Source organism: bacterium (genome assembly GCA_013360195.1).
In the GTDB taxonomy this organism is placed as follows: domain Bacteria; phylum Electryoneota; class RPQS01; order RPQS01; family RPQS01; genus JABWCQ01.
The window spans coordinates 1-57671 of sequence record JABWCQ010000010.1 but is presented as its reverse complement, the minus strand read 5'-3'; the positions used below and the strand labels follow the sequence as shown (position 1 = coordinate 57671).

The 57671-nt window shown below is 49.9% G+C and carries 39 protein-coding genes (1 of these 39 running past the window's edge); 19 read left to right on the top strand and 20 right to left on the bottom strand.

Features of this window, described 5'->3' with window-relative positions; genetic code table 11:
* The 9 genes in view from HUU59_08580 to ric are tightly spaced (at most 39 nt apart) and all read left to right on the top strand, a layout consistent with a single transcriptional unit that may run on beyond the window.
* A protein-coding gene (locus HUU59_08580; GenBank protein ID NUO19487.1) for a nitrate reductase subunit alpha crosses the window boundary here: on the top strand, positions 1–646 show its 3' end. It extends 2975 nt beyond the left edge of the window; the window shows 646 of its 3621 coding nt (coding positions 2976–3621); its start codon lies beyond the left edge, outside the window; it ends in the stop codon at positions 644–646.
* A gap of 10 nt (positions 647–656) precedes the next feature.
* Complete coding sequence (gene narH, locus HUU59_08575) at positions 657–2147, top strand: nitrate reductase subunit beta (GenBank protein ID NUO19486.1); 1491 nt, start codon at positions 657–659, stop codon at positions 2145–2147.
* Positions 2148–2149: 2 nt separating this feature from the next.
* Positions 2150–2686, top strand: a complete 537-nt coding sequence (locus tag HUU59_08570; protein ID NUO19485.1) for a molecular chaperone TorD family protein — start codon at positions 2150–2152, stop codon at positions 2684–2686.
* The gene (gene narI, locus HUU59_08565; protein ID NUO19484.1) at positions 2679–3995 is read left to right on the top strand and encodes a respiratory nitrate reductase subunit gamma; all 1317 of its coding nucleotides are present in this window, start codon (positions 2679–2681) and stop codon (positions 3993–3995) included. Before HUU59_08570 ends, narI begins: the two co-directional genes overlap by 8 nt.
* Positions 3995–5098: a cytochrome bc complex cytochrome b subunit gene (locus tag HUU59_08560; GenBank protein ID NUO19483.1), complete on the top strand. Its 1104-nt coding sequence runs from the start codon at positions 3995–3997 to the stop codon at positions 5096–5098. Before narI ends, HUU59_08560 begins: the two co-directional genes overlap by 1 nt.
* Positions 5095–5676, top strand: coding sequence for a hypothetical protein (locus HUU59_08555; GenBank protein ID NUO19482.1), 582 nt, complete (start codon positions 5095–5097; stop codon positions 5674–5676). The genes HUU59_08560 and HUU59_08555 overlap by 4 nt, the downstream gene beginning before the upstream one ends.
* 14 nt (positions 5677–5690) lie before the next feature.
* Complete coding sequence (locus tag HUU59_08550) at positions 5691–7208, top strand: NarK/NasA family nitrate transporter (protein ID NUO19481.1); 1518 nt, start codon at positions 5691–5693, stop codon at positions 7206–7208.
* A gap of 24 nt (positions 7209–7232) precedes the next feature.
* Positions 7233–8780, top strand: coding sequence for a hypothetical protein (locus HUU59_08545; GenBank protein ID NUO19480.1), 1548 nt, complete (start codon positions 7233–7235; stop codon positions 8778–8780).
* Between the two features lie 39 nt (positions 8781–8819).
* Positions 8820–9518: an iron-sulfur cluster repair di-iron protein gene (gene ric / locus HUU59_08540; GenBank protein NUO19479.1), complete on the top strand. Its 699-nt coding sequence runs from the start codon at positions 8820–8822 to the stop codon at positions 9516–9518.
* A 91-nt stretch (positions 9519–9609) separates the two neighbouring features.
* Here ric and HUU59_08535 read toward each other — a convergent pair whose 3' ends face one another.
* The 7 genes from HUU59_08535 to HUU59_08505 all read right to left on the bottom strand — a co-directional run bounded on the left by HUU59_08535 (position 9610) and on the right by HUU59_08505 (position 16499).
* Positions 9610–9852, bottom strand: a complete 243-nt coding sequence (locus HUU59_08535; GenBank protein ID NUO19478.1) for a hypothetical protein — start codon at positions 9850–9852, stop codon at positions 9610–9612.
* A 14-nt stretch (positions 9853–9866) separates the two neighbouring features.
* Positions 9867–10082, bottom strand: a complete 216-nt coding sequence (locus tag HUU59_08530; protein ID NUO19477.1) for a helix-turn-helix domain-containing protein — start codon at positions 10080–10082, stop codon at positions 9867–9869.
* A 121-nt stretch (positions 10083–10203) separates the two neighbouring features.
* Positions 10204–11553 carry a sigma-54-dependent Fis family transcriptional regulator gene (locus tag HUU59_08525; GenBank protein ID NUO19476.1) on the bottom strand — a complete coding sequence of 450 codons (1350 nt, stop codon included), beginning with the start codon at positions 11551–11553 and terminating at the stop codon, positions 10204–10206.
* Positions 11553–13538 (bottom strand): HAMP domain-containing histidine kinase, encoded by a 1986-nt coding sequence (locus HUU59_08520; GenBank protein NUO19475.1) that lies wholly within the window; start codon positions 13536–13538, stop codon positions 11553–11555. Before HUU59_08520 ends, HUU59_08525 begins: the two co-directional genes overlap by 1 nt.
* 528 nt (positions 13539–14066) lie before the next feature.
* Positions 14067–14300: a hypothetical protein gene (locus HUU59_08515; GenBank protein NUO19474.1), complete on the bottom strand. Its 234-nt coding sequence runs from the start codon at positions 14298–14300 to the stop codon at positions 14067–14069.
* Between the two features lie 46 nt (positions 14301–14346).
* On the bottom strand, positions 14347–15318 hold the full coding sequence (locus tag HUU59_08510; protein NUO19473.1) for a WYL domain-containing protein: 972 nt from the start codon (positions 15316–15318) through the stop codon (positions 14347–14349).
* 455 nt (positions 15319–15773) lie between these two features.
* Complete coding sequence (locus HUU59_08505) at positions 15774–16499, bottom strand: cytidylate kinase-like family protein (GenBank protein NUO19472.1); 726 nt, start codon at positions 16497–16499, stop codon at positions 15774–15776.
* A 401-nt stretch (positions 16500–16900) separates the two neighbouring features.
* On the opposite strand from HUU59_08505, the gene HUU59_08500 reads away from it, so the two are divergent.
* On the top strand, positions 16901–20641 hold the full coding sequence (locus HUU59_08500) for a T9SS type A sorting domain-containing protein (protein ID NUO19471.1): 3741 nt from the start codon (positions 16901–16903) through the stop codon (positions 20639–20641).
* Between the two features lie 68 nt (positions 20642–20709).
* On the opposite strand, the gene HUU59_08495 is transcribed toward HUU59_08500, so the two are convergent.
* The 12 genes from HUU59_08495 to HUU59_08440 all read right to left on the bottom strand — a co-directional run bounded on the left by HUU59_08495 (position 20710) and on the right by HUU59_08440 (position 39492).
* Positions 20710–22023 carry a peptide MFS transporter gene (locus HUU59_08495; GenBank protein ID NUO19470.1) on the bottom strand — a complete coding sequence of 438 codons (1314 nt, stop codon included), beginning with the start codon at positions 22021–22023 and terminating at the stop codon, positions 20710–20712.
* A gap of 44 nt (positions 22024–22067) precedes the next feature.
* Positions 22068–23552: an MFS transporter gene (locus tag HUU59_08490; GenBank protein ID NUO19469.1), complete on the bottom strand. Its 1485-nt coding sequence runs from the start codon at positions 23550–23552 to the stop codon at positions 22068–22070.
* Positions 23553–24400: 848 nt separating this feature from the next.
* Positions 24401–26716, bottom strand: a complete 2316-nt coding sequence (locus tag HUU59_08485; protein ID NUO19468.1) for a heavy metal translocating P-type ATPase — start codon at positions 26714–26716, stop codon at positions 24401–24403.
* A 186-nt stretch (positions 26717–26902) separates the two neighbouring features.
* Positions 26903–28225 (bottom strand): sigma-54-dependent Fis family transcriptional regulator, encoded by a 1323-nt coding sequence (locus tag HUU59_08480; GenBank protein NUO19467.1) that lies wholly within the window; start codon positions 28223–28225, stop codon positions 26903–26905.
* A 1-nt stretch (position 28226) separates the two neighbouring features.
* Positions 28227–30005: a sensor histidine kinase gene (locus HUU59_08475; protein ID NUO19466.1), complete on the bottom strand. Its 1779-nt coding sequence runs from the start codon at positions 30003–30005 to the stop codon at positions 28227–28229.
* A gap of 93 nt (positions 30006–30098) precedes the next feature.
* Positions 30099–30971: a hypothetical protein gene (locus tag HUU59_08470; GenBank protein NUO19465.1), complete on the bottom strand. Its 873-nt coding sequence runs from the start codon at positions 30969–30971 to the stop codon at positions 30099–30101.
* A complete protein-coding gene (locus HUU59_08465; protein ID NUO19464.1) occupies positions 30955–31623 on the bottom strand; it encodes a hypothetical protein in 669 nt (222 codons plus the stop codon). The genes HUU59_08470 and HUU59_08465 overlap by 17 nt, the downstream gene beginning before the upstream one ends.
* Positions 31624–31699: 76 nt before the next feature.
* Positions 31700–32263 (bottom strand): YncE family protein, encoded by a 564-nt coding sequence (locus HUU59_08460; protein ID NUO19463.1) that lies wholly within the window; start codon positions 32261–32263, stop codon positions 31700–31702.
* An 80-nt stretch (positions 32264–32343) separates the two neighbouring features.
* On the bottom strand, positions 32344–33195 hold the full coding sequence (locus tag HUU59_08455) for an Ig-like domain-containing protein (protein ID NUO19462.1): 852 nt from the start codon (positions 33193–33195) through the stop codon (positions 32344–32346).
* A gap of 64 nt (positions 33196–33259) precedes the next feature.
* Positions 33260–36586: an efflux RND transporter permease subunit gene (locus HUU59_08450; GenBank protein NUO19461.1), complete on the bottom strand. Its 3327-nt coding sequence runs from the start codon at positions 36584–36586 to the stop codon at positions 33260–33262.
* 2 nt (positions 36587–36588) lie between these two features.
* Entirely contained in the window at positions 36589–38145 is a 1557-nt protein-coding gene (locus tag HUU59_08445) for an efflux RND transporter periplasmic adaptor subunit (GenBank protein ID NUO19460.1), read from the bottom strand.
* Between the two features lie 9 nt (positions 38146–38154).
* The gene (locus HUU59_08440; GenBank protein ID NUO19459.1) at positions 38155–39492 is read right to left on the bottom strand and encodes a TolC family protein; all 1338 of its coding nucleotides are present in this window, start codon (positions 39490–39492) and stop codon (positions 38155–38157) included.
* Between the two features lie 609 nt (positions 39493–40101).
* Here HUU59_08440 and HUU59_08435 point away from each other — a divergent pair.
* The 9 genes from HUU59_08435 (at position 40102) to HUU59_08395 (ending at position 54123) form a co-directional block, all read left to right on the top strand.
* Positions 40102–40311: a hypothetical protein gene (locus HUU59_08435; GenBank protein NUO19458.1), complete on the top strand. Its 210-nt coding sequence runs from the start codon at positions 40102–40104 to the stop codon at positions 40309–40311.
* 98 nt (positions 40312–40409) lie between these two features.
* Positions 40410–41513: a hypothetical protein gene (locus HUU59_08430; GenBank protein NUO19457.1), complete on the top strand. Its 1104-nt coding sequence runs from the start codon at positions 40410–40412 to the stop codon at positions 41511–41513.
* Entirely contained in the window at positions 41476–42192 is a 717-nt protein-coding gene (locus HUU59_08425; GenBank protein NUO19456.1) for a hypothetical protein, read from the top strand. The genes HUU59_08430 and HUU59_08425 overlap by 38 nt, the downstream gene beginning before the upstream one ends.
* 8 nt (positions 42193–42200) lie before the next feature.
* Positions 42201–42854, top strand: a complete 654-nt coding sequence (locus tag HUU59_08420; GenBank protein NUO19455.1) for a ThiF family adenylyltransferase — start codon at positions 42201–42203, stop codon at positions 42852–42854.
* A gap of 4 nt (positions 42855–42858) precedes the next feature.
* Complete coding sequence (locus HUU59_08415) at positions 42859–43110, top strand: hypothetical protein (protein NUO19454.1); 252 nt, start codon at positions 42859–42861, stop codon at positions 43108–43110.
* Positions 43111–43371: 261 nt separating this feature from the next.
* The gene (locus tag HUU59_08410) at positions 43372–45972 is read left to right on the top strand and encodes a T9SS type A sorting domain-containing protein (protein NUO19453.1); all 2601 of its coding nucleotides are present in this window, start codon (positions 43372–43374) and stop codon (positions 45970–45972) included.
* A 25-nt stretch (positions 45973–45997) separates the two neighbouring features.
* The gene (locus tag HUU59_08405) at positions 45998–52870 is read left to right on the top strand and encodes a right-handed parallel beta-helix repeat-containing protein (GenBank protein ID NUO19452.1); all 6873 of its coding nucleotides are present in this window, start codon (positions 45998–46000) and stop codon (positions 52868–52870) included.
* A 465-nt stretch (positions 52871–53335) separates the two neighbouring features.
* Positions 53336–53671 (top strand): hypothetical protein, encoded by a 336-nt coding sequence (locus HUU59_08400; GenBank protein ID NUO19451.1) that lies wholly within the window; start codon positions 53336–53338, stop codon positions 53669–53671.
* An 89-nt stretch (positions 53672–53760) separates the two neighbouring features.
* Entirely contained in the window at positions 53761–54123 is a 363-nt protein-coding gene (locus HUU59_08395; GenBank protein NUO19450.1) for a DUF4282 domain-containing protein, read from the top strand.
* A gap of 798 nt (positions 54124–54921) precedes the next feature.
* Here the strand turns inward: HUU59_08395 and HUU59_08390 are convergent.
* Positions 54922–57522, bottom strand: coding sequence for a hypothetical protein (locus tag HUU59_08390; protein ID NUO19449.1), 2601 nt, complete (start codon positions 57520–57522; stop codon positions 54922–54924).
* Positions 57523–57671 lie beyond the last annotated feature (149 nt).

Here is a 57671-nt window from a genome sequence, read left to right as displayed (position 1 = left end):
TGACCGCACCTATTCGGCGTACTGTCAGAATGTTGAAGGACTGATTCCCTGGCGTACACTGAGCGGGAGACAGCATTACTATCTTGACCATGAAACCTATATCGCATACGGAGAACACTTGCCAACCTACAAACCGCGTCCCCCGCGTGAACTATTAGGTGACTTGCGAATGTCAAAACCCGAAGGCGGAACACTGATCCTGAATTACCTCACGCCGCATGGAAAATGGTCAATTCACTCCACATACGGCGACACATTGCGTATGCGAACGTTAAGCCGGGGTCATGATCCTATTTGGATAAACGACAAGGATGCGCTGCTGCTTGGCATAGTGGACAACGATTGGGTCGAGATATTCAACGACCACGGCGTCATGTGCACTGTTGCAAATGTCAGCGCGAGAATACCACGCGGAATGTGCTTCATCTATCACTCACCGGAACGAACTCTTGGCATTCCGAAGTCTCCCGAACGCGGCAATCGCAGAGCGGGCGGGCACAACAGTTTAACAAGAGCAAAACTGAAGCCTTTGTTCATGGTTGGCGGATATGGGCAGTTCACCTATGCCTTCAATTATTGGGGGCCGCAAGGAGTGAACCGGGATACATTTGTGGCCGTGAAGAAACTCGAAAAAGTGATCTGGTAGGAGGTGGGAAATGGATGTTAGAGCACAAGTCTCCATGGTTTTTCACCTCGACAAATGCATCGGGTGCCACACGTGCAGCGTTGCCTGCAAGAATGTATGGACGGACCGTCCCGGCGCCGAGTACATGTGGTGGAATAACGTCGAAACCAAGCCTGGAACCGGTTTCCCGCGCATGTGGGAAGACCAGGAGAAGTATCGAGGCGGATGGAAGAGGACTTCAGGAAACAAACTGCAGTTGAAGTCACAAGGAAAGCTTGACGGTTTACTTAAGCTTTTCTACAATCCAAACCAACCGGGTCTTGAAGACTACTATGAGCCATGGACCTATGAATACGAAAACCTGTTTGATGCACAGGAGTCCGATGATCAGCCGACGGCACGTCCGGTGTCTCAAATAACCGGTGAAGAGATTCGCATAAATGCCGGGCCAAACTGGGACGACGACCTCTCGGGATCTCCGCTTTACGCCGCAAATGACGTCAATTTTGAAGGCTTAACGGAAGATGAACGGCAGCAGTTGTTCGAGATTCAGCGGGTTGCCTTCATGTATCTGCCGCGTATCTGTAACCACTGTGCAAATCCCAGTTGTGTAGCATCATGTCCGTCGGGTGCGCTCTACAAGCGAGGAGAGGACGGAATTGTGTTGATCAACCAAGACATTTGCCGCGGCTGGAGGGCTTGCATTTCCGCCTGCCCGTACAAGAAGATCTACTACAATTGGGTGACAGGAAAATCGGAGAAATGCATTCTTTGCTACCCGCGGCTCGAGACAGGCCAGGCACCAGCGTGTTTTCACTCGTGCGTTGGCCGAATTCGTTATCTTGGTGTGCTGCTTTATGACGCAGATCGCATTGAAAGCGCGATGAGCACTTCCGAGCCACTACTCGTGGAAGCACAGCGCGACGTCATCTGTGATCCGAATGACGAGTCAGTAATCGCGTCTGCCCGGTCCAATGGCATCAGCGAAGAATTCATTGACGCGGCCCGGAAGTCGCCGGTATATAAATACGTCATCGAATGGAAACTTGCCCTTCCTCTCCATATCGAGTATCGGACAATGCCAATGCTCTTTTATGTGCCGCCCTTGCTGCCCGTAATGGGGAAGGATGGCGATCAACCATATGACCATGCCGAAGACACCTTCTTCACTTCACTGGACAAGTCAAGGTTGTCGATCAAATACATGGCGCGACTTTTCAGCGCGGGGAATGAAACAATCGTCACTGCAGCGCTAAAGAAACTAATGGCGGTTAGGTATTTCAAGCGGATGCAGCAGGTTGGCGATGTTCAAGATGACAAAGTTCGGAGAATAATGCGGGAGGCTGCTGTAACTCCCGAAGAGGCAGAGGAGATCTACATGTTGACTGCGGTGCCAACTGTGAATCGGCGCTACGTCCTGCCACCGCTTCAACGCGAGGAATCTATTGAGGCCACCTGCAATGTTCAGGAATGCAAAGGCAGCTGTGGGTTCGGCAACGTATCCGGAGCAGGGAGGAAGTGACAGTGAACTCGATGTTTCGACTGCAATGCGAGATGATGTCCGAACTGCTACGATATCCAAAGAGCGAATTTATGCTTGTCCTTAGTCAACTTCTGGAGATCGTGCGTGATCAAAAGGAACCCTTTGAGAGTTTAAGTAGATTTCACGACGACGTAAGTTTAATGAGCACTTCAGAGCTTCAAGAGCTCTATACGCGAACGTTCGATCTGTCTCCAGTCTGCTCCCCTGCGCTGAGCGTACACCTATTTGGAGTTGAGAGCTTCAAGCGTTCCCACTTAATGGTTGGATTGATAGATACGTACGCGCAGGCAGGCTTTGAATACCGAGGTGAGGCTGCAGACCACATGGCAACGCTCTTTGGCTTTCTTCCGTTCGCATCGCCAATGGAGAGAGAAGAAATTGTGGGCTTCATAGTGCGGCCGGCATTAGGGAAAATGGCTAATCTGTTGGGCTCAAAGTTGAATCCATATACGCACCTGTTATGCGCCGCGTCTGCAATAACCCTGAAAACCCCTGCAGTGGAGTTACATAATGCTTGAGCTATTCGCATTCGCAGGTCTCCCGTACGCTGCCATACTGATCTGCATTACCGGAGTAATTTGGCGATTTCGGAAAGACCAATATGGAATCACAACATTGTCGTCGCAGTTTCTTGAGGGCAAGAAGTTGTTATGGGGTTCGGCGCCGTGGCACATCGGTATCATAATCATCTTCCTTGGACATCTTGTTGCCTTTCTGGTCCCTGGGCTCTGGCAACGGCTCATGGCAGTGCCTGTTCTCCTTGTCACTGTTGAGATTATTGGTCTTGCTGCAACAGTCCTTTGCATTCTGGGATTAATTGTGTTGATAGGCCGCAGGATAACAACCGGCCGACTGCAACAAACCACGAAACTTGCCGATTTTGTCGTATCAGGCCTCTTGCTATTCCAGATCGTACTCGGTTTGATGATTGCAGTTGGATATCGCTGGGGAGCAAGCTGGTCAACGGGCACTCTGTCTTCATATGTTTGGAGTCTGATAACGTTGAGCCCTGATATCACGGTCCTTCGGGATATGCCGTTAACGATTCAACTGCATGTTGTCGGCGCGTGGCTTATTCTGCTTGTTTTTCCGTTCACCCGGCTTATACATATGATTTCGGTTCCTATACACTATCTCTTTCGTTCACCGCAAAAGGTGGTGTGGAGCAACCCTCGTCGAGTTCAACATGCGGTCTCAGCGCGTGCGACTCAGGAATCGAGACGACATTTCTTGAAGGCGGCATTCGGTCTGAGTGCTGCGGGAGTGCTGCTGTCAATCGGCGTATTGGACAAGCTTGGGCGGTTCTTTCAAATGCCAGGGCTTCATCACGACGAGGAGGCTAATCTCCTAGAAACAAGGCTTCGCCGTCTTCAACTTACAGCTGAAGAGAAGGAACTGGAATTGGAACGACTACGCAGCTCATCGATATATGTTGCAAAACTGTCTGAGCTGAATGGGAAGGCAGGAAAATACTTCATTGACTATTCGATGAGGCCGGGTCTTGCATTTCTAGGGGACGATGGCTGGCCGATGCTGCTGTCGGCAAAATGCACGCACTTGGGCTGCACAGTTGGAAATCAGGTGGATTCCAACGGAAGAATACTCTGCCCATGTCATGTATCCTATTTCGATATTAAGACCGGTATGCCCAACACTGGCGCTCCCGCCAAAGCGCCCCTTGACCGCATAGCATGGGTAGTGCGGGACGAGCAAGGAAATGAAATTGCAACCGAAAGTGTCCGTGGCACGCGAACAGGCCGGATTGATCCGCAGTTGGCCAGTGATCTGTCCGTATTCATCGTCAAATCGTTGACATCGGAGGCGTGATGAAACGACTTCCATTGAGCGCGCTCGCTGACTTCCTTGCTGAAAGAATACCACTGGAAAAGCTGAATGTGAAGCACATGATTACCGAAAAGGAAGTTCCTGTGCACCGGATGTCATGGGGCTACTATATGGGTGGTCTTGCACTATTCTTTTTCGGCATTCAGGTAATTACAGGTGTCATGCTTCTGTTCTACTATGAACCGACGGTGAGTGAAGCGCATGAGTCGGTGGAATACATCACTCACTTCGTGACTATGGGCGGCCTTATCCGAAATCTTCACGCATGGTCGGCTTCGTTCATGATTTTCTGTGTGATTGTCCACATGCTTAGTGCTTTGGCTATGAAAGCATTTGCGAAACCGCGTGAGATTACTTGGGTTGCAGGCGTGTTGCTCGTACTAATCACGTTCGGCTTTGGCTTCACTGGCTATCTCTTGCCTTGGAATCAAATTGCCGTGAATGCCACAAAAGTCGGACTAGCGTCAATTGATCAGGTCGGCCAGTATCTCCCGGCCGCGCTCTCTCACCTGGCAGAAGACGTCCGGGTAACAATCCAAGGTGCACCTGCAATCGGTCAGGCGACGCTAAGCAGATTCTTCGCTTTGCATGTTGTCATTCTCCCCCTGCTCGTTTTCGCAGTAATTGGCCTTCACGTTCTTTCTGTTCAACTTCATGGCATGAGTCCGGGCATTGAAGGAAAGCCGAAGCGAAAGGAGAAGTTTTTTCCCGTATTTGTCCTAAAGGACTTCAAGGAGTGGGGAATTGCATTCCTGGTACTGTTTACACTCGCGTTATGTCTTCCGTTTGATTCACTTTTCCCTTACCCGTTGCTTGAACCTTACAATGCACTCGGTTCAACTCCGGACGGTATCAAGCCTGAATGGTACTTTTACTTCATATACTATCCAATGGAGCTGCTCCCGTTCTGGGTGATTATTGTCGTCATGACGATTGCAACGATCGGCCTGTTTGCAGCGCCGTGGATATTCAAGGACACCAGTCACAGGACAATGCGCTGGATTGCCTCGGCGATTGCTGCTTACATGGTAGTCATGACCCTGTTCGGTGAGCAAATCTACCACGCGATTAAGGGTGCCCAATGATTCAAATACTTGTCCTTGCAGTCCTTCTGTCCGCCGCAGACAGTCGCGCGTATCCTGAGTTTCAAAGGTTCTCTCAGCAGAATTCAGGACGTCCGATAAATTGTTCCATGTGCCACTCGAATTCTGATGGTCCGGAAGGTGCGTCACGCGGTCAGATCGGTAGCCTTACGCCGGAAGAACTGAACCGTCTCAACGCTGCGCGAGCGGCATTTGCCCCGGGAATGGCGGTGCAGAGCCCAATCCTAAATGAATTTGGGAATAAGATAATCACAGTTGTCGGGAAGACGAAGTTTCTGGAGTTGCGCGCACATCCCGAGCTCCTCGCGGACGTATACGGCTTTTCGAGCGACTTGGATCTGGACGGAATCCCCGACGCGCAAGAGTACCTTGATGGCACACACCCGTTGAACAAAACTCACGGAAATCCGTGGAAACTGTTCGTTCACAATCTTCAAGTGTACAAGCTACACGTCGTGATGATACTACTCGCAACGATTGCGGGCTTTTATGGTCTTAGCCATCTGCTTCACGGGTTAGCTGCCCAGTCAAGTGCACAGTCTGTCAAGAATCACTTCTGATATAAGATTCAATCATGCAAGACCGGGCGCGTGCAATTCAAGTATTGATTCTAAACACCGTTGCTTTCACCGTCTGCTTTGCAGGGTGGATGATGAACGGAGTCCTGATTACATACCTTGTTGACAACGATGTATTTCAATGGGACAAGGCACAAATGGGCTGGTTGATAGGAATTCCCGTACTGACGGGTTCGATCATGCGGCTTCCTGTTGGAGTCTTGACAGACAAGTATGGAGGGCGGCGGGTATACACGTTGCTGATGCTCGTAGCGGCCGTTCCTATGTACATGACCAGCATGGCTAATGAGTATTACGAGTTCATCGGTGCAAGTCTGGGATTTGGGTTGACCGGCGCTGCATTTGCCGTGGGCATCGCCTACACGTCGGTGTGGTTTCCCAAGGAGCGTCAGGGCACGGCGCTTGGAATTTTCGGTGTTGGAAACGCAGGCTCTGCCCTAACGAGCATGGGAGCGCCAATTGCACTTAAGTGGCTGACTGACGGTGGTCAGCATATTGAGAACTGGCGAACACTGCCAAAGCTTTACGCAGCAGCACTCATCGTAATGGCAATTGCGTTCTATTTTCTTACGTTCGAGAAGAGAACTGAGCACAGTTCCGGACTCACGCTTAGGCAGAGACTTGAGCCTCTTAAATTCGTTCGCGTATGGCGATTTGGACTGTATTACTTCCTTGTGTTTGGAGCGTTCGTAGCGCTCGCACAGTGGCTGATTCCGTACTATGTGAATGTTTACACTATGAGCGTCGCTACGGCCGGACTGATGGCGTCCATCTTCAGCTTGCCTTCAGGAGTGATCCGCGCGCTTGGCGGTTGGATGTCCGACAGATTTGGCGCCCGTCGAGTGATGTACTGGGTATTGGGAAGCTGTCTGACGTGTTGTGTTCTTCTGTGTGTTCCTCGCATGGATATTGAGTCACCAGGATCTGGAGTAACTGCGGTCCGAGGAGGTACAGTGACATTTGTTTCCGATTCGCTGATACTAGTTGATCAACGTGAATACAGAATTCGTCCGGAACCATCATCATGGCGCCGAAATCAAGAGTCCACATTTCTTGTATTCCCCTCAGGCGAATTTTGGCACAAGCCCGCTGTCGAGGTTGGCGACATCGTGATGAAGAAACAATTGCTTGCTCGGGGCATAACGCACCTGTTCTTTCAAGCGAATGTGTGGATCTTTACTTTCCTAGTCTTCGTAGTTGGAATCATGATGGGAATTGGAAAAGCGGCTGTATATCGCCATATTCCCGACTATTATCCCGAGCAGATTGGAGTGGTAGGGGGGATCGTCGGTGTGGTCGGCGGACTTGGCGGATTCTTCTGTCCCATACTCTTCGGCTACATGCTCAGATGGACGGGAATCTGGACTACGTCATGGATGTTCCTCGCCGCAGTATCGCTGATCTGTATCTTGTGGATGCATTTTGTGATTCAGAGAATGATGCACTCGAAAGCACCAACGCTGATGAGGCATATTGAGGACAGACACGATCATCCAAGTGAATCCAAACAATAGACAAAGTTCAACCAAACAACATTCATGGCACAGAATCTGCTAAACTGGCGCGTCGAGGATGACGCATTTTGGGAGCAAGAGGGAAGGCAAGTTGCCTTGCGAAATCTGTGGATTTCGATTCCGTGTCTGTTATGCGGTTTTGCTGTGTGGATGTATTGGTCAATCGTGACCACAAAAATGCAGGTGCTCGGATTTCAGTTTGATCCCGATCCCGCAAAGAACAAAGCGCTATTCTACACGCTAATTTCAATTGCAGGTTTGACAGGCGCGACTTTGAGGATTCCCAATTCCTTTTTCATCGCCTTGAGTGGAGGAAGGAATGTGATTGCGGCGACGACCGCATTGTTGATTCTTCCTGCATTGGGGCTGGGACTCGCCTTACGGGACAGCGGCACGTCATACTCAACTTTTGTAGTCCTTGCCGCTCTGTCAGGAATTGGCGGCGGCGCTTTTGCATCGTCAATGTCGAACATAAGCCTCTTTTTCCCGAAGAGAATGCAGGGTTTTGCGCTTGGTTTGAATGCCGGCCTGGGTAATCTTGGTGTCAGCGTTATGCAAGTCCTATTGCCTTTTGTCATGACCTTTTCGGCTTTTGGTGTATTAGGAGGAGATCCTAGAGTAACGAGTAGCTCCGGTGCCGAAGTATGGATTCAGAACGGAGGTTTCATCTGGGTGCCAATTCTCGTGGTACTTGCACTGTTGGCATGGTTCCTGATGAACAACATGGAATCGCACAAAGTTGGACATGCGCCAATAGCAATCGGGCGGATGCTGTATCTTCTTTTGCTTGGTTTTGCGGGTTCGGCGGTTGGGCTGTACTTTCTGGTGCAACTCAACGTGAATATGTGGATTGTGCTCCCAATTACCATCATACTCACATTGGCTTTGATTCGTTTTCTGTCACCATCGCGGATTCGCGCGAATCTCGGAAATCAATTTGCGATCTTTAAGGAAAAGCACAACTGGGTCATGAGTTGGTTATACGTTATGACCTTCGGATCCTTCATCGGTTACTCCGCGGCATTTCCCAAGCTGATTCAAGACGTATTCGGTTACTTGCCAGATGGTTCGATCAATCCAAATGCCCCGAATCCATTCTCCTATGCGTGGCTAGGGCCGCTGGTAGGCTCACTAATTCGCCCGTTCGGAGGCTGGCTGTCAGATAAGTTCGGGGGAGCGCGTGTAACACATTGGGATACACTGGTGATGATTGCTGCTGCGCTCGGTGTAGCCTACAATATCAAAGCGGCCAGCAATTCGGCGACACCTGAGGCGTACTTCCTGCCTTTCCTTGTCCTTTTCCTGCTGCTCTTTGTCGCGACCGGAATTGGAAACGGATCCACCTTTCGGATGATCCCGATAATCTTTGATTCAAAGCACGCGGGTCCGGTTTTGGGCTGGACATCAGCCATCGCAGCGTACGGTGCTTTTATTATCCCAAATGTGTTTGGTTCGCAGATAAAAGCGGGGCGGCCGGAGGCGGCACTGTATGGATTTGCAGTCTACTACGTCAGTTGTTTGATCGTGAATTGGTGGTTCTACGCCCGCAAGAATGCCGAGATAAAATGCTAGGCAATTGCCTTGATTTAGCCATAAATGGATTGGAGAAAAATGAACGTCACACTCGAATCGCCCGTTGGTCAGCTTGTCGTGGACAGGCCAAGCCGTGCACGTGTATTTCAGCAGTTTCATATTGATTACTGCTGTGGGGGGGCGCACCCGCTGGGTGAAGCATGCACGAAGAAGAATCTCGATCCGCAAGTTGTTCTTGCGGAACTTGCCTTACAGGAGAACTTGCCGTCCTCAGAAAACGAGCCTGATTGGTCGAAGAGACCGATGTCAGAGCTTGTAGACAATATTGTTAATACCCATCATGAGTACCTCAGGAAAGCGCTCCCCCACTTGGGCGAAATGGCAGAGAAAGTGTTCCGGGTGCATGGAGAGAATCATCCGGAACTGCGCACTGTGCTCGAAGTCTTCTCCGGACTATATGCTGAGCTTGATTCGCACATGTTCAAAGAGGAAAACATTCTCTTCCCTGCCATTAGGCGAATTGAGCAAGGTCAGCTTCCGCGGGAAGCCGCTGCTCAGTTATTCGGGCCGATAAGTGTAATGGAGGCCGAACATGATTCCGCTGGCCGTGCTCTTGAACAATTGCGGGAACTTACATTGAACTACATGCCGCCTGCCGGTGCCTGTAATACATATCGCGGGCTATTTGCCGGTTTGGAGGAGCTGGAACGTGACCTGCACTGGCATATTCACAAGGAGAATAATATTCTCTTTCCCCGTGCACTTGCCGGGAATTAGCAACTGCTTCAGAACGCAAAAGAGGGTTTGCCGTGGCAAACCCTCTTTCTTTTCTTGCACTCAACAGATGTCTGTTTAACCTGTATTCAAGTCAATCCAATTCAATATCCAGAGCTTGCATTTGGAGTTGCAGCGTTCTCCGCGCAATTCCTAATGTTCGTGCGGTGCACGTCTTGTTCCAATCATGCCGTGCCAGCACAGCGAGCAGGAATCGGCGTTGAAACTGATCATTAGCGGTTCGCCAATTGGCTGGATAAACGGCACGCGGCAGAGTAACTCTGAACATACCGTCCTGGTCGATGCAAGCTTCTTGCCCACGCTTTCTGTGTTTCATGGTTGCGAGGTGACTCAATTATGATCGGTTTCAGAGTTGGCAAGCCGGTCGGAAATGAACCGACTTAGTATTTCACGTGAAATTCTAATGTCGCCGCGAGTGCTAATCCGGAAATAGGCAATATCTCCTTGCTTGGCCCAGCGCCTCAAGGTTGAACGCGACACTCCCAGAATGTCGGCCGCTTCTCGGAGCGAGAGCAGCGAGTCAGATGTCAGCGAATTGTGTATCAATTGCCCGGATTGAGTAGTTCTTTGCAGGTTTTGACAGTATTGTATAGATTCAAGAAGAGTGCCAGTCAAAAAACAATAAGTTACACACATAATTCCTGGAAACTGAGAGAATTCTCTACGATCAATCGGGTGAAATCTCCCCGAGTCCGAGATCTCTGAGTTTAGTATACAAGGTCTTTGGGTCGATATCAGCAATTTGAGCGGCCCTTGTTCTGTTGCCTCCTGTGGCCATGAGTAACTTGCTGAACCACTCCCGTTCCCATCTCACTCTGGATTGTCGGAACGTCTCGGGCTCGTGATCCGGCTGGCCAATTACTCTTCTAATGTCCTCGGGATAGACTGTGTCACCTGCAACATACGCCGTAAGACGCTTGGCCAATCGCTGGACCGTACGGACATTGCCTTCCCAACTCAACGCGGCCAGAGTTGCCTTTGCCTCGGGGGAAAGCGCAGGCGGTCGACGGTCAAATTTCGTGGCCGCAACAGCAAGTTCACGTTCGAGGATAAGGAACATGTCCTCAATACGCTCTCTCAACGGCGGGATATTGAATGTAAACACATTCAGCCTTTCGTACAAATCCTCCCGAAATTCCTTTAGTTTTACTCTAGCCGCTAAATCCTTGTTTGTCGCCGCAATGACTCGCACATCTACTTTTGCTTCGGCATTCTGTCCGATCCGACGCACCATTCCATTCTCAAGGACGCGCAGCAGTTTTGTCTGTACGCTAGTTGACATGTCTCCAATTTCGTCCAGGAATATGGTTCCCCCATCGGCCGCGTGAAATAGCCCGTCTTTGCGGCTATAGGCCGTGGCGTGTGAACCCTGCTCGTACCCGAACAACTCGCTTTCGACGAGAGTTTCCGGAAACGCAGCGCAGTTAAACGGAATATAAGGCCCGTCTGCGCGTTTACTCTGAGAGTGAAGATACTCGGCAACAAGCTCCTTTCCAGTACCGCTCTCCCCGGTCAGCAGAACCTTTTCATCAGTTGCAGCAATCCGGTCGATTCTTGCCAGCAGTTCCTTCATGATTCCGCTTTCGGCGATGAGATAGTTGTCTCCTCGCAACTGCCTGCGAAGCCCTGCCTGCACTCTTTCGAGTCTACGCTTCTCAACGGCATTCCGAATTGGGAGCAGCAGTTCCTCGCGATTAGCGGTCTTCTCGATGAAATCATACGCACCTTGCCGAATGGCGCGAACGGCTCGATCATAGGTTGCGTGTGCCGTACCGATTACAACGGGAATTCCCGCATGCTCGCGTAGAATCCAAGGCAGCAATTCCAACCCGTCTCCGTCCGGCAACTGAATATCAAGCAGTATTGCATCAGGTTGCGCTTGCTCAAGGACCTTCTTCGCTGACGCACAGTCCTGTGCTTGCCAGACCTCATACTCCTCGAGTTCAAACGTGTCGGTCAGTTCTTCTCGCAATGCGCGGTCATCTTCAATTATCAAAACAATACTCTTGCGCGCCACTATTCACCTCCGTTTGCCGGCAAGAAAACTGATACGGTTGTTCCATTGCCTACTTGGCTTTCAATAAGAAGAGTGCCATGATGAGTCTCAGCGATCCATTTTGCGCTTAGAATTCCGAGCCCCTGACCTCCGGGCTTTAAGCTTCCCTTTGATTGAAGAATTCCTTCTATTACCTCGGGACTCATTCCCGGACCGCTGTCCGAAACGGTAATCAATATTCCATCCTTACCCGTTTCGGCGCGTTCAATCCCTACGTCCACAGGGCAGCCATTACTTGAAGCCTCCATGGCATTCCCAATTACATTTTCAAGAAGAGACTCCACAAGTCTGTAATCGAAGCGGATCCTAATATGACTTTCCGAATTCTTGAAGACGACCGGTGCTAATTCAAGCAGATTCATGCGCTCAACAGTGTTTGCCACAAGATCGTTGAGGTCGTGCTCTTGAAAATCTGGTTTGTTGACACGACTGACCACTTGAATTTGCCTCGTTGTCTGCAGCATTCGTCCAAACTCGCCTCGTAATCTGTCTATTTGCGCTCTGACGTTTGCATCGGGATACTGTTGCGATATCCTGGTCTCAAGATTGTCAAGAGTCCGCTGTGCTACCGCAATGGGCTTCTTGCTATCATGCGCCTGAAACGCGGTAAGCTGTGCCCATCCTTCAAGTACGAGTTTCTCGTTCCGCGCACGAACGTAGGCACGTCGAGTACGGTACGACCATGCCATCAACCAGAAGATGATCAAAACGCTAACGGCATAGCCGCTTGAAGCCGCCGCAAATTGAGCATAGTACCATCGGTTTTCAGTGATGTCATATCCCGTGTAGGCTTGGTCGGTGATCATCCATACTCGGGAAATTTCTCCGCTCCGAATGCGTTGCGTATCTTTGACCAGGCCATGCAGCTTCTCGGCGATAAGAACATTTCCGTCCAGATCATAGACTTCCAGCAGTCCATCAGGCGTTGTCACCGGAATTTCGTGTGTCCCGTCCCCGTTCAAGTCAAAGGTTCCATATAAGGCCGATACGTGTCTGGTGGACCACAAACTGTCCAAGTCATCATTGAAGACTGTTAACTTCGAATGGTAATTGTAGACGATCAACCTACGATCGCCGTCGCCTGTCTCCGAACCGGCAAGATAACATCGTCCATCCGAGACTTCTAATCGCCGTTCCTTCAGAATTTCCCCGGTGTAAGCATCAATTCTGCGCAGAACGGTCGGCTGCTTTTCCTTGTCATAGGCCGACACAAGCTCGAAGGAACTTGCGCGGCCAGAAAGACCGTCAAAGCTGACGCAATTGACAATGGAAAACGTCACTGGATACCCGCGTTTCCACAAATCACGCCCTGTTGCCGAGAGGCCGATAATGTACCCGCAGGTGTCTGCCGTGTCAATTGCGCGTGCGCCAGTCGCTGGCGCACCGGCGGCCCACAATATCACGAGGGAATCCGGGCGAGACGAGTCAAGAGATACTGCATCCGGCGGCGCGGCTTTCCAATTGTGCCATACTTCCTTTCCGGTTGCGACATCAATGACTAGAATGCCTCGTGGGATTTGCTGCCAGCCGGCAAAGACCTGAAACGCAAGCCCGTCTCCTCCATTCAGGCCGCCACCCGGCAAGAGAAAACAAGGCTTCATCCATATATCCCAGTGATCATTTCCACGTTCTGCAAAGTCTGACTGAAGGAACTTGAATTCCTGCCCGATCTTGTTCATCTCTGGCCAGTCAAAAAGGCTCATACCGAACTGCTGCTTGTCCTTGTAGGTCACACACAACTCAAGAGCAGTGTCCGAGTCGGCTTGGCACTCGAAGATAGCAAAAACCGGTAATCGAAAATTCACTGCTTTGATTGTGTTTCCCGCATCGTCCTCAATCGTCACATGGCCAAGATATGAACGACCGCCAGCGGGGTCTTCATTATACCAGCGTACCAGCCTGTCCCAACTCTCTTGCGGCTGGTGCCAAACCAAGATCGTTGGCACAGTATTCTGAGGGAAAGACTCAGCGCGAACGGACGTGAAGTGGTGCCTCTTTGGCCACCATTCCAGACTGAACGACGGAGAGGCACAAAACAGGCAGATGACAAGAGTGACAGAAGCAGGGCGGATCATGAAGAGGAAAAAGAAATGACTTTTGTATAAATCTAAGCACTTCTAGGCAAGATTGATACAGTTTGCCATGTATCAGTTAGGCGCGTCAAACGTGAAATATTTTTCACACATTCTCTTTCCTAAACATATGTAATTGCATATGTTCCAATACCAGCTGTTTTGTGGACATGGGTATCTTGAATACACCACGATTGTCCGTGCAGAGGCAGTCACCAAAAGTGGTAACCCCGGTATTACTCAAATATTCAATTGCAATCTTAATTTTCTTCACAAAAATAAAATGCCCCCGAGGGCATTTGGCATTCTGAAAAATCTTGTGCTCACGCAAGTCACACCCACCTACCAAGCAAGGAGGAATAAGTTAACACACCTCAAGAGCTATTTGCACCTGCTCCAGGTTCAGAAATCATCAGCCTTGAGACCGTATTGTTTCATCTTCAATTGAAGACTTCTTCTGCTGATCCCCAAAGCTATTGCTGTCTGTGAAATGTTCCCCTTGTGGACTCGCAATGCCTCCGTTATAAAACGCAGGCAGAATGCCCGCGAAGCCGCGCGGAGGTTTATAGGAAGTGGGCCAAATGTGAGCCGTAACGACTTGCGTCGTCGTGTGCCAGGGCGTTTCTTCTTTTGCATGTGCCAATATTAGCACCGCAGAGCGACAATACTCGTCGCGGAATACTCAATTATATCGCGATAGCATTTCGTGAAGCCTCTCTTTGAGTGTCTTTCGAAGCGATTCAGGCCCGAGAACTTGCACATATGTTCCCCATCTTAAGATCCATGCAATTAATTCTTCTGTCACCCCAACATTCATGGAAAGTACAATGTCCCCGTCCACTGTTTCAAGAATTTTTTGTGACGAATGCCAAAGTCGTCCCTCGATCGACGTGCGTATCGTTCTGCTGAATTTCATTTCAATCAGCTCTGGCTCAGCCCGCCACAAACCAAAATTAGACTTCAAGAATTCTGATAAGCTGAATGATTGGTCGCGTTCAAAGACATCGTTTGTCACCTCCAATTGTGCAACCTTGGTGAGGCTCAGATAGATCCAGTTCTTGTGGCGTGGCTGAAAGACCACGGCGTAAATTGCACCGCGATGAAGAAGCAGGCTGTAAGGATGAATCGGATACTGCTTGCCGTTATAAGTAACATTGCATACACGCTGCAGAAGCAGAGCTCGAAACAGCTCTAGAAGAGCCGGTCCTGCAGGTCTTAAATCAACCTTGCCTGGCTCATGGAAGGCGAACCCGTCCCGCAGATTCAAGAATGCGTCAATCATTTCCACACTGTCAACCGGTGCAATCTGTTCGAGCCGGTCGTAGACTCGTTCCAGGCTCTCACCGATTCGTGTGCCTGCAAACAATTCGCGGAACTGCCCAAGCAGAATCGCAGCCAGCAGCTCATCCGGCTCGAGAACAATCGGAATAAAATCAAAGTTACGATGCAACGACCAATGATGTTCGCCGTGCGCTCCGACTTCGACCGTCAGAGGAATATTCGCGCCTTCAATGGACTTCATCAATCGTTGAAGCGATCGCTTGGTAACTTCTCCATCAAAGAGCTGATATAGCTCTTCAATTGTCACTCGGTCATGAGTGGACATACGCTGAAGAATGCGCAGCGCCCGCTGGAGGGAGGTGTGGTCTTGCATAGGAAGTAAGTGGTAAGACCCGGGTGATGTACTCTTGAAATAGGAAGTGCACTCAGCGCGTAGCACGTCGCCGTTCCCTATTACAAAAATCGAAAATTTACAACAGTTTTGCAAGTCCCCCAGGCTAAATCTACAAAATTCACCAAAGTTCAGCGGTCAAGGTGTGAAAAAACATACACACCTGATTTCCCGCAAGTGACGGACTCAAACCATTGTCTGATTTTGTTTTATTTAGGTATAATCAGGACAACCCGAATGCCGCAAGGTGAAGACGAGATGCAATGTTGTGATGCTCTTACTGCCCCATTCAGTCGGGGCAATAAGAAGCCTCGGCACATTGCGGAATGCGCCCGAGAGAGGTGTGCGACATTTTTTGTCGCGGTAAGCAAAGAGACAAGAAAAAGGGGACACGGTCCGTGGCCCCTCGGCAAACAATCCGGAAATCGAAACCACACTCAACGATTGGTAAATTTTGTCAGCCTGCTTCGAAACAGTGAGACCACCTGTTCGGCCATTTCTACTTGTGTCAGCCGCGCCGTATTCAGGATGAGATCATAGATCTCCTGCTCATTTGAGTCGCGATGCAAGTACTTCTGATAAAAACTCCTTCGTGCCATATCCTGCTCGCGCATATGTCTTAGTGCTTCCTCGACACTCCAGCCGCGCCGCTCCATCAGTCCGCGCAGCCTGTATTCCTCCGGAGCCACCAGTCTGATATGCAATCCTCCGGGGAGATCGTGTGTAACGATTGCACCTCCGCGCCCCACAATAATGCAGTGACCAAGAGACGCAGTTGCTCTCATTGTGCTGACAAGCTTATGAAGAAGTCGTAAGTCGGAAATCTGGCCGAAGATTGTGTCGAAGAAATCCTCAATAGCAGTGCGCGCTCTGGAATCAAGGGCGGACATCAACTGGTCATACGAGTATTGCTGATCGGCCATTGCTTCAATTAGGCGGCGGCTGTAAACTTGCCACGAGCCGGTGTCCAACTTTTCACAGGAATCCAGTTGCGGTGCCAAGTATTCAGCAAGTGCAACAGCTTCACAGCCAAATTGACGCGAGATAGTTATAAATGGTTTCGGCGCGTGTTCACGGGAAGTTGAAAGCTCCTTCAGCCGCGAAGCTACACGTATCTGCGCTTCAAGATTCTGTTCAGCGCGGGAAGGTAATGGATTTTTCATGGCAAAAGTTCTCCCGATAAAAGTGGAGAAATCGATGAGTCGGCTCAATCCTGACTATTAAACGCCTGAAGAAGTCAAATTGATTCCAAGCGGTTTTCTTCAAAATAGCATGTTCCGCGCAGTTCTGCAACTCATCCGTCCCGCTTTCGTGAGCACGGGCAATTAAGCTATCTGAATTGGACAAATTGTGGAAGAATTACATCGCAGGTTACAGAAGGTGAATTACCATATTAAACGAGTCTACCTTTGTCGTTTCTCCGGCAAGCATCCAAAGTAATCAATATTATGAAATTGGGAAAATCTGGAAATCTGTCCTTGGGAAATTGAATTGTAACTCCCGAATTTGTATTTTTTGGGTATTGTCTCCGTTCAGTATCCAGACCAGACCTCAGGAGAATTCCATGGCAAGATCGGCAAAATTTTTCACAAACTTCCTAGCGCTGGCCGTGTCGGCTGTCTGCTTTGCATCTGAGTCAAATGGAAACATTCAGACGAAGTATCGGGCGTGCGACTCTGGTCGGGAGGTGCAGTTCACCACCCCGGTTCCGGTCGCCTCCCCGGCTGCGCCGGCGTATGTGGTCCCGTCCGGGGGCGGTGAAATTCCCATTTCGGCAGTCGGCAGTCTGCTGTGGCAGGTAGGTGATGCGGTCGGTTTGATGGACAACGTGGCCATCGCCGATAATGGCAGCATTGCCGCTATCGGAGTTAGTCTGAACAACCACAGCCTGCGGGTATTTGATGCAGTCTCAGGGGCTCTAAACTACGAGGTGCCTGGCAACGATGGGCTGAGCAGCGTGGCAGTAAGCCCGAACGGGTCTCATGTCGTGTGGTGTCAGAATCGGGCCTTACGGGTTTATCCCGGCGATGAAGGAAACGAGATTTGGTCCCTGACCCTCGAAGGCAATCACAGCTTTAACGGAATGGCACTTTCAAGCGATGGAGAGTGGATCGTCGCTTTGGCCACTATTGGACCGGACACATTTGCCGTCATGCTCCTATCCACGGCAACGGGTGAACAAATTGGGGAATCCTACATTCCCAATACGATTTCCAATAACCACTGGATTGGCGCGAAAATATCGGGCGACGGTTCCAGGATTGTGGCAACCACCCGTTTCCGCATATATGTTCTCGATTCACAGACGGGAGCGGTTGTTTGGAACGAAGATGGCCGCAACACCGAACATCCGGCCACGATATCGGGTGATGGCCGGATTATCGCCACGGCAGCGAACAATGATGGCAAAGTGCATTGCTATATCTGGGATGAGGCCAACTCCACGTACATTCAATTCTGGGAGTATCGGTTCAGCGGCGGAACCTCGAACTGGGGCACAGCTACCGCGGTCTCGCGAAATGGCGAGACGATTGCCGCCGGCTCCATGCAGTTCACATCGACGGGATTCGAAGGGTATGTGGCGGTGTTTGAGACGAACGGAGGCGGAGTCCCGCTTTGGGTGTCTGCTGGTATGGGTGACCTCGTCGGCGGAATGGAAATCTCCGACGATGGGCTGACCATCGCCGCATGTTCCTGGGGATATCTGAACGACAGCCAACCGGATATCCGCGTCTGGCAGAAGTACAGCTCGACCCCCTTTTACACATACACACACCCCGGTTCTCCCAACGATTTGGACATATCAGCTGACGGAACAAGATTAATTGCCGGCGGAAAGGGTGTTCACAACCGGACTTTTGGAAATGGTGGCCGCGCGTATGTTTTTGAGCTCGACCTCGAAGGCGGAAGCGTTGGCGGCAGCGTGGACATTCAGGGCACAAATGACGATTCTGGCGTATGGATTGAAGCGATTGGAACCCACTTGCATGCCTTTTCATCGGCTTCCGGTGCCTATCAAATCGACCATATTCCAGCGGGTACTTACACTATAACAGCCCGCAAGCTTGGCTATTCGACGGCATCAGTCAGCAACGTTGTCGTCACTGAAGATGGCTTGACTGGCGGAGTGAACTTCGTTCTCACGCCAATGGAATCACCGCCGCAGAATCTAATAGCCGTGAGCGGGCAGTTAACAACCATCGGCCTGTCCTGGGATTTGGCTGGACTAGCCCGGGAACGTGCCCGCGAACTTGAGGCTCTCTATGCCGTTGGGGACATTCTGCAGAATCCGGCCCTCTTGCCAGGACCGGTCAGATCGATTGTTGAGCCGGGTTGGGCACTAAACTCTGAACCTCGCAACGGCCGAGACGGAGTTCTTGACGACCCGGATTCTATCCATGTCTGGCGCGCCCCGTTGTCCGGCGGTCCGTACAGTCTTGTCGCTTCCATTTCCGGTTCATTGACGTCCTATAACGACAGTCTGAATGTCTATCCCGGCGTAACTTACTACTACGTTGTAACTGGGGTATACAGCAACGGAGAAACAAGCTATTCAAACGAAGCGGCAGGCGCTCTGGACGACTCTTATTTGGTTTACGACCCGGTCGTGCCGGCAATCGTCAACCCTGTAGTGTTTGACGGAATTCTCTCGCCCAACGAATGGTCGGATGCTGTACGCATAGACATTTCCGATGTTCTGGGGTACGACGGTCGAAATGCTCCGCAAACGGCGTTCTTGTACATGAAGTACGATGACACAGCTGACATGCTGTATCTCGCTTGTGAAGATCACGCGAATCCTTCACTTGATGACGGTGAAGGTTTCGGCATCTACGTGGACGATGACGATTCCGACACATGGACCTACTCACGCCCCGGAAGTGAAGGGAATTACTGGGCCTATTACTTTGCGTCGGGTTCGACACTCAGATATCGCTCACTGTCCGGTGCGCCGTACAATGTTGATCCGTATTACTCATTCACAAACCCGCAAATCGGGTTTTCGACATCCGCAGGCTATTTCACAGGCGAGGTTGCCATTCCGCTTGGATTTCATGAACTCTATGAAACTGCCCTTTACGGACCTGATAAGACTCCGGGCATCGGCTTCTTCGTCATTCAGCGTCAAGCCGGAGTTGCAATTTTCGACGGCTATTGGCCGCAAAACATCCCCTCGATCGTAAGTAATCCGGAGTACTTCAGCAACTCGTCTATTCAGGCCACTCTGGCGGTTCCACCAGCGGCGCCTGGGAATGTTCAAGTGACAAGAAACGGAAACCTTCTTAACGTGACATGGGAAGACCCGACGCTTGGCATCGACGATTTGCCGGTCGCTGGACTTGCCGGCATAAAGCTGTACCGCAACGGCGAACTCCTGGACTATGTTCCGATCGGCGAAGAGGTCTACACGGATGAAACGGTCGCCTATGGCGCGTGGTATGACTATTCTCTGAGCGGATTTATCATGGAAGGAGAAGAAGATTTCGACGGACCCCGGTCGCTTGCCGTCGGCGAGTACGCCGGTGCGGCGCCCGAAGTTGAGTATTTGGTCTACGACGACGGCACATGGGAGTTTTTCATGATTGTCTCGGGCTTGTACGATCAGAACCGCTTTGCGGTGCGATGCGACATGCCGCCGGACCGTGACTTTGTTTATACTGTCCAATTAGCAGTAAACTCTATTGCGCCGATTGGAATTGGCGTGGCGGATGACAACGGTGGAGTTCCCGGTGCACAGCAGTTCGGACCCTATTTCATTATTCCGCCGGTGGCTCTCGAGCTTTTCACAGTGCATATTCCCGGTGAGAATCCACCCGCTCCGTTCGGGTCATTCTGGACAACACTTGACTGGGCATCCGACCGTCCGTCAGAGCCCGGGATCGCGACCGACGGAAACGGCAACGAAGGGCGCAGCTTCTGGCACCAAGGGGCAACCGGTTGGCAGAATCAGCCTTCAAACTTCATGATTCGGACCGGAGTAGGCGATATCGTATCGGAAGCCAATCAATCTGCACCCGGTATCGTCTATGAATACGGTTTACAGCAAAACTACCCCAATCCATTCAATCCCGAGACGGTGATTCCGTTCACACTGGGAAGGAGCGGCGACGCACAACTGGCGATTTACAACATTACTGGTCAGCTTATTACAACACTCGTCAGCGGCAATCAGCCCGCCGGTCACCACGTTGTAAGATGGAACGGCCGCGATGCCGGAGGCGTGGATCTTTCAAGCGGGATCTATTTCGCGCGACTGACTTCCGGCGAGTTCACGCAGACCAGGAAACTGATGCTGCTGAAATAACATCCCAAAACAATCAATAAGAAAGCCAGCGGCTCTCGCCGCTGGCTTTTGATTTATTGGAGTGTAACTTACTTCGTGGTCGCGTGAGCTTCAGCCTCTTGAATTGTCGGTCTGATATGTTTGATCACCATGAACAGCAGCGCCGCAGCACCTAGCGATGCCGCGACCAGAATCGCAAAGAACGTGCTGTGAGGCATGTCATCCCACAATCCGCCGACAAGGCCGCAAAGATAATTTCCGGTTGCAGTAGCGGCGAACCAACCGCCCATCAGCAGGCCGCGCATTCTGGCCGGAGCAACCTTGTTCACGAGCGAAAGTCCCATGGGTGAAAGGCATAGCTCGCCTATGGTGATGACCGCATAGGTGGATACGAGCCACCACTCGCTAACACGTCCAGTATCTCCTCCGGCAAGACCTGCAAATGTCATGATAGTATATGCCGCGGCAGTCAGGAGCATGCCAATACCAATTTTCGCTGCTGTGGATGGCTCGGCATTTCGCTTGCGCAGCAGCGTCCACAACAAGACCAGAAGCGGTGTGAACAGCAAGACAAACGCGGGGTTAATCACCTGGAATAATTCCGGCGACCACGTTGTGTCCGTGCAATCACGAGCCCAAAACGTAAGGGTGAATCCGTTTTGATGGAAGGCCATCCAGAACACGATGACCACGCCAAAGACTAGCAACAATGCGTTGATTCGTGCACGTTCCTGTTTCGGAGTCAGTGCCACTGCGTTCGGATTCACGTCCGCGGCGGCCTTCATTGCCGCAACGTCGCCTGCCAAAACGTGTTTGCGAAAGAGCGTAAAAATCAAGAGCGAAAACATCATGCCGACACCGGCCGCTCCGAACGCCCAGTGCCAACCAAAATTATTGCGAAGATATGCGGCGACAATCGGTGAAAAGAACGCGCCGACGTTAATACCCATGTAAAAGATATTATACGCGTCGTCCCGCTTTTCAGGCATGTCCCTGTACAGATTGCCCAACAATACGGAGATGTTTGGCTTGAATAATCCGTTGCCGATAATCAGGCAGCAGAGTCCGGCAAAAAACGTGGGCAACGGCGGAAAGGCGAGCAACAAATGCCCCATGCCCATGAAAACACCGCCAATGAGGATGGCTTTGCGGAACCCGAGCCATCGGTCGGCCAGCAACCCGCCGAACAACGGGCTGAAATAGACCAGGGCGATGTATCCACCATATACCTGTCCGACTGTTTTAGTGTCGAACCCCAGACTCTCGTTCATGTACAGCGCGAGAATCGCGAGCATACAGTAAAAACTGAAGCGCTCCCACATCTCAGTAAAGAATAGTACGGTCAGCCCCGGCGGATGCCTGTGTTTGACCGCGGGAGTGTTAGCGACAGAGTGACTAGTCATAGGCTGAAATTCGCTTCGTATATTTGTTCATAGTCCACTTCAACTTAGGCATTCATGTCTGACCAGCGCTTGGCCATACGGGCGAAGATGATCAAGGCTATAACTGCAAGAATGCCGATGATTGCAAATGGAATCCATACGGCATATTGCGGGGAGTACGTGTCCCAGAGCAGTTGCGTAGCCTGCACAGCATCCTTTCCGGTGAGCTCCTGCAGCTTCAGGAAGGCATCAGTTCTCTCGACTCCTAACAGGGTGGACAGGCTTTCGGGATCGCCGTTCCAACTCTTGCCGCTGCCCATTGGCGTATGCTCAAGAATGTACTTCTGGGCAAGCACGGCCTTTTCGCCGAAATTGCCGTACAAGTAGCCCGCAAGTTTTGACCCGAAGAAACCTCCGATTCCTACCGGTATGTTCACGTAGCCAAGGTAGAGTCCTTTTTTGCCTTCCGGAGCTATAAGTCCAAGGTACTCATTCTTCTTCGGACCTGTGAGCATTTCACCGGCACTGAAGAAAACCACACCCAACAGAAACACCCAACCACTTGCTGTAAATCCAGCGACGAGGATTCCACCCGTGGCAATCAGCATTCCGATAACCATCGCTTCCAACGTCCGCAGCTTGCGAACAAGCCAGGAGACGGGAATCATACAAATCACGATCAGTAACGAGTTCAGAGCGAGCATATTCTGCTGTAAGACTTGGGTACCTCGATCAGTCGATCTCGACATGAACTCCGGCAAGATACCCGCCACACCGGAACTATCCACCCAGTCTGTGAGGAAATTCGGATGGAGGTCCCATAGCTGATACATCATCAGCCAGAAGCAGGACATGATTCCTAACCACGCCAGTAGACGCGGCTCGAAGATGTTCTTAATTGTCCGCAGGAATACATGAATCGGTCCTTCCGTCTTGTCCGCCTTCGAGTCAAAGTCCTTGAATGTGAACAGCATGATGTAGTTGCATGCCGTGAACGCTGCTGAGCCCAGGAATACAGCTTTCCAGCCGATTCCGACTTGAAGAACTCCGGCCAGCGGATGAGCGATGAAAGCCCCGACATTGACAATCCAATAGAAGATACCCCAGCCCACCGAGGAATTAGTCTTGTCCAGATTCTGCGCCAGCGAGCCCTGCAAGCCCGGTTTGAAAAATGCAGTTCCCGTGGCGAGCACCAGCACACCCGCAAAGAATCCCCAGAACGTTCGGAGATAAGCCATCATCACAAAACCGATGATGTTCATCGTCACGGAAAAGAAAATTGTCTTCTTGTATCCGTAGCGGTCGGCATAACCTCCAGTGAACATCGGAAGTACCGATTGAAATACGAACCACCATGCGAAGATAGTGCCCTTATCAGCTGCCGTAAAGTGCAGTCCACCGGGATCATCCGCCTGCATGATATAGACCGCCACAACACTGCGAACTGTAAAATAGGCCAGCCGCTCAAACATCTCGATGATGCAGAGCATCCAGTAGCCCATACGGAAACCGAGCAAAGTGCGGCCCGCTTGAGTTTCAGATGTAATCATAATTATTGGAATAAAATGGAGTTTCGCGGTGAACCCGCAGATAGGACTTTGAAGGATACGAAGAAACAAACCCCAAGTCAAGCGTGTCCAATACCTGCAAATGAAAGTCATATCTTGACAAGTTGACCGTCGTGCCTCTGTTCAACTTGTGATGAACAAACTCAAGCGCATAAAATATTGTAAACAATTATTTTGCGTTTTGGTTTCAGTTCCGAAATAAAATTGAACATGCGAGCAGTAAATCATGACATGAAAACTGCTCTGAATCGTGCTTAAGATGGACCAGAGTGTACTAAACGGCACTCTGTACAAGGGCTTCAGGTTGGGATTGCCACGTTTCGAAGCGAACGCGCCAAGGACCAAACTCTAATTCGTATAAGCAAGGGGGATGCACGACATCTATCTCTAGAATCTGCATTTAGTAATGAACGTCCGAACAAATCAGTCAAACAAAAAAGCCCTGTAAAACAATGTTTTAGCAGGGCTTTACATGTGCACCCACAGGGACTCGAACCCCGAACCAATTGATTAAGAGTGAATTGGCAGGGTTTGTTTTTTATGATTTTACAAGGCTATAAAGACAGATTTGGGACAAATTCGGAGCAGAAAATGCCGAGATCGGATTCACAACGGAAGCAAGCGATTGCCGACAAATAAGTCTGAACAATAGGGGACATTGAGACACCCAATGAAAAGCTTTCCTTCATTACGTGCGCCCTCAAGTAGTGCGACGTGAATGCCCGTGACAGGCCATGAGGGAAAAGAAACTCACAAGAACTCATTAGTTTGGGGCTTCTGTATCGGAGATCCATGCAACGATCAATTTGCCCTCAATAGAATCTACCGCTTTACAGCCTTACTCGGTTCAACCGTAGCGCGTTTAGGATAACTGAGACAGAACTGAACGTCATTGCGGCACTTGCAATCACCGGACTTAAGAGCAATCCGAAGAACGGATAGAGAATACCAGCAGCAATCGGAACACCAAGAACGTTGTAAATGAAAGCGAAGAACAAATTCTGCTTGATGTTTCGCATTGTGGCACCGCTCAGATTCCGTGCCTTAACAATTCCGCGTAGATCACCCCTTACCAAAGTTATGCCCGCGCTTTCCATAGCCACGTCAGTCCCAGTTCCCATTGCAATTCCAACGTCAGCCTGGGCTAATGCCGGGGCATCATTGACTCCATCGCCAGCCATCGCGACTTTTCGGCCTTCCTTTTGCAAGCGCTTAATGACCTCAATCTTTCCTTCAGGAAGTACATCTGCTTCAACCGTTTCAATACCTAGCTTTGTAGCAACTGCTTTCGCCGTCGTCAGATTGTCACCTGTCAACATGATTAGCTCGATACCAGCTTCGCGCAATTGTGCAATCGCGTTCGGTGTTGACGCTTTTACCGGATCAGCAACTCCGATTAGGCCGGCGAGACCGTTGTCGACTACCACATGCATGACGGTCTGACCTTCTGTTCTAAGTGCTTCGGCTCGCGCAAGCAACTTATTATCTGTTATTCCCAGACTTTTCAAAAGCGTCATATTGCCAAGGGCGACCCCTTTCCCGCTAATTGTACCAATCACACCTTGCCCAGTCTTCGACTGAAAATCGGAAGCTGCGCTTAGCTCGAGCTCTCGGTCTTTGGCGGCCTTAACAATTGCCTCGGCAAGTGGATGCTCGCTACCTTGTTCCAAGCTCGCAGCAAGTTTCAAGAGGTCGTTGGCGCTCAACTCGCCTGTCGGCTCTATGCTCACGACTTGAGGCTTGCCTTCAGTCAGGGTGCCAGTCTTATCGACGACCAAAGTATCAATCTTGATCATTGTTTCAAGGACTTCCGCACTTTTGATAAGCACACCAGAGCGAGCACCTTGCCCGGTTCCAACCATGATGGACATTGGCGTGGCCAAACCCAGAGCGCACGGACAAGCGATGATCAAAACCGCGACAGCGTTTACCATCGCATAGGCCAGTGCCGGATTCGGTCCCCAAATCAACCAAATAATAAATGTGAGAACAGCTGTAACTACAACTGCAGGCACAAACCAAGCAGATACAATATCAGCAAGTCTCTGGATCGGTGCCCTGCTCCGTTGCGCATCGCTTACCATCCGAACAATCTGCGCAAGCACCGTCTCGGAACCAACATGCTCTGCACGCATTACAAAGCTGCCTGTGCCATTCACCGTTCCCCCGATCACACGATCGCCAGTTGCTTTTGCCGCAGGAATGGGTTCACCGGTAATCATGGACTCGTCCACATTGCTCGAACCTGCCTCAATCGTGCCGTCAACAGGAACCTTCTCCCCGGGCCTGACCCTGAGCAGGTTACCGGCAATTACGTTTTCAAGAAGGATGTCACTCTCGTCACCGTTCTGTTGAACAACTCGTGCAGTTTTGGGTGCTAATCCTAAGAGTGCCTTAATGGCGCTTGACGTTTTGCTTCGAGCACGAAGTTCGAGCACTTGCCCAAGCAAAACGAGAGTAACGATAATAGCCGCAGCTTCAAAGTAAACAGGTATCAAACCCATCTCATCGTGCATTGCGACGGGGAAGACACTTGGCAGAACGATTGCAATTATGCTGTAAAGGTATGCAGTCCCCACTCCGATAGAAATCAGCGTGAACATATTCAGGTTGAAGCTGATAATCGAATTCCAACCACGCACAAAGAAAGGCCAGCCTCCCCAGATTACGACAGGCGTAGTAAGCAATGCTTGGAGCCACAATAGTGAAGAAACGGGCAACGAGCCAAACAATTTAGAATGAATGCCCATACCCCACATTGCGAGAACCATCACCACAACCGAGAATACGCTGCTGATCCAAAACCTCCGCGACATCTCTTCCAGCTCAGGATTCTCTTCGTGCTCTGTCAGTATCGCTACGAGCGGCTCCAATGCCATGCCGCAGATTGGGCATGAACCAGGTCCGGTTTGCCGAATTTCCGGGTGCATCGGACATGTGTAAATACCCTCCTCCGAAGTGCTCTGTCTTTTCGGAGATGGCTTGACTTTGGCATGGCTGTCTTTGGTGGCGCTATCAGGCATGTTTCTAACCAGATACTGAACCGGATTCCCTTGGAACTTGTTTAGGCAGCCTTGACTGCAAAAGTAGTAGGTATTATGTTCGTGGTGATGTGAAAAGCGCGCAACAGATGGGTCCACCTTCATCCCGCATACCGGGTCTATTGCCAGGTTCACCTCCTTAGATGGACCTGATTGCGTGTGTTCGTTGTGCTTTGAATGATCCAATCAAATTTCTCCCCTGAATAATCAGTTACCAATACTCGGTCTCAACTTTCGCCCCGCTGGTAAGGCACAACAACGGCGTTGATTCATACCAAGGCGATGGAACAACTAACTGATGCTGTAATCCTCCATCTTCTTCCGCAAAGTCGGACGCGTAATCCCCAGTACTTCACAAGCTTTTCCTAAGTTCCCGCCGACTTGTCCTAACACCCATTTGATATGCTCTTTTTCGACTTCTGCCAAGGCCTGAAGTTCTCTTTTAGCTCCAGTTGGGTGTGAAGCAGGTTCCAGAAAATCTACTGACAACGTGTCGCCAGTACTTCGAACTACTGCCTGAGTCAAGACGTTCTCAAGTTCACGAACATTGCCCGGCCAAGAATAGTTCATGAGTCGCTTCACAACTGGCTCTGGGACTTTGTTTACTTTTCTGTGCAGATCTAAATTGATTTTCTCAAGCAGGTGTTCCACGAGCGGCAGTATGTCTTCTTTTCGCTCGCGGAGCGGAAGCAAGTTGATTTGAAATACATTCAGCCGAAAGTACAAGTCTTCACGAAACTCGCGAGTCCCTGTCAAACTTTCAAGATGTTGATGTGTAGCTGCGATGACACGAGCCAAAAACGGGATTTGCGCTGTACCGCCAACCCGCTCAAAACAACGCTCCTGAAGGACCCGCAATAGCTTTGCCTGGAGCTCCATTGACAAGTCACCGATCTCATCCAGGAAGAGGGTGCCATGCCCAGCGTATTCGCATTTCCCCAGTTTACGGTCAACTGCTCCGGTAAAAGCGCCCTTCTCATGACCAAACATCTCCGACTCCATAAGCTGCGAAACGATTGCTGAACAGTTTACGGCAACGAATGGTTCATCCGGTGTTGAGTTATAATGAATAGCTCTTGCAACAAGTTCCTTGCCCGTCCCGCTTTCGCCGGAAATGAGAACATTAACCTTTGATTTAGCCGCCATCCCAATTTGCTTGTGAGTATTGAGGATGGACGCACTAACTCCAGCTATTCGTCCTGCGTTGAACTCGTTCTCATGTTGATTTATCGCGATAGTTTTTCGACTTACGCGAAGCTCTCTGACCGCATCTTCAAGTGACAAATCCAGTTCGTCAATGTTCAAAGGCTTGTGAAGATAGTTAAAGGCTCCGTGCTTCATCGCATGGATAGCATATTCCATGTCTTGATGGCCCGTGATCATCAACACGATCGCTTCGCTACCTGCTTCCATTTGCTCTTTCAGAAGTGAAGTGCCCTCGCCGTCTGGCAGTTTTAGATCTAATAGAACAATTTCAGGATTATGGCGGTTCCAGAGATCCTTGCCTGATCTGAGAGAGTCTCCGCAGAATACCCGGAAGCCCTTGTCCGCCAAATGAAGTTCCATTGTTCGGCGAATGGCGTCATCGTCATCAATAATGAGGATTTTTTCCATACTACGTTGACCGTGGCAGTGAAATGCTAATTTCGGAACCTTCGTTCATCCGGCTCCTGAATGTGATATGTCCCTCATGCGCATCGACAATCTTTTTGGCGATGGCTAACCCCAGTCCCGTACCATTCTTCCTTGTTGTAAAGAACGGCTCGAATACGTGTTTCACGCTCTCTTCTTGAAGACCCATGCCGTTGTCTTTGATGGATAGAACTGTAGCATGAGGACTTGACTCTGAAATCAGTTCAATCTTTCCATCCGACCGGCCCGAGGCGTCAATCGCTTGAAGGGAATTAGTGATGAGATTCCAGAATACTTGCATGAACCGCTCGTCGTCAACGCTCACAACATCTAGAGGATTCTGATGTCTGGCATGCAGTACTGCATTGCGCTCATCGAGTAGCGTTGAAAAATCTCTTGATACTCGGTTAAATAGCTCCAGAACGGTCACATTGCGTTTCTGGATTGTGATTGTTTTTGAATAATCTAAAAGCTCCGTCAGCATGGTTTCAATGCGCTCCGTTTGACTCTTCGCCAATTGGAAATGCTCTGAATGAACCAGTTCGCCTTGAAGATCCTTTGTCTCTAATATCCGCAAGTTCATTTTAATGGCAGAAAGCGGATTTCGGATCTCGTGGACGACGCTGGCAACCAGCTCGCCGATTGCAGCGAGCCGTTCGGATTGAACAAGCTGTTTTTGTGAATCCTTCAGCGACTGAACCATCTGATTGAAACTTGCAGCTAAGTCGCCCAGCTCGTCATTCAACTGGATGGCGACTCTCCTGCCCAAATCACCCTTTGAAACTGCAGAGCTTGCGTTTGCCAATTCCCTGATTGGCTTGCTTAATGTACGCGAGATAAACGCAACAACGATGAGAATCAACCCAAGTGTGCCGATCGCTACCAGCATTGCGTTTCTGCGTAACATTTGTAATGACGCAAACGCTTCATTTGCGTCAATCTCAGTGATCAGAGCCCATTGTTCATTCGGTAAAAAGTCCCAAGCTCCGATGACATCGCGACCTTCAAAATCGTGATATAATTCCACGCCGCTTGAACCCTGGAGGGCAAGTTGAATCCCCCGCGAATCCATTGTATGAGTCAGTGGCTTTGGGTGGTTCATGAAACGCGACGGCGTGAGCATTACCTTGTTTTTGTCAACCAAGTAGGCTTGACCTGAGAACCCAAGTCCTGTCGTATCGAGAATTATCGGATTCAAGGTGTAAGCCAAACCAAGCGTCGTGATTACTACTCCTACTGGCTTTCCGAACTCATTAGTAACGCGGCCGCTAAGATGAATCGTCAACCCGAATTCGTTGTGCAGATGAATCGGACTTGTCAAGGGCTGGCTTGAATTCATTGCCTCAAGGACAAAGTCATGCATTTCGGCCAGAGTTTCATCTGTGTGCTTTGTGCATGCCAGCATTGTTCCGGATATTGAGTAAACACAAATGAACTCGTAGGCCTGTGATTGTGCTTTATAGGAATCTAGGAGCCTCTCAAGGCTCCGTCGGTTGTCCGCAGATATGGCCCCTAGCTGACATGCCTCCACTATTGAAGGGTTTGCGGATAGGACTTCAGTGTCTGCCCTCCGCTCGGCAAACCATTGTTCTATCTGACTTTTCTTCTGTTGGGATATTGCCTGAATATGAAGATAGGCCTCTTTCTTGACAGCAAGGCGCGCGAAATAGTAGCCCTGATAACCCATAAAGAGCAAAGGGATTAAAGCTACAAGCACGAACCAGCTAAGTAGCCGCTTGCCTATTTTGCCAAAAACAGCCATGGTGTGAATATACAAAAGCAATAGTTAAGGGTAAAGTCACAATGCACCACAATATGTGCCTGCAACTGCATCATTACGCGCAGACATTTCCGCTTAGAATGCGAAGTGGTCGGGACCCAAGACTATTATAGATCCAAGATGCCCCGCGAGCCCTGCACCTATAGCAGCAAGCAATAGCACTCCGCGTAATGCCCATTTAAACCATACTGATGTTGAAGATCGCTCTGCCGCCCAAGCGAAATAGGCCGCAACCATGGATAGCCCAGCAACTGACGTCCCGACCCAGCGATGAAAAGTCAAGTATTGCATAAGGTCGATAGGGTAGTGTGCATTCCACGCGGCTGCCCAGCCCAGTGTGGCCGCTACCACCGAGCACGCTGCTGTGAAGTAGATGAAATGTCGGCTAAAAGCTTGCAATCTCTTTTTGCTGGACGCCCACGATGACAATTCAGCAAGCGCCGCAGTAATGAGAAGCGCGATTGGGAAATGAACCACCAGTGGATGAAACTTCCCCGCGAAATTGACCCAATTCAGTTTGGCATCGCTTTCCTGGACATGATCTGTTGCATGTTCATGTATTTCTTCATGCGTCGAGGTGTGCTCATCTCCGTGGTGTTTGGGTTCCAGATCAGAACTCTCCCCCATGGAATACGCAGCGCTGTCCTGGTGTCCTTCAGAGTCCGGGATTGTAGAATTAGCCGAATGAAATTGCGAGAGGTTTGCCAGATAAAGACCCGGACTTCGAAGGAAGTCACGGCGACAACGCGTGCAACAGAAATATACCCGCTGTCCTTTATAATTCGTGTAGATTGTCGAATCTACCTTCTCGTCGGGCAACACGGGACAAAATTCGTTGCGAACCTGTACGGCTACAGGAAGCTTCGAAAGAGCAAGCGGGGCTCCGGCGAGCCCCGCTATCACAATCAGAGCAAATCCAAGTCGATGGAACTTAGTGGTGGCCTTCATGTCCGTTCTGATGTTCAGTCTTCACTTGATTTGATTCTTCGGGCACCATACCTCGTTTAGATTCATAGGCGGCGCTAAGTTTCTCCAAGTACTTTGCAGGCTCCTTCTTGATATTCTTGATGCAGCCTTTGCAACATAGCTTGAAGTACTGGTTGTCATACACGAAGTCAACAGGATCTCCCATTTCTCCCCCAAAGGCTTCACCGCTTACAATACAAGTCTCAAGCGGGTAGCCGGGCTTCTGCTTGGCAATGATCGCGTCATCAAGCTTCTTCATGAAGTTCGCCTGATCCTTCTCAAACTTTTCAGGGCACATATTGCAGCAAAACTTGACTTCGCGTCCCTCGTACACTTTCGTCACCGGTTCGCCCATTTCACCAAGCTTCTCGCCTGACACAATACAGTTGTCTATCGGATAGGCGAGTTTTTCTTCAGCTGGCGCGTCGGAATGGGCAGATTTCGTGTTCACTGGGTCGGCAGAAGCAAGAAGCGCTTCTCCCTGTTCGTGTCCCTCTGAGTGACCATCACTTGTTGTCGCGCAGCAACTGACGACGTTTGTCTGACTTTGTACACCGTGACGGTCTCCCTGGCCAAGTCCAATAATTCCGCCAACAGCCATTGTCGCCATCATAGCAGCCATTATGAATACCATCGTAGTTCCCATTGTCGTTTCTCTTTCTGTGTTTCTGAAACCAAAGACCAGTGATAGAATATCCAGTTTCGCACAACTACAAGGCCGGGCGGTAAATAATCCCATTCGGAGAAACGCCCACACGAATAGTTGCTATGACCGTTTTTGACTCGCAGTCAATTACCGATACAGATCTGTCCATTTCATTCGTGACATAGGCCCGGCTGCCGTCTGGCTTGAACGAGATTCCGTGCGCACGGCTTCCAGTGACAATATCTGCAACCCATGTGCGCGTCTGGAGATCAAAGACATGCACGGAACCGTTGTCTTCATCGGCGACGTACACTTCAGTGCGCGTAGGACTATGGATCGCCTGACCAGGCGTGTAACCGAGTGCCAAGGTTGTATCGACAGCAAATGATTCAATAGCAATAACTGAAATAGTCTTGGACACTTCGTTTGTCACCCATGCCTGGGTGCCGTCCGGCGTGATCCAGGCACCCACTGGGCCACTACCTACATTGACGTGCTGAACTGTGGCGGACTCCTCGAAGTGCACCTTAGAAACTGTCCCTGATCCGTTGTTCGCGGTCAAGGCGTGTTCGCCATCCGGGGTGAGCGTAACTTCCAGGGGCGATGTGCCAACCATGTAGCTACCCACTTCAGTAAGCGTTGTGGCGGAATATTTGTGCACCATATTGTGCATCGAATTTGCTGCGATGATGAACTCACCGTCGGGAGTCATCGTGCATTGTGAGTCATACCCTCAAAGGTAATCCTGTTTGTTTCAAGCAACGTTCGTGAATCCAGCAGAATTATCCTGGACATCATGGTTTCATTTCCCCCACCGTGGCCTCCGTGACCGCCATTTCCTCCACTCTCTTCATGTCCTGTGCTCAAATCTTCGTTGGGGTCTGATACAATCAGCTTCGTGTTATCTGCCGAAAGATAGATATGGTGTAAATAGCCAACCGAATCAATGGGCTGAATTCCAATCAACGTGTTTGTCTCGGGGTTAATTACAGCAATATCACCTGATCCTCCGTCTGCGACAAAGACTACGTCTTGCGAAATGTCAAGCGTGATTTGGTGGACGATTGCCGGACCGGTTGAAAACGCCGTCCGAATTTCATCATCACCCATTCCACCCATCATCATGCCATTCCCCATGCCACCCATTCCCATCGTGTCCATCATCATGTGATACATCATCCCGTCCATACCCATCATCATACCCATAAGGTGAACGGTGTAGGTCATGTTCTCTTGCAGTGCTGCAGTGGGCTGCATGGTCAGGATGGTGTTGTCGTTGTTCCATGAGTATGTTACTGCAACCGGTGCCGTGCCAATTCCCCATCCTTGGTGCAGCATAAACATCTCGTCCATATGGTCCATGACCATCATCGCATGATCAAACGTCACCGTAATGGTGGACTGGGTCGGAGCATTTACAGCATTATCTGCCGGGGTAACTGTCACAAGCACTTGATCGTCTATGGTCTGAGTATCGTCACCGCTATCGCTTTTGCAGCCCGTTAGAATAGCCACTGCAAGAATAACCGGGAACAGAAGAATGTAAAATAGCTTTGACATCAGGAAATCCTTTGAAGTATGTGTCGTTGCGTGACGAAGTGAATTAGTCGTTAGTAGGCAATTCTCAGCAAGGAACAAGTGTTGCCGCCGTATTCTCGCCGTTGTCGGCAGATGATTCCGGCCCGGGGACAACAGTTTTGCGTTTCCACAGATAGTAGATTGCCGGATAGACCAAAAGTTCTAAGGCAAAGGAGGTAACCAATCCTCCCACCATTGGTGCAGCTACGCGTTTCATCAGGTCTGAGCCTGCACCCGTGGACCACATGATGGGAAGTAGTCCAATGAAAGCGGCGCACACGGTCATGGCTTTCGGACGAACCCGCTTGACGGCTCCATGTACGATAGCTTCAACTAAGTCCCCCGTAGTTCGCAATTGTCCTCGGACCCTTGCTTCATTGTGCGAAAGGTCGAGAAATAGCAACATAAATACGCCCGTCTCAGCATCAAGCCCAAGCAAAGCGATCATGCCAACCCATGCCGCGATAGAGACATTGTAATCGAGGAAATACATTAACCAAACGGCACCGATGGCAGAAAAGGGAACTGCCAGCATGACCATGAACGACTTGAAGCTCGACTTCGTGTTCATGTACAAGAGCCCAAAGATCAAAATAAGTGTTAGTGGAATTATGAGCTTGAGCCGTTCTTTGACGCGCAACATGTTCTCGTACTGCCCGCTCCAAACCACTGAATAGCCCGTTGGGATCTTTACTGAAGCTGATACAGCTTGCTTGGCATGCTCCACATATCCACCTACATCAACCTTTGAAGGATCGAAATCTACATAGACGTAACCTGCAAGTAATCCGTTCTCATCACGGATCATTGCCGGTCCCTCAACTAGCTTAATGTCTGCGATTTCAGACATAGGAATCTGTCCCTGATTATTCGGCAAGGAAATGAGCACACGCTGGAGTGCATCAAGATTGTCGCGAAAGATTCGGGCATAACGCACATTGACGCCGTATCGCGCCCGACCTTCGACGGTCGTCGTCTGATTGTCTCCGCCTACAGCCGTCATCACCATCATATTTGCGTCATCAACAGTTAACCCGTATCGGGCAAGCTGGTCACGGCGCAAATCAAAGTCAAGGAAGTAGCCACCTGCAACACGTTCAGCATACACACTTCGAGTATCCGGAACTCCCTGTAACGCCGATTCCATCTCTACAGCGATTTGCTGCACAACAGCAAGATCGCTTCCAGATATCTTTATGCCAACAGGTGTTCGTATTCCGGTCGATAACATGTCAAGACGAGCCTTGATCGGCATTGTCCATGCATTGCTAATCCCGGGCAACTGAAGCCGCTCGTCCATCTCGCTGACAAGTTCGGCCTCTGTAATCCTGTCGCGCCATGCAGTTCTAAGTATTGCCTTCAACCATTCAGGCGACCAACTTGAATACCAACGAGGTTTCTCCCGCCATTCAGATTCGGGCTTCAACAGGATGGTTGTTTCCATCATCGTGAATGGAGCCGGATCGGTGGACGTCTCAGCACGACCGGCTTTGCCAAAGACGCGATCTACTTCGGGGAATGTCATCAGAAGCTTGTCTTGCACCTGCAATGCCTTCTGCGCTTCGGCAACAGACATTCCGGGTTGAACTGCTGAAGGCATGTAGAGCAAGCTCCCTTCACGCAAGGGCGGCATGAACTCATGACCAAGCTGCAGATAAACTGGGATGGTCAACGCGACTAACAGAAGACTTGCGAATATGGTTGCCTTAGGATGGCGCAAGACGAAGCGACAGGGCGGCTCATAAATTCTATGTAGGAACCTGCTTATGGGGTGCTTTTCCTCTGAGTAGTAAGTCCCAACCGCAAACTTAGTCGCAGTCCAGGCCAGAAATTTGGGTCGAAACTTGAATGGGTCGATCCGTGCAAACATCATTCGCAGCGCCGGATCAAGTGTGATGGCAAGCACCGCAGCAATCGCCATCGCAATGTTCTTTGAAAAGGCGAGTGGCTTGAACAACCGGCCTTCCTGATCTACTAACGTAAACACCGGAATGAACGCGACCGCAATTACCAGCAGCGAGAAAAATACTGTCGGCCCAACTTCCATCAATGCATCTAGTCGAACCTTGTGGAAGTCTCCCTTCATACCTCCGGCTTGCCAATGGTAAATCTTGTTGTATGCGTTCTCGACTTCGACAATCGCTCCGTCCACCAAAACACCAACCGAAATCGCGATTCCGGCAAGGGACATGATGTTTGCGGTCAAACCCATCATGTACATGGGTATGAACGCCAGTACCACGCTTATTGGAATCGTGACAATCGGTATGGCAGCAGATGGAACATGCCATAGAAAGATCAGGATGATAATAGAAACAATGATGAGTTCTTCTATCAATTTGCCTTCGACTGTATCAATTGCTCGCCCGATTAATTCAGATCGGTCATACGTCGTGACGATTTCGACCCCTTCGGGCAAAGAAGGCCTTAGCTCTTCAATCCTTGCTTTGATTCGTTCAATGACATTTAACGCATTTTCGCCCTGCCGCATGACGACAATTCCTCCGACAACGTCGCCTTCACCATTATAGTCAGTAATACCCCGCCGCAACTCCGGACCAAGTGCAACTGTTGCGACATCTTTGACTGTAACCGGCGTCCCTCCCTGAGACAGGAGAACGAGCTGTTCCAGATCCGCGATGGACTCCACATACCCACGGCCACGAACCATATATTCACGGCCAGAGATTTCGACAAGCCTTCCACCGACGTCATTATTTCCCTTACGAACTGCCTGGATCACTGCCTCTAACGGTAGATTGTAAGCGGCCAAGGCATTGGGATCAACGGTAATCTGATACTGCCTGACCTGACCGCCAACTGCGGCAACTTCTGCAACGCCGGGCACAGACGAAATGGCATACCTTAGATACCAGTCTTGATAGCTGCGTAACTCGTCGCTTGTGTTCTTGCCCGAGCGATCAACGAGTGCATATTGAAAGACCCACCCAAGGCTTGTTGCATCCGGCCCTAACTCCGTTTTTACACCGGTTGGCAGCTGCGCAGTAATCTTGGAAAGGTACTCCAGCACGCGTGTTCGCGCCCAGTAAATGTCTGTTCCATCTTCGAAAATGACATAGATGAAGCTGTATCCGAAATCCGAAAAACCTCGGATGGCCTTTACTTTTGGCGCGCCGAGCAGCGAACTGACGATCGGATATGTGACCTGATCCTCAATGATATCCGGACTGCGGTCCCAACGTGAGTAAACGATGACCTGTGTATCAGACAAGTCGGGCAACGCGTCCAATGGGATGTGCTGCATGGTCCACGCAGCAATCACGATTGCCACAAGCGTTGCCGCAATGACAAGCCAGCGATTCTCAGCAGAGAAGCGGATGATGCGTTGGAGAACTGTTAAGTTTTCCTGCATCGTTAATTGCCTTCCACCGCTGACAGCGCTGCACGCAAAGATGATTCCGAGTCCACCAGGAAATTAGCACGCGTTACAACTGATTCTCCTTCGCTTAGACCCTCTATAATCTCAACTCTCTCTCCAGATTTATCTCCAAGCATTACAGCGCGCGGCTCAAACTGACCTTCGCCTAATGCGACAAAGACATAGAATCCACTTCCAGTCGGAATCAACGCATCGGACGGAATAGTCAATGACTCGCGACTTTCCCCTTTGAAAAGCACTTCACCAAACATGCCGGGTTTTAAGTCACGATTTTCATTTTCTACTTCAAGCCTTACTTTGGCTGTTCTGCTTTGCACGTCAAGAATCGGATCAATAAATGCCACTGTGCCAATAATCACACGATCAGGTAGTGCTTCAAATGACATGGATGCTCGTGTTCCCACATGTACGTGTGCGAGGTCAGGCTGGTAGGCATCTGCCATTACCCAAACTACGTTCAAATCAGTTACTTCGTACGGAACAGCACCAGACTCAAGCGTTGCTCCCTCGACTACATCTTTCAAAGTTACAACTCCACTAACTGGAGAGGTAAAAGTCAGCGCCTTAGTTGTTTCCCGAGTCTCCTCCATGCGAACGATGGCGGACTCGGGTACGTCCCAATTCTTGAGTTTGTTTCGAACTGCAAGCACAACCGCGTCGTACGTCGAAGCCTGACCTTCATTCGTGTTGTTCTCGCGATTCTCTAATGAAAGGAGATACTCTTGTTGCGCAGCAAGCAAATCAGGACTATAAAGTGTGAACAATGGTTCTCCCCGCTTCACGGCACGACCGACGAAATCTACAAACACGTGCTCAACGAATCCTGCAACTTTGACGTTGATGCGGCTGACTCTTGTTGGGTCAATTTCGACGCGCCCGACAGTTCGCCAGCCTCCAGAAATGCCTGCTTTCTCGGCCTTAGCGATTCGCAGTCCGATTAACTGCTGTCGTTTAGGATCGATTTCTACCGCCGCTCGGCCATTAACATCTGAGTCGCCGCTTGAATCCTCCTCGTATACAGGCAAATAATCCATGCCCATCTCATCTTTGCGTGGGACAGGCGAAGTCTGATTTGGATTCATTGGTGAACGATAGAATGCCACTTTGTGTGACGATGACGAACTTGGCTTCGATTGGTCAGATGCCGATCCCTTCATCCTAACAAGTTTCATTCCGCAGATTGGGCAATCACCCGGGTGATCCTGTACGATGGCAGGGTGCATCGGACACTGATATTTGTCTGTGCTTTCAGATTTAGTTTCGTTCTCAGCGCTCTCCGACTTATCACTCTTTGGTTGAGCCGAATCAGCTTTCTTAAGAACGAGATTCATCCCGCATATCGGACACTTCCCGGGCTGATCCTGCTGAACCTCGGGATCCATGGGACAAGTGTAAATTTCGGCAGTCGATGATCGTGTTGTCTCTGTCCCGGTTTGAGCGCGGTTGCCCCACAATAGCCAACCAGTAAGTCCCATACTCGCGATGATAAACAGAGTTAACCAAGGAAGCCATTTTGCAGTTGTTGTTCTCATGTCGCCTTCTTATTGTTCCGTTGCGTCAACAGAGTAATTTCCAAGCAAGCTCTGCCATTGACGGTACGTGGCCCATGCCTTCGCGCGATACATGACTGATTCTATTTGTGCCATGACTAAGACCGTACGTGCGTCTGAAAGTCCCATGTAGGGATACACTCCCGCCTGATAGTCCACAAGCGCTGAGCGCCAGGCAGCCTCTGATTGTTCGACAACTTGGCGATTTACCTCGTATTGATTAATCGTTTTCGCAAATTCCGAGTGAACGATTCGTAATTCCTGCTGCTGGTTGAGCATCGACTCTTTTTGTTCGCTTTGTTGACTGCGGCTCATAGCGCGAGCTTCGCTTATCTTTGCTTGCTGATTACCTCGGGATAACAGCGGAATAGAAGCGGACACTTCTATAGTGACCATGTTATCTTGTTTGAGTGACTGAGAAATCGGTTCGCCTGTATGGGGATCTGTCCCCGCACCCTTCAATGCTCCTCTTATACCATAAGCAAGCCCCAACTTGACGTCCGGCCAATAATCAAGCTTGGCTCTTCGAAGTTCAAATTCGGTAGCTCGTAACTGCGCCTGCGCGATTTTGACTTGCGGAGTTGATGCATTTTCAACCAACGCAAGTCCTGCGTCAAGGTCTATCAAAGGTGGCAGAGCATTCGGTAGAATAGGGTTAACCAGTGCATTGTCATTAGTCCTTCCAATGGAGTAGGCCAGCTCTGCGCGTTTTTGGTCAATCTCTGATGCGTTCGCTAGCAATTTAAGATCCCACTCCTCTTGTTCAAGACCTGCTCGCAACACTTCTGTCCGTGATCCCTTCCCTGTGGAAAGCAACGATGCTGCAGCGTCAACAGCCTGTTTTGTTAATACAAGTCCTTGTTCAAGCATTTGGCGTGTTTCAAGAGCTGCCGCTAAATCGTAATAAGCCATCGCCACCATCGCAGCCATTCGAAATCTTTCTTGATCAAGAATGGAGGTTGCGGCACGGACCCGAGCTTCACCTGCTTGTCTTGCCGCATTTAGTTTCCCGGGGAAAGGAATCTGCTGCATGGCACCAATCTGAAACATAGTCATCGGATCCGAATGCACATCAAAACTCTCCGGAACATTCATTAGTCCGGCGCGCAATTCCGGATTCATCCACGAGTTGTTCATGGTAGCACGACTTCTTTCCACAGCAATCATTGCCTGCATGCGTTCGATGTTGGGATGGGACTTCCAAGATTCAGCGACATAACTCGCAAGCAAGCTGTCGCTCTCAAACCCTTGTGCAGATGAGCTAATTGCACAAAGCACAATTAGAATCGACAAGGGGACCGCGCGGGCCAAAAAGGCTAGTCGGTTCAATGTTGAGTGTAGTGATGACATAGCGTTGAGCATACTAGATGACGATTAAAGCAATCTTTGGACCAAGATATAAGACATGAATAAACAATTGCTTATGACAAAGACAACGTCAAACGGTGAAAGAATTTAACAATTTGGATCGAAACAAGCTTTCTATCCTTTCTCGACGGAATTCGGTCCTCTGTACGGGTACCCGACGAGTCAATAACTTGGCTGGTCTATAAGTCATGCGAACGCAGGTTTCAGACTGTAGGCATTAAGAACGAACAGCACAATATGCACTGTTGTCTAAAGGTGTTGATGCAAGTCGTAAGTTGAAGCTCTTCCAGTGTTTTGCTAGGGACTCGTTTCGACCCGGCTTCGAGACTTCTCGGATTTGCCAATAGATTGGCAATCAGGAGTCGCGCCTCTCGAAACAGTAGGTTACAAAGCGACAGAGACAGATTCGAGACAGACACTACATCTTGTGGTGTCGACAAGTTTGGGAATTCTAGCTATCTCACGACCATCTTGTATTCTTATGCCTTGATTCTGGCATAAGAATTTACAGAAGCAAGAGCTCTGCATTGTGCAGGGCTCTTTTCATTTCAACCTGCTCAGGAGTTTCCCATGAAAGTCAAAGTCCTCTGCCTCGGCCGTTCGGCAAAAGAAATCAACGTCAGTGACGGCACGACCGTCGAACAGGCCATCGCGGAAGCCGGGTTCCCGAAAGATTCCAGCTACACCCGACACTTGAACGGCAGTCCGTGTTTCGACACAGATGTGCTTGTCGACAACGCGGTTTTGACCCTCGTGCCACAAGTAAAAGGGGGCGCATAGGAGCAAGCTTCAGACTACCTGTCCTACGTAGTCTCAAGTTTCAGAGAGGGCTGTGATCCAAGTGGTCATGGCCCTCTCTTTCCTCCGGAGGAACGCTTATGATTGAACCACAGATTCGAACGCTGTGTGACTTCCATGCCCAGAAGTGGCATACGCCGATAACGCTGGTCAAGCAGGATCTTGATGTTCACGCTTGGCACGAGGTCGGGATTGCAGTTCATATCAATGCCGACAAGAACTCGACATTCTGCAAAGACCTCGTTGGTGATGCCATCGTCATGGAAGATGTACTCCTTGGCAAAGTGTCACCTACATGGCTGGTATTGTACGGCGCACCACGCTTAGATGTCACTTCGAATATTCTCGACGCGCATCTGCCGCGTATGTGCCGTGCATTTCGCAGTGCACAACGAATGGCGTTGATTGATACGACGCAGATTGTAGCCGTTGAACGCAAACAGGAACTGGCTCGGACGCTTCGCGACGACCGATATGAACTCGAGCGTCTTTGTATGCAAGTGATGACATTGTCGCGGAAGATCGAAGGTGACCGCGAGATTCTGAATATGTTCAGCAGAGCACCTGACTTCATCAAGGCAAAGGCGACAAGGACATTTGTGGAGATGATGAAACTTGTGCCATCGTGCTACTCGCATATCAACGTCGTCGACAAGTCTGTGCTCGCCGAAACGTATCCGATCACACTTGAACACGACGGTGGTAGTTACAACTTCGAACCTTACGTAGTTGAAGTGGACTTGGACAAGGGCAAAGTGCTGATTTCAGGCGGCACTGAAATGAACGGCTACATTCATCCGCATGTCACAGATGATCCTAACAATGTATGCTGGGGCAACATCTCACATTTGGTGTCACGTCTTGCTGGTGAACTCGACCTGCATGGATTGCTTCAGTTGGTACATCAGTTTCTGCATAGTTACAACAGTAGTGATCCGTTTCAAAAGATCGAGAAATGGGATCCGGACTGGGTCGATGAAAGCGATGACGATGAACCGTATTGTTCGTGGTGTGACGATTACGGCCATGATGTTTCAGACTGCGAATCTTGCTGGTGGTGCGAGCACTGTCAGCAATACGATGATCACGATGCCGATGAATGCCCAAATCACCCAAAAGATGAAGACGAAGAAGAGGAGGATGCCGATGCAGAACTTGCAGAGGACACAGCGACAGCCGGTTGATGCAGGCGTGAAGATTCATGTTGAAGCAACTGCGATGCAGAAGTTATGGCTGTGGACGGACTTTGCCAAAGGTGAAGTTAGTTGTCTCGGGCTCGTAGATGAAGTTGTGAACACCGATACTGGTCGCACAACAGCATTGATTGTCACAGACTTCTTTCTGGTAAAGCAGAATTGCAGTTCCGACGAAACCGATATGGATGTCGTCGATGTTGCTCGATTGATATCCGAGCTTGAAGCGAAAGGAATCGACTCACACAAACTTCGCTGTTGGGCACACTCCCACGGGACGATGAGCGTCTTCTGGTCTGGTCAGGATGAATCATGTATCAGTGGACTTGCCAATGGTGAATGGCTACTATCCCTGGTCGTGAACAAGCGTCGCGATACCCAGATGCGTCTAGATCAGTTTCACCCGAGTCACATGTACATTCCTGAAATTCAGTGGGAAACGAAGTTCCCCACCGTAGACGGACTTGCAGAAGCGTGCTTCGATGAATTCAAAGCCAAAGTACGCGAGACAACGTTTCTGAAGCGAACGCGTGATGATCAACTGATGAAGCGCGATATGATTATCGATGAACTTGACGAAGCAAGTGCTCGTGGTGCTTTAACTGCCGATGAACTCGACGATGAACTGAACTGGCTAGGAATTGAACGTGACAATTTTGAACCATTCTAGGAGACCACATGAACGATATGCGATTCTTACGCCAAAAAGATGTTGTCGATGCCGAGAAACTTGCGAACTTGCAGGTTACACTGATCGGTCTGGGTTCCATTGGGAGCGTCACGGGGTTGTATCTTGCCAAGATGGGCGTATGCAAAGTGACCTGTTTCGATGCCGATGTTGTGGATATTCACAATGTCAGCAACCAGGCTTATGGGATGTCTGATGTGGGGCTTCTGAAAGCAGATGCGTTCTCAATCCTAGTAGAGAACCAGACCAGAGTGCTTCCGAATGCGATTGGAATGCACTTCGACGGTCGGCAGCTATCTGGCATCGTGATTTCCGCTGTGGATTCAATGAAGTCACGCGAGACTATCTGGAAGTCTATTCGTGATCAACCACAGGTGCAATTGTACATTGATGCCCGAATGGGGCTGGAGACCTTAATCGTGCATGCTGTAAAACCACAGATCAAAACTGAACGCGTAGAGTATACGCGTTCGCTTGTACCAGATGATCAGGCTCTTCAAGAACCATGCACAGCACGGGCAATATGCTATACGCCTTTGATGGCTGGGAGTGTAATCTGCTCCTTGGTGAAGCGGTATCTTTGCGATGAGATGATACCAGCGCGGATTGTACTTGATCTGGCAACATTTACAATGATGTTATAGCCGTATGCCCAATTTCCAAATCACGACGCACGAACGTTGGGATCATGTTGTGCAGTATGTTGTTGATGCGCCTACTCTTGAAGCCGCAATTCGAATGGTCACATCTGGGAGGGTGCCATATACCAGCGCTGAGTATCAAGGGTGCAATCCAATTCAAGAGGTGTTCTCCATTCTTGAAGTGACAAACAACGACACCAACAAGACTATCAAAGGCGAAAAGAAGCTGAAGAAACTGCTTGACAACTCCGTTGGCTGATAATACAAAGATAGGGGAAACCCTATCTTTTAGCCTATTCTGGACTGAATCGTAGTCTATTATTGCCTCCTCCCCGGTTTCTATTGATAAACATGGAAGAACAATGTAAATTGAATATAGACAGGTTGACTAATTCAAAGTTGCTGAATTATCAGAACTTAAATGCAGATATGGTTTGTTTGCCTGCATCGGTTTCTTCGCAGTAACTCAAATGAAATCGTAATCATAAATCGCTTGACTGTGCCGATAATCAGTTGTACCATGAATATAGGTCTTGGGATGCTTGAGAAACAACTTTGCATGGAGGCCACGATGTACGAGCGAACTCTATCGTATTACCCGAAAAACGGGCGATGGTGGTTCGCTTTTCTGTTTTTGGGAATCCTGTCAAACAACAAAATAAGTGCTGCCCCCATAACGGTTAACGCGCCAAACTCGACCTACTTCATTGCCAACGAAGGGCAATGGGAAGGCGATTTTCAGTTCAAATGCGAAGTTGGAAGTACAGTCTATTATGTCACACCAAAAGGGATGACGGTGGACTTTCGGGAGTTCAGGCGCTATCCCAAAGCGAGGAATTCGAGGGACCCGCTGGCCCATTTGGAGCGGCACGAGGAGCGCGATTCGGTGACGGTGCGGGGGCATGTCGTGCAGATTCACTACTCTGGCCTTCCTCCGTTTACGGGGGAACGGCAAGGGAGTCTGGGGGCACGGGGCAAGCACAAGCTCCCCCACTACTCCAACTACTTCTTCGGAAGAGACAGCACAAAATGGCGCAGCCGCGTAAGCCACTACCAAAACATCATCGTCCCCGAAGTCTGGCCCGGCATTGACGTCGAATACCGCGCCGACAAGCTTGGTGTCGAAACAGTCTATCACGTCAACCCCGGCGCCGACCCATCGCAAATCCAAATGGAGTACCTCGGCCTCGATGCGCCGCTAAGAGTAGACGCACAGGGCAATCTCATTCTCCCGACTTCAGTGGGCGATATAAAAGAGCAAGCGCCGTTTGCATTTCAGCAGATGTCACGGACGCAACAACGAGTCGAGTCGCGCTATCGCGTGGTGAATGACAACCTCGTGATGTTTGAGCTTGACGGATATGATTCGACGAAAGAATTGATCGTGGATCCGCTGCTTTACGGTACATACTTGGGAGGAGGGGGGGTGGATGAGTGCCATGTCGTTTGTCCTGCACCAGACGGCGGGGTCTATGTGGCCGGAGGGACCGACGCGCTATCGGGATTTCCGACAACGCCGGGAGCTTATGATGAAACAGGGCTTTTTCCGGGCGCACGAGAATTCGTCAGCCACTTCAATGCTCAAGGAGAGTTTTTGGCGTCTACATTGTTTGGTGAAATCCAGACATCGGAGAATAGAAACACCGAGGGCGGAGTCCAGGACATGGTATTCGATTCGGGACGTAACGGCCTTTGGATGTGTGGTCTTGCATATCCAGATTGGCCACTGACACATGATGCAATGGATACGGTGATACAACTTGGCGAGTCTTTCATACTCAGATTGAGCGAGGACTTAACCACCCTCAGCTACTGTTCTTATTTGGGGGGAAGCCAATACGACTACAACTACGGAATTGAAATTGACAGTCTCGGAAGGATCTATGCCGCGGGCGAAACAAATTCTCCAGACTTCCCGCTGTCGGAGGACGCCCTATTCACAGAGATTAGAGGAGGGGGCGAGAGCACCCTATTGATCTGGGACCCTAATACACATGAAATAGTATTTTCAACGTACTTCGGAGGCAGCGGTGAAGGTGCGCCAGAACTTGTTTGGGATTCGTATTTGACGCCAGAAGGACACATTTGGCTTATTGGTGAAACCAATAGTCCAGACATTCCAGTTACTGAAAATTCCTTTCAGCCAAGTTTCAATGACAGCGGAGAATTCCAAACAAATGACGCATTCTTTTTACTACTTACCCTTAATCCGGCGTCATTAGAGTATTGCAGCTACATTGGAGGGAGTGGGTTTGATCATTTGTTTTCACTCTTGGAAATAGATGCCACAGTCTACCTTTCGGGATATACAGTTTCGACTGATTTCCCGACTTCGCCGGATGCTTTTGATTCGATTGGGCCGCAAGAAGCTGGCGATGCACCGGAGGGCTTTGTAGCGCGCTTGAACTGGGAAACAGGCGAGTATCGGGGGACGTACATTGGCAGGGATGAATCTGAATTCATTTTTGGCGACGGGAATTGGGTAGGAGACGACTATGTCATGATAGCTGGCGTAACCAACAGCAATGACTTCCCGACAACCGGAGACGCATATGATAGGGTGTTGAACAATGGGTTCGGCCAGGAGAGCGATGCTTTTGTGCTGAAATTGGACAGGGGCTTGTCGGCTATGCTCTACGGAAGCTTTGTTGGGGGCTCACACTCTGAGTCCTATGCAACGGGTTGGGTAGTAAATGCGGACAGCCTTTGGTTAGTCGGGACAACGACGTCTGTTGATTTTCCCGTGACGCCAGATGCCTTTCAGCCTAATGACAATCCGCTCAGCAGCGCATTCGTTATCCATTTCGCGATTGACACGACAGAGGACACGACCAGCGCGGCCGATAACAGACCTTTTCCATCAGAGTTTGCGTTGTCCGCGTACCCCAATCCGTTCAATTCTCATACCACTCTAAATTTCACCTTACCAAAGACCGGCGATGTTGAGCTTCGTATCGTCAACATCCTCGGCCAAGAGGTTGAGCGCCTGAATTTAGGACGCTTGACCGGAGGTGCGCACAGGCATGCGTTTGACGCTTCAAGCTTATCCACGGGACTTTACTTTGCCATATTGGGAGTAGCCGACGAAAGAGCTGTTTCCAAACTGTTGTTACTGAGATAAGAAAGATTGTGAATGGGAGAAGATCATGAAAGCAATGTTCCGATTGATCATTACTGTCTTGGCAGCAGGAAATCTCTTCGCGCAGACGTCGTGGGAGAGCGTTTACCCGAGCATTCAGGCTATTGAGCCGCTTGATACCCTGGGAGTGGACTCCGTGTCATTTGGAGATAAAATCCATATTAGCTTCTTAAGCGATTCGTTGGCTTGGACCGCATATGAGTTGAAATCACAGCTTCTTAGTATGACTGGTTGGAGCAATCAGGATGTTAAAGCTAACCACATCCCGCTGGAACAGCTGTTCGACGTTCAAAGCGAGGACACGTCACGACGCTGGATTCTCATTGATTTGTGGAACGAGGAGAGCCCGAGCGCGCTTGAGCAGTTCCTTCAGGAATCCTCCTTGCCGGATTTTGGAGTGCCGCCGGACGTTCGCACTGGCAGTCGGGAGGGGTACTACATCTGGGTTCAGAACGGCATTCATAGCGATTCGTTGGCACCTACGCCGTTCGTCAAGGCTGTCATCGTTGCTCCAACGGTTCGAGCCGCGCTATATGCTGTGACAACGATGTGGAAGGCGGCCATATTTGCAAACGACAACCTCTATTGGCCCGAGGGCTACGTTGTGGATTTTCCGACATTCGAGCGACGGATTATCGGAGACAAGTACGATCTGGGAAAGCCTGCTCAATTTGCCAATCCCGTGCAACACGGCTTAGGATTAATTTCCGGCGCGCGGAATGTCTTGCTCGACAATAAAGGGAACGGGCTGATTCAATTTGGCGCAGTTGCGCAGCTTGACTCGAGTGGCAATGCCGCCGAAGTGTTTGAAACTCTTCGCGACGGCATTGACACAACTTATGTCTATGAAGACACCTGGCAAGACTTGGGGATGGACTGGTATCAAGGAATCTACGCATGGGGTAATGACCCGCTGAAGAATAATGAGCGAAAGTCAGCACTTGTTCGCAAACTGTGCGCCTTTGGGCCAGTTGTAAGTAATCGTATCACTATTGTTCCAGAAAGTATTGATATCCCCGTGCCCAATGCGGATTTTGAAGTGCTCTCGGGCGTCGTTTTCGAGGGCTGGGAGAACGATGCTGGATGGGAACGACTTGGTACAATCGGTGATCGTTATGCCCATAGCCCTTTAATCAATGTTGGTGATTCAGCAAAGATATCTACCTATTGGCATCTTCAGGACACTGTTGGGCTTCCTATGCGGCAGGTTGTGCTTGAATTTGATGCGCGCGTCACCGACGGTGACGAGGTCGAGATTTGGATCGAATCGCTGATGCCACCTGACAGCAATGGTATTGAAAGCAGTCCCACTGATGCCCTCGACTACGGCGACTACAGAATATTCGACCGCAGGCACCGACAGAAACCAAACTCGTTCAAAACCACCATAACAAACACTGCTTGGACAAGAAAGTACGTTGTTTTCTACACATATGGACTGAAGGTTGATCACCCAACGTTCTATTTCAAGAATGTAGGGAATTCAGCTGCTACCGTTGACTTCGACAGGGTACGCCTTTACGATTCAGATACATACTTCATTCACGGGCTTCTTGATAGTACGCTCAATCCTGATTTTGGCTACTTAGAGTTGTTTGTGCTTGATAGCAACGGAGTTCGTGTAGATTCTCTGACGAATAACAATAGTGCAAGATGTGCCGAACTTCAGACACGTGCTCAGGACCACTCCAGTATGGTGTATCATGGTAGGATACGATTTTCGCGTGCCGACTTCAGTCGGTTTGACTCGTTTGAAAGTTGGGATACACTGCAAAATGCGAGCTATGGCTACAAGGCAGAGCTTCTTTTTCACGCTGCATGTCTTGCAGAATTGCCAGCATTCTTTGACCGAGTGGATACATTAGGACCGTTCGCAGGTTACGCTGATTCTTCAGACGCTTTTAAGTTTGGTGCATCTTATGAGTGGACTGACAATGATCCGGCGGTCATGGCACCGCAAATTACCATGAATATGCAAGTGTTCGACTCGCTCTGGAACAACTCTGGACCTGGGAGCAATGTTTCTGGGTATTTTAACCGCTCAAACGAGATACGTACTACTGGCTGGACAAAAAAAGATCGAAAGTTAGCGATAGACAGCAATTGGACCCAAGCAGACATATACGGTAACTTCAATTCGGAGATCATTGACACGCTAAATCAGGCAATTGAAGGCTCTGAACGTGCGATGTTGATATTCGCAGACATGTTTAACCCACTTCATAACGGTCAGAGAGTCACGCGCGTAAACAATCCATTTGAAACAAATGGCTATGATGTTGAAGTGCATGGGCTTTCAGGCGTGAATGCCGAGCAACCAGTTGTATTCGTCGATTGGTGGAAGAAGGAAGTTCGAGACAGCATAATTGCGCAAGAATTGGTTGATGCGCTCACACCTCTCGCAGACTCAAGCACGGATTGGGAAGTCATTCTTGCGTACCTGCCGGAGCCGGATGACTCTAACTATTGGGAGGCCAACGAAGAGTGGTTTGAACATGTTGGGTTGGCAGCAAAGTCGCGACGTGAGGAAGGACGAAGCTTCACAGGCGGCGGACTGATTTACGATTCTGCACCACTACTCTCAGAAACGTGGGATGAATATCTTGAGCGAATCTCTATGCTGCAAATTTGGTGGAAAAACGATCCGGCAGTAATTGGGGTTCCACCGTTCGCTCGCTTCGTTCCGGATTTTGAGACAAACAATATTGCTATCTTCCGCTCCTACCCCGTCCCTTACCCTGATGACCACACGGTTGAGATGGACAGCGTCGTTCTACAGTACCGTTTCCGTGGCAATACGTCATGGAGCAAGCAGAAGGTTTCTTATCAGTCCGACAGTTTGTACGACTTCAGTTTGAGTCTTCCGGATTCGGGCGGGTTTGTAGAGTACCGTGTGTGGTCGTTTGATGATTTGGGAAGATATGGCTCGTATCCGCCTTACGGCACAAAATGGACCGACCCCGATTCCGGCGAGCGTTCCTATTTCACCTTCGAACGCCGCAAGGACGACGCAATTGTGAAGCCGGACACGTTCTGGCTGCCGGGCGTGATTACGAAGGAGCACAAGGTTGCGCCGAACGGGAAGTTGGTGTTTCAACCGCTGCCGGGATATAAGCATGCAACGCTATACGTCGGTGACGATGCCAAAGTCACGACAACGTGGACGGGCTCCGGGAATCAGCGTCCGCAGATTGTTTTCAACGGAACCGACACGAGTTACATTCACGTAAAGCCGTTATGCGACACCTGTAAGTGGAAGGGTATCTTTGACAGTGTCGGTGTGGTCGTGAAGAACTACGTGACTTTCCATGAGGGTACGGGCGAGGCGTTGGTGCTCAAGAACGCTACAGGTGACTCGAAAGCTCAGTTCAACGAGGCTGCATTTGATGACACGGTGCTCGTAAAAGGCCCCTCAGAAATTACCGGCACTGCGACGTTTAACAAGCTGATTGTCGAAAACGGCGCGACGTTGACGATACTGCCGGGCAGCGCACTTTCGTTCTTTGAAAGCGGCCAACTGATTGTCAAGAAAGGCGGAAAGCTCAAAGCCTTCGGCAATGATACGACGGGGATTGTGTTCAAGGCGGCGGTGGATAGTCTGCCGTGGGAAGGGATTCATTGTGAAGCCGATAGCCAGATGGCGGCGTGTTCACTGAAGTACGTGAACATGTCCGGTGCGGTTGCGGGTGTGCTCGTGGATCGCGCGCAAGGCTATGCCGAGCACTGCATATTCACGCAGAATAAGTACGGCGTGTTAGCGAACAACGGCGCGTGGTTCGAAGCAAAGGAGTGCTCGCTGAGTGCAAATGAAGTCGGCATCGTGGCAACGAACCTCTCATCCGTTGAACTGAACGGCGTTGTGCTTACTGACAATATTGGTCCCGGCCTGAAGGGTTTGTCGCGTGCTTCGTTCTACTTGGAAGAGTGTGTCGTGAACAACAATGACGGCGACGGTTTGGCCGGAGGAATCGGGCTATACACGGGTTCGACGTTGTTCATGGAGTGTACGGAAGTGGATGCAAATGTCGGTTCGGGGATCACGGCCTACGGCGGAGTGATCATGCTCACCTCAGTGAAGACCGTGGGGGACACGCTGTGGCAGTGGCAAGGGAATCGCATTGAACACAACGCGACGATTCCCTACGAAGGTCAGATCACATTGCGCAATCGCACGGCGTTAGCGCTCTGGAATGGCAACAATTGCATCTGGGATACGACTGGCGAAGGCAAGCTGGTTCATTGGGAAGATCAGGTGGGATCGGACCGCTGGGCTGATGTCTATTGGGGCAGCACGGACACGACAGCAATTAAGTCGAAGCTACCCTCTAACGTCACGTTGGTCAGAATAGACTCGTCACGCACGGTGTGCCCAACGTTCACGGCGGATAATAGTGTTCATGACTCTTTGGTGCATATCTACTTGCTGCCGCACAATGCGGAACTGTCCGCACAACATACGCGTGCCGACTCCGGGTACAAGGCGATAGTTCGAACGTCGCCGAGTTCAGACTATGCGCTATCAGCTGTTGATCGTATGTTGGCCAACAACCTGAAGCAGTTCAAGACGTTTACAGCCCTCAAAGACACAATGGTTACACTCTTCAACGGCTCCTCCGATGCCGCGTTGAAGCGCTGGCTTAAGGAGGGCCAAGCGTGGTGCTTTGCGGAAGCGAACGATTCAACCAACGCCGCGAAGATATTAGACTCGTTGGCGAAGAACACGCCGACGCGGTTTGATCGAGTGGCCGCGCTGGTGCAAATGCGCTTACTGGGTATTCGAGCACTGCGCAGTCATACGGGTGAGTACACGGCATCGGAGTGCGTTGCCTACTTGGATTCAGCGCAGAAAGTGCTGGAAGTGATGAAGGTGTGGAACCAAACTACGATCAGTGACAGCGTTGTGATGTATGCTCCCACTACGGTTGAAGGTCTGATCACGATTAGTCAACCCAACGGGCGCTTGACGATTCTACCGCATCCGGGCTCCGATGATCCCACGATTCGCTTCAGAGGCGACGGTTCAATTCTCGTACAGGGCTGGGACTCGCAGTATGCGCGCGGGCGCCTCTATGTGCAGGGTGAGCCGGACAATCGCGTGACGCTGGAGTGGGACTCCACGACCGCATGGATCAACATCGAGTCCAGACGCGGCTATGTTGATTTGGAACATGCCAACCTGCAAGGCAAGGGTTGGGTTAACTTAAATGAAGATGTGTTTGAAACGTCACGCACGCCGATTTTCTACGCCGACTCTTGCACGTTTACTGGATTTGATGACGGCATGTGGCTCTATGGCGTGCACGACTCCTGCGCCATCACCAATTGTGTTTTCGAGTCAATGGGCGGCGGTGCCGGTAGCTATAGCGGACAAGGCTCAGGACTTTCGCTGGCCTTCTGTTCGGACGTCGTCCTTGAAAATTGTCAGATTGTGGATAGCGATGAATTGGGTGTTTACGGCTACGATTGCGATGCCGTAGATTTGACGGAGTTTGAGGTTAGCGGGAGCGGCAGTTATGGCTTCCTCGCTTGGAATACGACGAACATCACGATTGATTGCGGCAGTTTCACCGAAAACGGCGACACGCTTGCCGAGATTTGGGTTGAGGACGGTTCGCTCAACCTGATGGAAGGCTACACGCACGTTGCCGATAGCAACGGTTTGCTGATTTATGCCGGGCACCCCTCCTATGTTGATCTTGAAGACGGCGAGAACGGTTTGGAGTTTTACACGTCTTCCGGTACCTACTTGAAGTCGGGCGACACGACGGCAGTCTGGGATATTACCTATAACGCCTGGGAGCCGTTGATCCCGACGGCGAGCGGCTTCTTCAATAAGTTGTACCCGACAACCCCCGCGAAGTGGACCGTTGATTCGTCGCTTGCAAACTTTATCGAATGCGGTGGCGGCGGTGGAAACTCAGTCGGCGGAAGCGATCTGATTGTGATTGGCGATGAAGAGTCGGGCACATTTTCCACCGGCGCGGGCGAATTGACGAAGAAAAATGAGTTTGAAAGCAAATCATTTGCTCCGCAGAAGAGCGGCGTGGTTGCCAAGAATAGTGCAGTACAAGATCACCACCATGAGCTTGCACAGTGGCGAGCGTTCCGTGACGCGGCAACTATTGGAGAAAACAAGCGGACTGCAATCGAGCAGGGCAAGCGCTTCATCAATGAGAATCCCAATTCAACTCTTGTTCCCGCTGTGGTTGTACAATTGACGGCGCTGGCCAGCCGCGCATTTGGGAAGAGTGGTTTATCATCCTACTTCGAGCAAAAGGCGTTGGAAACGAAGAACGCGAGCCTGCGCTCTCTGTTTGCACGAAAAGCGTTGATCGCCAAAGCACATGAAGGCAACCCCCAAGCGGCGCTGAGTGGATTGGAGAAGCTTGCTCAGGCAGCACAAACCAGAAGAGATTCGATTTGCGCGCTGGCCGACGCCGTTGGGCTCTATCAAGCGTTCAAGCACACGCACGACCTAAGCCCGACACTTGCAGCCGTGCGAACAGAATCGCTGCCTGAGTTCAAAGCAAGAATCAGGGAGTTAGCCATGCAGCTTGATGGCGCGAAAACATCACCCGAAGATGATCCGGAAGTTGTGCCTTCAACGTACGCCCTCTACCAAAACTACCCGAACCCGTTCAACCCCACGACGGAAATCCGCTTTGACTTACCTGAGGCAATTCGTGTTGAACTGAAAATCTTCAACATCCTCGGCCAAGAGGTTGCGACGCTTGTAGATGACGTCCGCAATGCCGGCGCCTATCGCATCCTCTGGGATGGTAAAAACGCTGCGGGTCTCACCGTTGCGTCGGGCATCTATGTCTACCAGATCAAGACGGCGAATTTCCAAGACGCCAAGAAGATGATGCTGATTAGATAGGGCATTCTTGTTTGGTAAATCAATAGAGCCTCACAATCGTGGGGCTCTTTCTTTTTCTGGCATAAGATTTAGTCCAGGGACAAAACAAACGGAGATTCAACGAATGAAAGATAAAGCTGAAATGCTGAAGGAATTTCTCGGGGGACTGTCTAAGGTCTTGAAGGTGATCTTGAAGCGACTTTGAGGGTCTAGCGACCCTCTTGACTTCCCACCCGTTCCTTAGTATCTTACAGAATCCTACCAAGCGGAGGCCTTCGGGTTTCCTGTACAACTATTCTGATGCTGGCGGCCAGTACCCACAAGGGTTCTGGCCTCTGGTCGTTCACGTTGTGCAGGTTCTCCGCTTGGTAGGACAAGTGGTAAGCCGCCAGCAAAGACGCCAGAGGTCTTTTTTTGTGCTGGTGACCGACCTTGGATTCTTTTCTATCGCTAAATAATGGAGCCAGCATGTCAGGAGCCGCACTTATGAAGTTGCCCAAAGTTGATCCGGCCACGGTCAAGAAGGCAAAGGAGTTTGTAATGACTTGGGGACCGGCGATTGCCGGAGCCCTCAGAGAATTGCTCGATAAGGTGTTTGGCAACAAACGGCTAAAAGAGGAGATTCAGCGGCTGGAAGGTGAACTGAATGTGGCAGTGGGCCATATTAATGCACTGATTGCAGAAAACGAATCACAGGCTGAAGAAATTGAATTACTGATATCGGAAGTAGAGCAACTTCGATCAAAACTCCGGTTGGCAAAGGTTATGTTGTTTGTGGCAGCGGGAGTTATTGTCATATTGACGGTGGTGTTGTCAAAGTGATATTAGGCAAGCAACGAAAACTTTGGCATAAGAAATGGTTACTATCGTGACCATAAATGCAATACAAGCAAAAGTGAAAGGACTTCAGCATGTCACATTCATCTGACCTAAAATCAAGCTTTGATTCTCCCGCGCCTTCGATGGGTTTTGGCACTCTTGTAACACCGAAACTCATGCGCGTCATGTACCCGCTCGGTGTTCTTGCCATTTGTGTGGTCTCGCTAATCAGCTTCCTTGGCGAGTTCGGAGAGCTTCCCGGCTCTTCATTCGGAAGCAAATTCTCGATTGACTCGGGACACGCATTTTTCACCATATGTTACTGGATTGGCTTCCTTGTGGGATCAAATCTGTCGTGGCGCGTTGTCTGCGAGACGACAATTGTGTTCTTTCGGATTCACGATGTTCTGGCGCGGCATGATGCGAGATCGGAAAGTCGAACCAGTGATGAGTAATTCGATCGGATGAACCATAGAGAAAGGCTCCTTGAAAAAATAATAGAGCTCCAAGTATGAAACTGGAGCCTTCGAGGCTGAAGAAGACCTGAGTTCCCAGATCTTCTTCTATTATTGGATCACCACGAATCCAACTAACAACAAGGTGGTCGAAGACTACGTTGGGAGGTATCCAGAGCCAAATATTCCAACAAAAAAAATTCCAAACTCGGTTTCGCTACCAGGTTTGGAATGATTCTTAGGGTATTAGCCGGGAAGAGATACTGTCGGGTTAGACTGCAAGCACGAGTCTTTCTGAAAGAATGCTTTTAGGCGCCCGATTCCATCGGTGAACCCAACGGATTCCGTATATTCCCGTAGTTACTGAAGTGGTCGATCCACATCTGGGAATAATTAGGTGCCTGCGGTACACGTTCAGGCTCAGGTGACCAATCGACATCGGGCTGAATGGGAATGTCCCTCTTCACGTCAAAGGGTAGACGACATGTACTGGGGTTTCGTTTGAAGCCCAGTTGTTTTAGTGATTTTTTTGTTGTGTATGGCATGGTAGAAGTAGTTTTTTTGTTGTATTGGGTTTCCGATGACGCATATGACGCATATGACAGCCATGTCCCAGTTTACTATTCTACGGAGCTACTGGCTAGGGCGCTATTCTCTAGGACCAGATTTCTAAATTCTAAACTTGAAAGGTAGTGTCATAAGTGTCATAGGCGTCATTGGCTATCGTAAGTATCCGTATTTTGAGCACTTAGGGGATGACAAATTCTGAATCCACCACCCCGCAAAATGTCATAATTGTCATTCGAAAACGACTCGGCCATTAGAAGACGAAGTCGTGTGACAAATCGATAATCCGGCCGATGAGGTAATAACCCCTTCTTCTGCTGCTATCGAGCCGCTGGCGGTCGTATAGTATTCAGGTTTACGAAGAATTTGGTATCCAAGGCGCTGACCACTTACGCGATTGTCATTCTTGTATGACAGCACACCGTGATCCTGAAGCACTGTAATATAGGATTTGTAGTTGGAATGGCCTTTGAAGTTCAGCTTTTGAACCAGTTCGCGCAGATCTTGCTGCTGAACGTACAAACCTCCGGCCGCCATAACAGGCGAAAATGAATATGTTTTTGGATAAAGTAGGCTTCCGTCATTTCGTTGATAGCCACAAACTAAATATTGCGCCAATTCTTCTGCTTCCAATTCAATCAAACTCTTACTGGCACCAAATAGCTGTTTTGCCAGATCGGTTATTGGCGTTTTCAAAGCATAGCGTGTATTTGCGTTCCCAGATTGCTTCCAGGCTTCGAATCGCTTCTTAAGTTCGGTGCGGACATAATGGCCCAATCGAGCTTTCAGCTTATCAAACAACTCTCCATCAATATCATCTGACGATACCGCCGGACAAGAATAGATAAAAAAGTTGTTTGTTTTTTCTGATTCGGGTTCTTCACGCCAATGTAGGGCAATGGGACGAGGATCATTTGTAGCAAAGATAAACTTAGCATTGTTTCTTACGTAATACTGGCGAATATGCTTTTCATTGATCTTAATCGTTCGGCTGCCGGTCAAACGTTTGATTTCGGCGTACTGGACAGGCTTATCTGAATGGCGATTTTCATCCACGAACACAAGTTTCGCTTTTGCAAAATCGTTGAATTGTTCCTTGTCGCCATCCCAGGTCGCCTTCAGCGACGGGAATATCTCGCCCACAAGATCGGCAAATGTATTCTTGCCGCAGCTACGCGGGCCCGTCAATACGATTACCGGCAAAGACACATAGTTTGTATAGGCATACAATGCCATCCAGTTCTTTACAAAGTCAGCTCGATCACGAAACATGCGATCCAGAAAACGGTCAATGAAAGCATTATCTTGGACATCGACACCAATCGCGGGGAATTCAAAGACAACAGAATTCTCTTCGGGCAGCATTTCATAACCAAGTTCACCGAAACTCGCATCGCCAATGCGATTGATTGTGAAGCTATCTCCAATGAAACGGCGTTTTGGGTCATTCATTACAGCTTTGCAAGCGTAGTCCCATTCAAGGCCATTCCGGAAATTCACCGGTTTCAGCTTTTCGTGGCTGATAAACTTGTTACCCTTCATTTCAATACGAAGCAGTTCGCCGTTGTAGCTGAACAGTTCGGGGGAATCCGGATGTTCCCAGTAGCTGCGATTGCATTGTTCGCAATGCAGGTATGCAAAGTGAAATGTGTTGGTACGAATCTTTGCGCCATCAGTATCGCAGAAGGGGCACACCGCCGAAACCGTGCACCCTTCTTCTTTGACTTTCTGTTTCAAGTCACCGAATATAATCGCTGACAAAATACCCTTGTCATCTACAAGAATCCAATCATCGTGTTTCAAGTAGATATCCGGATTCTTGTCAGATGCAAACAGCGACTTTCTGTTCTGAATACTACCAATCTTAGCGAAGCCAGCTGGCGCCAGGGGTGCAACAGGTGCAACCCCCGACCATCCGCGCTTCACGATTTCTTCGTATCCAATGGGACCGCTTGATTCCAACGCATGCTGGATTTTGTCTTCAGTTTCATCAAAGTCGTAACGCCCAATGACGGGATCCTTGGCACTGATTTCATGAATCAGTTCGCGCCCCCCTTCGAAACGGCAAAGATTAGAAATCATCGCATGCCACAGTGGTTCGGGAAGGCCATTGCTGGCCTCCCCTTGGCACCATGGGATAAACTTGTCAAACTTCAGCATGCGGTAGAGTTCTTCGTGGGTATCTAGTTCAGTTGGCGGAATGTAGTTAACTTGCACAAAAGGCTTCACTACAGGTACATCACTAACATCCATGCTGAAGTACTTCCCGGAAACATGCACATCCAGAAGAAATGGTGTGTTTAGTTCACGGGTGCTAGGAAAGAACTTGCGGCCTGGGTTAGAGCAAGCTTGATCTGCCTTAGGATACAAGGTCATCAGCTTGTAATAGACCTTTGCAGCTTCGGATGCTGAAGTAAATTGCATGACGCCTGGTTCAAAGGGCAGAATCACGCGAAAACGGTCTTCCCCTAGATTGTTGTCTTCCGAATACTGGTGTGTTCTGCTTGTATGTAGTATATAGTTATAATCGGCAAACGCTTGCTGCGCTTCGTCAATCGTATATCCATGATCGAAGTCCAGCGTGACGCCAGTCATGCCGATATATGCAGCGTTGCTGCAACCGCTGGACCATAGATTTGTGGAGTATAACTGTGTCGTAAAGAGATGTTCCAGCTCCAAGGAGCCGGGTTCGGCGATAAATGCCTGCTTCTGAAAGTCAACGACTTTCTTAGCCTCTTCCTTAGTAGCTACTGTAACGGTCGAAACCGAGAGTGTAAGTTCAAATTTATTATCATTAATATTAGAAACTGAAAGGTCTTCTGTGTAGTTCATATTCCGCATCTCCATAAGCATTTCTCCGTAGGTTAAATATGAGTGTTTTTAGTTGTTTGTGTGCGCTTAAGTAATCTGCCAGGTTAACGGTAGCAGTGCCGTTGAAGAACTCTTTTTCGAGTTCCTTCGATTGTTCGCTGTCTCGAAAC

Bases quoted from the DNA above. Each gene is read 5' to 3' on its own strand.
- HUU59_08535 (NUO19478.1), bottom strand. From the start codon at position 9,852: ATGAAACACAGAAAGCGTGGGCAAGAAGCTTGCATCGACCAGGACGGT.
- HUU59_08485 (NUO19468.1), bottom strand. From the start codon at position 26,716: ATGAAGGTGGACCCATCTGTTGCGCGCTTTTCACATCACCACGAACAT.
- HUU59_08420 (NUO19455.1), top strand. From the start codon at position 42,201: ATGAACGATATGCGATTCTTACGCCAAAAAGATGTTGTCGATGCCGAG.
- HUU59_08465 (NUO19464.1), bottom strand. From the start codon at position 31,623: ATGGTATTCATAATGGCTGCTATGATGGCGACAATGGCTGTTGGCGGA.
- HUU59_08410 (NUO19453.1), top strand. From the start codon at position 43,372: ATGAATATAGGTCTTGGGATGCTTGAGAAACAACTTTGCATGGAGGCC.
- narH (NUO19486.1), top strand. From the start codon at position 657: ATGGATGTTAGAGCACAAGTCTCCATGGTTTTTCACCTCGACAAATGC.
- HUU59_08505 (NUO19472.1), bottom strand. From the start codon at position 16,499: ATGAAAAATCCATTACCTTCCCGCGCTGAACAGAATCTTGAAGCGCAG.
- HUU59_08500 (NUO19471.1), top strand. From the start codon at position 16,901: ATGGCAAGATCGGCAAAATTTTTCACAAACTTCCTAGCGCTGGCCGTG.
- HUU59_08435 (NUO19458.1), top strand. From the start codon at position 40,102: ATGAAAGTCAAAGTCCTCTGCCTCGGCCGTTCGGCAAAAGAAATCAAC.
- HUU59_08550 (NUO19481.1), top strand. From the start codon at position 5,691: ATGCAAGACCGGGCGCGTGCAATTCAAGTATTGATTCTAAACACCGTT.
- HUU59_08445 (NUO19460.1), bottom strand. From the start codon at position 38,145: ATGAGAACAACAACTGCAAAATGGCTTCCTTGGTTAACTCTGTTTATC.
- HUU59_08450 (NUO19461.1), bottom strand. From the start codon at position 36,586: ATGCAGGAAAACTTAACAGTTCTCCAACGCATCATCCGCTTCTCTGCT.
- HUU59_08405 (NUO19452.1), top strand. From the start codon at position 45,998: ATGAAAGCAATGTTCCGATTGATCATTACTGTCTTGGCAGCAGGAAAT.
- HUU59_08390 (NUO19449.1), bottom strand. From the start codon at position 57,522: ATGAACTACACAGAAGACCTTTCAGTTTCTAATATTAATGATAATAAA.
- HUU59_08495 (NUO19470.1), bottom strand. From the start codon at position 22,023: ATGACTAGTCACTCTGTCGCTAACACTCCCGCGGTCAAACACAGGCAT.
- HUU59_08515 (NUO19474.1), bottom strand. From the start codon at position 14,300: ATGCAAAAGAAGAAACGCCCTGGCACACGACGACGCAAGTCGTTACGG.
- HUU59_08425 (NUO19456.1), top strand. From the start codon at position 41,476: ATGCAGAACTTGCAGAGGACACAGCGACAGCCGGTTGATGCAGGCGTG.
- HUU59_08400 (NUO19451.1), top strand. From the start codon at position 53,336: ATGAAGTTGCCCAAAGTTGATCCGGCCACGGTCAAGAAGGCAAAGGAG.
- HUU59_08395 (NUO19450.1), top strand. From the start codon at position 53,761: ATGTCACATTCATCTGACCTAAAATCAAGCTTTGATTCTCCCGCGCCT.
- HUU59_08475 (NUO19466.1), bottom strand. From the start codon at position 30,005: ATGGCTGTTTTTGGCAAAATAGGCAAGCGGCTACTTAGCTGGTTCGTG.
- HUU59_08490 (NUO19469.1), bottom strand. From the start codon at position 23,552: ATGATTACATCTGAAACTCAAGCGGGCCGCACTTTGCTCGGTTTCCGT.
- HUU59_08545 (NUO19480.1), top strand. From the start codon at position 7,233: ATGGCACAGAATCTGCTAAACTGGCGCGTCGAGGATGACGCATTTTGG.
- HUU59_08560 (NUO19483.1), top strand. From the start codon at position 3,995: ATGAAACGACTTCCATTGAGCGCGCTCGCTGACTTCCTTGCTGAAAGA.
- HUU59_08430 (NUO19457.1), top strand. From the start codon at position 40,410: ATGATTGAACCACAGATTCGAACGCTGTGTGACTTCCATGCCCAGAAG.
- HUU59_08480 (NUO19467.1), bottom strand. From the start codon at position 28,225: ATGGAAAAAATCCTCATTATTGATGACGATGACGCCATTCGCCGAACA.
- HUU59_08510 (NUO19473.1), bottom strand. From the start codon at position 15,318: ATGCAAGACCACACCTCCCTCCAGCGGGCGCTGCGCATTCTTCAGCGT.
- HUU59_08415 (NUO19454.1), top strand. From the start codon at position 42,859: ATGCCCAATTTCCAAATCACGACGCACGAACGTTGGGATCATGTTGTG.
- HUU59_08555 (NUO19482.1), top strand. From the start codon at position 5,095: ATGATTCAAATACTTGTCCTTGCAGTCCTTCTGTCCGCCGCAGACAGT.
- ric (NUO19479.1), top strand. From the start codon at position 8,820: ATGAACGTCACACTCGAATCGCCCGTTGGTCAGCTTGTCGTGGACAGG.
- HUU59_08470 (NUO19465.1), bottom strand. From the start codon at position 30,971: ATGAAGGCCACCACTAAGTTCCATCGACTTGGATTTGCTCTGATTGTG.
- narI (NUO19484.1), top strand. From the start codon at position 2,679: ATGCTTGAGCTATTCGCATTCGCAGGTCTCCCGTACGCTGCCATACTG.
- HUU59_08455 (NUO19462.1), bottom strand. From the start codon at position 33,195: ATGTCAAAGCTATTTTACATTCTTCTGTTCCCGGTTATTCTTGCAGTG.